The sequence below is a fragment of the Chryseobacterium sp. 7 genome (genome assembly GCF_003663845.1).
Taxonomy (GTDB): domain Bacteria; phylum Bacteroidota; class Bacteroidia; order Flavobacteriales; family Weeksellaceae; genus Chryseobacterium.
This window is the reverse complement of sequence record NZ_RCCA01000004.1, coordinates 57672-115342: the sequence shown is the minus strand read 5'-3', so window position 1 is coordinate 115342 and position 57671 is coordinate 57672. Positions and strand designations below refer to the sequence as shown.

The window sequence follows — 57671 nt, the reverse complement described above, 5'->3', positions numbered from 1 at the left end:
ATGGATGTATCTGCGAAGAAAATAGGTTTCTTTTCAGAGAGAATCATCATCATTGCCGCTACTTTATCTACTCCTTTGTCTTTTTCAATCACTTCAAGAACGGGACGTAAAACTGAAGTATAGTTTTTCGAGAATCCTACGATAAGACCGTCAGTATCTCCATGTCTTAGCATCAAAGGTCCGAAATAGTCTCTCTGACGTACGTATCTTTTCGCTTTGTACTCGTTCATTCCTTTTCTCTGACGAAGTTTCCAAAGGGTCTCTCTGTATTTTTTTCTGTTTTCTTTCTGATCATCATCACTTGGATCAATGATTGGAACATCCAGCGTAATTCCGTAGCGTTCCATCTGCTCCTTGATGTATTTTTTGTCTCCTAAAAGGCTCGGATAAGCAATTCCTTCTTCATAAAGAATCTGGGCAGCTTTCAACACATTGTATTCTTCAGCATTTCCAAGAGTGATTCTTTTCGGATTAGATTTTGCACGGCTCTGCATCATTCTTACCAACCTCTCGTCTCTTCCCATTCTGTCCAGAAGCTGGTGCTCGTATTCTTCGAAATCCGTAATGGTTTTTCTTGCAACACCACTTTCAATAGCTGCTTTTGCCACAGCGCTTGATACTTTTGTGATCAGCCTGTTATCAAATGGCTTTGGAATAAAATATTCTCTACCGAACTGAAGATTCTGAACGTTATATGCTAAAATTACAGCTTCCGGAACCGGTTCTTTTGCCAGATCAGCAATAGCGTGTACGGCAGCCAGTTTCATATCTTCATTAATTCCTGTAGCCTGCACATCTAATGCTCCACGGAAGATATAAGGGAATCCTAATACGTTGTTCACCTGGTTAGGATAATCACTTCTTCCTGTTGCCATGATTACATCTTTACGGGTCTCAAGAGCAAGGTCATAAGCAATTTCCGGATCAGGATTAGCTAAAGCGAATACGATAGGGTTTTCGTTCATGCTCAAAAGCATTTCCGGAGTCATTACGTTTCCTTTTGACAATCCTACAAAAACATCAGAACCTTTTACAGCATCTTCTAATGTTTCGATATCTGTTTCAATGATGAAATCTAATTTCTCAGGAGTAAGGTTTTCTCTTTTATGATTGATTACCCCTTTACTGTCACACATCAGGACGTTTTCTTTTTTCAATCCTAATGAAATATAAAGCTTGGTACATGCGATAGCTGCTGCACCCGCACCGTTTACTACCATTTTCACTTTATCAATATCTTTATTGGCAATCTGCAGAGAATTGATCAATGCAGCTGCTGAGATAATTGCTGTTCCGTGCTGGTCGTCGTGCATCAAAGGAATATTCAATTCCTCCTTCAGTCTTTGTTCTATATAAAAAGCTTCAGGTGCTTTAATATCTTCCAGGTTAATCCCTCCGAATGTAGGGGCAATACCTTTTACAATTTCAATAAATTTATCCGGATCTTTTTCGTCAATCTCAATATCGAAAACATTGATATCTGCAAATATTTTGAACAAAAGTCCTTTCCCTTCCATTACCGGCTTTGAAGCTTCAGCCCCAATGTCTCCCAGTCCAAGTACGGCAGTACCGTTAGAAATTACTGCTACCAGGTTTCCTTTTCCTGTATAATCATATACAGTTTCAGGCTTATCATGAATTTCCATACAAGGAACGGCTACACCCGGAGAATAAGCCAGCGAAAGGTCTCTTTGAGAAGAGTGCGGCTTTGATGGGATCACTTCAATTTTTCCTTTGGGTTCTGCTTTATGATAATCCAGCGCGGCCTGGCTAAAGTTCTTTTCGTCACGATTGTTGTTACTTGACATAAAATTTTGTTTTTTGTTAAAGTATATATTTAATGTGGTAATCTACTAAGCTTTCAATTGGTTTCTGAACTACATGTCCCACATTTAAATTAAATTCTGCAGCTACAGAGCGCAGTACGTTTTCATAATAATAAGCAATAGAGCCGATAAAATTAATCTCAGCATCTTTTGCTTCTTCATAAGGGAGTACCTGGTATTCAAAGAAATTTTTCATTTCTTCAAAAACCATATCCCTGAAGTAAGGGTGATCTTTTCTTTCGATCACAAATTTGGTAAAGTCTGCCAGATAAGCATTTGGTCTTGGAGTATGATACATGTTTTGCAATGCATCTTCTACGGTAAGCTGATAGTCTGCTTCAAATTCTGTATGAAGGTCTGAAGGCAGTTTCTTCATGAAATATCTGCGCACCAGCTGCTTTCCGATAGCACTACCACTTCCTTCGTCCCCAATAAGGAATCCTAATGAAGGTAATTCTATTTTTAGATTTTTGCCGTCGAAATAACAAGAATTTGATCCTGTGCCAAGAATGCACACGATAGCAGGTTTTCCGCTGTATGCTGCATAGGCTGCAGCCATCAGATCTTCCTTCACTATAAATTCTGCTTTTACAAAAACTTTCTTCAGTTCTTCTTCTATGGTTTCACAATTTTTCTTTACTCCACATCCTGAACCATAAAAAAAGACTTTGGTAATTGAATTTTTGACTGACATCAGATTGCTATTTTTCTGCACCTCAGGAGCGATAAGTTCTCTGTTGATAAAATTCGGATTGAAACCGATTGTTTCAGTTTTCAAAAAAACTTTCTTAAAGTCATCAAGTATTACCCAATCCGATTTAGTAGAACCACTATCTACAATAGCAACCATAGTTTAGATTTTAATTTAAGGGTGCTAAATTAGGAATTTATCTTCAATTAGCATTTAAAAACAATCTGGAAGCTGTCTAAAATCATTAATGTTTAATTTGTGTTTTTTTTTCGTTGAACTGTATCAGCCAATCTTCTATTTCATCTTCCAGATAGGAAGTCTGTAATACCATTGCATTGATAAAATCATCGGGCACGGGTTCTCCTTTGGAGTTTTCAAGATTCCACAATTCGTTTGACATATTTTCATATTCGGAATACACTCTTTTGAAGCGGGAATTTTCTTTCTCAAGAGCCTCAATATTTTTCTGTTGAAGCTGGAATTTTCTGTATTTGTTTTGACTTTTCATACAAATATTATTAATAATTGGTCATAAAATGTTGGAGTATATGCGCTTAATACCGCACTACAAGATAGAAAAAACCATCAACACAAGGAGTTGAAAATGAATTTATTATCAGGTCTTTATTACATCATTCTGAATATTAAAATTAGAAATAATTTTTATTAAAAAAAATATTTTAACAACTTTTTTCAGTGTTTAACATATAGTTATAAATTTGCACCATCGTATTGTGAAGTTCTGTAATTTTTGACATTTTAAAACAAATATTAATAACAGAAAATATAATAATCTATTTACATCACTAGATAGCAACTATTTCATTATTTACACAATATGTACAAATATTTTTTAGATTAAAATTGAATGAAAGAAATACTCATACGTCAGAAACAGGTTTTGTTCTTCATTATTGCAGGAGGGCTAAGCGCTATTGTAGAAATAGGCAGCTTTAAAATTTTCAGCACCTACCTTCCTCATTTTTTCGCAAGGGAGACTAACTTCTATGGTATACATTATCCTTTAAGTAACATCTTTTCTACCAGTTGCGGGATTATCACCAACTACTTTCTGAGCATATGGTTTGTATTCGAAAGAGGAAAGCATTCCAAAAGAAAAGAGTTTGCTTATTTTATGGTGGTATCTTTCTTTTCCACTCTGCTTAGCTTAGGTTTCTTCCAGATATTCTACAGTTTCGTATTTAAAGATAATATCAATTTAATTTTTTATACCTTGAGCCCGGAAATGATCAGTAAAATTGCCGCAATTGTGCTGGTTTCCATCCTGAATTATTCTATCAAGAAGAAAGTAATTTTTAACGGTTAAGCTGTGACAAAAATTTTAAATTATCTCTGGAGATTCTGGCTGCTGCTGCTGGCTTTTTTTCTGACGGTTATTATCGGAATCCCAGTCTATATTTTATCCTTTAATAAAAAGCATTATAAATACGGGTATAAACTTGTAAGACTCTGGTGTTTCGGAATGTTCTACGGAATGGGCTTCAGGTATGACCTGATTAAGCTTTCGGAACAGGAAAAAGATAAGGACATACCATATGTATTTATATCCAATCATACTTCCATTATGGATATTATGCTTGTTTGTATTCTGTTTCCGAATCACCCGATTTGTTTTGTAGGAAAAAAAGAACTGGTAAAGATTCCTATTTTCGGAACTATATATAAAAGGATATGTGTAATGGTAGACAGGGCGAGCGCAAAAAGCCGTGCAGATGTTTACCGAAGATGTGCAGAAAAGATGGAAGAAGGTAACAGTATTGCCCTTTTTCCGGAAGGCGGTGTGCCGGACGACACTTCTATTATCCTGGATGATTTCAAAGACGGTGCCTTCATGCTTTCTTCGAAACATCATTCTCCTATAGCTGTTTATACCTTTGTGGGACTCAAGGAAATGTTCCCTTTTGAAAACTCAAAAGGCTATCCTGGAAGAGTAAAGGTGTACTTCAACGGAATCATTGAGCCTACAGATTCGCCTAAAGACTTAAAGGCAGAGGCTTATGAGACAATAAAAAAAACCTTAATCAGGTATTCCGTTGAAAGGAAATAGTTATATTTGTTTGTGAAATCTATAATAAATATGTCAAATTATTCTAAACAAACCAATTGGGCTCAATTCATTCCGTTGGTTACCGTATTCTTCTTTTGGGGATTCGTAGCAGCCAGTAATGATATTCTGATCCCTGTTTTTCAAAAAGCCTTCAATTTATCCCAAACTGAAAGTATGCTTGTACAGATATGCTTTTATGTAGCGTATACTGTAGGTTCTTTAATTTATATGCTTGTATCAAAGAGCCTGAAACAGGATTTGATCAATAAAATCGGGTACAAAAACGGTCTTATTGTGGGACTTCTTATTTCCGCAATGGGAACTTTACTGTTTTATCCGGCTGCCAATATGCATTCTTTCCCTTTAATGATCTCCGGATTATTTATTGTAGGTTTAGGATTCTCTCTTCAGCAGATTGTGGCCAATCCGCTTGCTATTGAGGTAGGTCCTACGGAAACCGGATCTCAGCGATTAACGATGGCAGGTGGTATCAACAATTTAGGAACTACCATAGGACCGCTTATTGTAGCGTTTGCTATTTTTGGTTCTGCCAGCGCTGGTAACACAGAAGCGAGTATAGAAAGTGTGAAAGTACCTTATCTTATATTAGGAGCCGCTTTCGCTCTTGTAGCTCTGATGCTTAAATTCTCGTCTCTTCCAGCTGTAACTCCTACTAACACGGAGAACACAGATGATAAAACTTTGGGAGAACACAGAACATCGGCTTTCCAGTATCCTCAATTGGTCATGGGAATGATCGCAATCTTCGTTTATGTAGGAGTGGAAGTTTCCACAGCGAGTAACCTTCCTGCTTATATGGAAAAGAATTTAGGGTTTGAAACAAAAGATGTAGCACCTTATATCTCTTTATACTGGGCTTCATTAATGATTGGCCGTTGGACAGGTGCCGTAGAGGCATTTGACGTGAATGCGGGCTTCAAAAAAATCTTAAGATTCTTAGCTCCTTATCTTGCATTTGGTGTATTTTTATTTGTAAACGCCATTGCTAAGCATGATCTTTCTCCTTTCTATGTATATGGATTTATCATTATTGCTATGATTATCTGTGATATTTTAAGTAAAGGAAACCCGGCAAGAATGCTTCTGATTTTCTCTTTAGCAGGGATTACAGCTTTATTAACAGGAATGTTTACTACAGGAATGGTATCTGTATATGCATTTACCAGTGTAGGTCTTTTCTGCTCCACGCTATGGCCATGTATCTTCGCATTGGCAATCAACGGGCTTGGAAAGCATACCAACCAGGGTTCCGGATATCTTATTATGATGATTATGGGTGGAGGTATTGTAAGCTTTATCCAAGGTTATATTGCAGATCTTATTAATATTCACTTTAGTTATATCGTGGGGGTTATTTGTTTTGCTTATCTTGCATTCTATGCGATCCGTGTAACCGGGATTCTAAAAGCTCAGGGCATTGATCTTGATAAAATATCTAAAGGCAGTGGTCATTAATACAAAAACAATATATAAAAAGAAAAGATTTTGGGCAGGTGTATTACTTGCCCAATTTCTTTTGTTCTATGTCTTCTCAAAATCCGGAATAATGATTTCTTTTTTTGAGAATTTTTTCGAACTTCAAAAAGGAATACACCAGATGCTGTTCAGCTGGGTTCCGTTTTCCGTGGGAGATCTTCTCTATATTATACTGGGAGCTTTCCTCTTATATTATATAGTTACTTTATTCAGAAAGAACAGAAGGCATCAGTCTTTACTCAGAATTCTGATGATCATCAATGCATTTTATTTTATCTATCAAATTTTTTGGGGCATGCTGTACTTTCAAACCCCGATTATAAAAAAATTGACCAGCCAGAAAGAACCGGATATAGAAAAAGCAAAAAAGCTTGCTATTATATATCTTGAAAAATGCAAAGCAACACGTCAGGCCGTACATGAAGACCGCAATGGAATATTTATCATTACGAACCTTACTTTTATACAAAAGGAGATTCTGCACCAGCAGGCCAAACTGCCGTCTTATATCTCGGGTAAAAAAGCACCACAGATTCTGGATATTAAACCTAGTTTATTCAAAAATGTAATGAATTTTACAGGAATTTTGGGCTATTATAATCCTTTTACCGCAGAAGCCCAGTATAACTCTGAGCTTCCCCATACCTTCATCCCTTTTACTACAGCTCATGAAAGTTCTCATCAATTAGGTTTTGCCAGAGAGCAGGAAGCTAATTTTGTAGGGTATTTGATAGGTGCTCATTCCAATAATTTGGAATTGAGATACAGTACTGAATTTTTTACTTTAAAAAGTCTTTTAAGATTCATTGTGGAAGAAGATCCGGAGTTTGTAAAGAATGTTCTTCATCATTATTCTCCCGGTATGAAAAGAGACCGTGCTTATGAAAAGAGCTTTATTTTCCGTCATCAGGGATGGCTGGATGATTTCTTTGGACTCACCAATAATTTATTTCTGAAAAGTAATCAGCAGGAAGGTTCTGTAACATATTCTTACTTTATAGATCTTCTTTTAAATTATGAGAAAGCATAAAAAAAGAATCGTATCAGGCGATACGATTCTAAAAACACAAATGATGAAAAAAAATTTATTACCTTGACTTGTTCCCTCATTCAAGGCGATGTAAAAGTACAATATATTTTATAAATACAAAAACATTTCCATCCTTTTTTAAAACTTTAAGAAAACTTTATGATTTTTTATGTTTTTTTGAGTTCATATCCCAATATGACAAATCGCAACCAAAATACCTATTTAGTATAAAAACATCGTTTAAATAACATGAAAACTATTAAATATCCATAAAATTAAACAAATGTTTAAATAGATAATATTCTATTTTTTCAATATTTCACTAATTTTAAAATTGGAGTTATTCACTCAATTTTATGACATATTTCTAAAATTTAAGTGTCAAAAAAATCAGCAGCTTTCTGATTAAAAAATGACAAAATTTTTGATTATTTTTTGAGAACAGAGCAAGGAAATATATCTTAAAATTCAAAAATATCTGCTAAAGGGAAATCTTGCTTATATTACTAGAAACTATACATATGAAAATCTTACATTTTCAGAAATACTTCTCATTATTTTCCAGCAAAACAACTCTGAAAAATATGCTGTTTTCAGAGAAAGTCTCTACTTTACAGTGAACTCTTAAATTCAAGTTTCATAAAATAAAATACTGAAGATCAAATAAAATCCACCAACAACCATCTATATCTCACTAATAAAAGAAAAAAATTTTTGTATATTTAAAACATCTGTGTATTTTAGATAAAAATATTAATATGATTTTTGACAAACTAATCAACCATCTAAAACTCGATAAACAGGAGTTCATTTTCCAGTTCAACTCCCATCCCAATTACCCATCTGCACTGGCTTTTAGTGATACGCTTAACTTTATGGGAGTAAAAAATGATGCTTATGAACTCGACAAAGAATATTGGGATGAACTTCCGGAAGAATTTATTGCAATTGTTGAAAACTCATTTTCCCTTATAAAAAAGTCAGGAACCAATTATTCAGTATATTCAGAAAAAGCAAAAACCTTCGGCAAAGAGGAACTTTATACCAAGTCAACAGATTTTGTACTGCTGTTTGAAAAAACGGAAAATGCCGAAAGTAAGCTCGCATTTAATTTTAAGCCGGTTCTTTATATTATTTTTGCAGCCGTTCTAGCTTATTCACTCATCAGCCAGACTGTTTATGAAGCCATCTTCAATCTTCTTTCTTTGGCCGGAGTTTATATTTCCCTGGAAATTTTCAATCAGAAATTTGGAAACACCTCTACCGTTATCGGAAGTATTTGTGGAGGCGGCGGCGCTGCAGCAAGCCAGACTGTCAACTCATGCGATAAAATCATCAAGCAGGATAAAACCAGTATTTTAGGATTAAAATTTGCAGATTTCTCCCTGATCTATTTTGCCGGACTTGCTATATTAGGACTGTTCTTACCAACTACAGCTTATATTGTAAAAGGTTTTACATTCGTTTCTGTACTGGCAATAGGATATTCTCTATATATTCAGGCTTTTGTAGAAAAGACATTTTGTAGAGTATGCCTTTTGATTATTTCAATCCTTGCAGGGCAGTTAGTAATCAGCAGCTTATTCTTCCAAAATTTTTCTTTCAGTATTGGAGCTCTCCTATTGACAGTTATTCTATGGGCACTTGTTTTCTCGGCAATTATTTATTTCAACACGTTGCTTGAACAAAAAGAGACGCTTCAGAAGTCGAATGCGAAAAATCTTAGATTCAAAAGAAACTATGAGCTTTTCAAAAATCAGATGGAGCAGAATCAAAAAATCGAATTCCAGGATACGGAAACTTTCGCAGTAGGGAAAAGAGATGCTAAGCTTCGTATTTCTATTGTTTCCAATCCGTATTGTGGGTTCTGTAAAGATGCTCACAAACTGGCAGAAGGTCTTCTGGAGAAATATCCGGATAATATTTCTTTACAAATGAGATTCAATTACACCCCGGAGAGAGCACCAGAGAAATACACGCAGCTTATTTCAGATTTAACCCATATCTACCACAACAAACCTGAAAAAGAATTTCTACACGCTGTAGAAGAATGGTTTGAAACAAAGGACGAAAGCAAGATCAATGCGCTTTCCGGAGGAAACGTTACCTCAGAAAACCTGAATCCATTGGTGGAAATGTCTATGGAAAACAGCAATGCAGGATTAAGCTTCACCCCCATCTTTATTATCAATGGGTATCAGTTCCCGGACAAGTATGATCGTGAAGACATTTTATTCTTCATTGATGAATTAATAGAGGATGATGAGATTTAATAAATAAATCCCACCGATTCAAAAAAATCCCTATCTTAGGAAAAACAAAATAACCATCTGAAAAGATGCTGAAGAGCAGAAAAACAGTGATAAATGGGACTATTTTTAGTTTCGTTTCATTGAATTATAATTGAATTAAAGCAAAAATGTCGTCATTTGTTGACGACATTTTATAATGAGTAGTAGTTTTGAAAAAAAAATTTCCATTTTATAAGCAGCCAGACACTAAAGATTGCGGCCCTACATGTCTTAGGATCGTAAGCAAGTATTATGGTAAAAGTATATCGCTGCAGCAGATTCGTAACCTATCTGAAACCACCCGTGAAGGAAGCAGTCTTTTAGGACTGAGTGATGCAGCAGAAAACCTGGGATTCCGTTCTATGGGAGTCCAAATAGATTTCAACACCCTTGTAGAAGAAGTTCCTTTCCCTTGTATTGCACACTGGAATAAAAACCACTTTGTAGTTGTTTATAAAATTGATAAAAACAACAAAGTATATATTTCAGATCCCAGTTACGGACTGATCACCTATACACGGGAAGAATTCATAAAATCATGGATTGGAGAAAATGCCAACGAAAATACAGAAGAAGGAATTGTCCTGATTCTTGAAACAACACCTGCATTTTTTCAGACTGAATTTGATGCTGAAGAAAGTAAAGCCAGCTTTACTTTTCTTTCCAAATACCTTTTGAAATATAAAACGCTTGTTATTCAGCTGGCCGTTGGCCTTTTGGGAGGAAGTTTACTTTCCCTTATTTTCCCGTTTCTTACCCAAAGTATAGTAGACGTCGGGATCCAAAATCAGGATATTAATTTCATCTATGTAGTTTTACTTGCACAGATTATGTTATTCCTGGGAAGAATGGGAATTGAAACCATACGAAGCTGGATTCTTCTTCACCTTTCAGCAAGAATCAACATTTCCATTATCTCCGATTTCTTTATCAAATTGATGAAACTTCCGATTAGTTTCTTTGATACGAGAATGACGGGAGATATTATGCAGAGAATTAATGACCACCACAGAATTGAACAGCTTCTTACCAGCTCATCATTAAATACATTGTTCTCACTGGTAAACCTTATCATTTTCAGTATTGTTTTGCTGTTTTATGATTACAGATTATTTCTTGTTTACCTTGTTGGAGCAGTATTGTACATCGGATGGATCAGCTTTTTCCTGAAAAAGAGAAAAGAACTTGATTATAAAAGATTCTCACAGGTATCTCAGGAACAGAGTAAAGTTATTGAGCTTATCAACGGAATGCAGGAAATCAAAATGCATAATGCCGAAAAACAGAAAAGATGGGACTGGGAATTTCTTCAGGTGAAACTGTTTAAAATCAGGATAAAATCTCTTTCACTAGAACAATGGCAGTCTGTAGGAGGTAACTTTATCAACCAGATGAAAGATATACTGGTGAGTTTCCTTTCTGCAAAGCTCGTTTTAAGCGGAAATCTTACTTTAGGGATGATGCTTTCCGTTCAGTACATTATCGGGCAGCTGAACAGCCCGCTTTTGCAGCTTATCGACTTCATCAAGCAGACTCAGGATGCTAAAATTTCCCTTGAAAGATTAGGTGAGATTCATGATAAAGATGACGAAGAAGACAAAAATGAACAATACGTAATGGATGTTCCGAAGAGAGATATCGAAATCAAAGATATGTCATTCCGGTATATTGGTTCGGATGTGCCTGTTTTTGAAAATTTAAGCCTTACCATTCCTTATCAGCAGACTACCGCAATTGTAGGAGCCAGCGGAAGCGGTAAAACGACACTATTGAAGCTATTGATGAAGTTTTATGATCCTGATCAGGGCGAAATCAGAATCGGAAACACCAATATGAAAAATATTTCTCCAAGATACTGGAGAGATCATTGTGGAGTGGTAATGCAGGAAGGATACGTTTTCAACGATACCATTGCCAATAACATCGCGGTAGGTGAAGATCATATCGACAAACAAAAACTGAGACGTGCGGTAGAAATTGCCAATATCAAAGATTTTATTGAAAGCCTTCCATTAAGCTACAATACAAAAATCGGGAACGAAGGAGTTGGAGTAAGCGGTGGTCAGAAGCAGAGACTTTTCATTGCCAGAGCTGTTTACAAATCCCCAGAATACATTTTATTTGATGAAGCTACTTCTGCACTGGATGCCAATAATGAAAAAGTGATTATGGAAAACCTTGAGCAGTTCTTTAAAGGTAAAACAGCTGTGGTTATTGCTCACCGACTTTCCACAGTAAGACACGCTGATAAAATCATTGTACTGGATCATGGAAGAGTGGTAGAAGAAGGAAGCCATGCTGAATTGGTAGATTTAAGAGGAGAATATTACAGATTGGTAAGAAATCAGCTTGAATTAGGCAGCTAATCAACATATAGCGGTATCCGAAAAGCTTATAGAGTAGGAAAACTAAAAACTAATATTCATCATGAAAAATCTAAAAAAACTTTCGAGAAAAGAACTGACAGCTGTCAGTGGAGGGGTAGTTTTACCTGGCAACAACTGTTGCGGATCTTGGTGTCTTGGCAGTTGGGTGCCATGTCGTATAAAGCACTTTGAGTGCCCACCGGATGCTGATACTTCAGCTCCTGAATGGTATGATGGAAACTGTCCATTTAATTAAATTATATTCCCCCTGAAATATTGGGGGAAATTTTACTACATAACAATGAAAGAAGACGTTTTAGACAATATTGAACTCCGCTCAGAAAGCGTACAGGATATTTTGACCCAGCCGCCACATTGGATGATCCGCTGGGGAAATACTGTGATATTTGTTATCCTCCTGCTGATTCTCTTAATGAGCTACATTATAAAATATCCGGAATTTGTACCGGCTCCTATTATTGTGACTTCTCAGAACCCGCCAGAAAAAATAGAGGCAAGAACAAGTTCCAAAATAGAAAAAATATTCATAAAAGACCATCAGGAAGTCAAAAAGAATGATGTCCTTATGGTCATGCAGTCTGCAGCCAATTATAAAGACATTCTGGAACTGAAAACACTCATAGATTCCATTACTCCTGATAAGCTATACTCCTTCCCTATTGCCCAGGCTTCAAGATTCAAATTGGGAGAACTACAGGGGGAGTACAATAGTTTTGCAAAAGCATTTCAGGATGAAGCACTTTTTACAAGATTACAACCTTATGCTCCGGAAAATCTGGCAGCCAACCAAAGTATTTCTGAGTATAGAGTAAGAATAGCCACTTTAAAACAGCAAAAAAATCTAGAGTCAATTAAATATGATCTGACTAAGAAAAATTTCAACAGATCTCAGGAACTTTTCAACCAGGGGTTATTTCCGCTATGGAACTTGAGAACGAAAAAATCAAATATCTTCAGGCTCAGCAAAACCTGGAAAACCTTAAAATCTCCATTTCTCAAATGGATGAAGGAATTTCCAATCTTAATAAACGAAGAGCGGGACTGCCATTAATACAGAAAAAGACAGAATTACATATTCTTCACAAACTTTACAGCTTCTTGAGCAATTAAGAAAATCGTTAAAACAGTGGGAATTGAATTATCTCGTTATATCATCTACAGATGGTGTGGCCAGTTTTCAACAGTTTTTTGGCGAGAATCAGTTTGTAAAAGTGGGAGAACCTATCCTTTCTATTCTTCCTAGAAACAAAGAGCAGCTGGTAGGCAGAATGTCTGTTCCTACCACCAACTCAGGAAAGATTATTCCAGGTGAAAAAGTATTGATTAAACTAGATAACTACAGATTCCAGGAATATGGTATTATTGAAGGAAAAGTACAGAACATCTCTCTGATTCCGGATGATAAAGGAAATTATTATGTAGATGTAGTTTTACCAAAAGGATTAAAAACGAGCTACAACAAAACACTTATATTCGATAAAGAACTTAGAGGCAGCGCAGAAATTGTAACACAGGATCTCCGACTGATTGAAAGATTCTTCTATCAGATTAGAAAGCTGCTTGGATATCAGGTTTGATAAAAACCATACAAAAAAACAAAAGCCGTTTTACAGATTGTAAGACGGCTCTTTTATTGCTGTATTTTAATAACTTTTATTCAAACGGAAAAAGAATGTCTTCATTATTCATTTAACCCCCTATTATACGGGTTCAAATACTCAGATAGGCAATTTGTACATAAAAATCCAGATCGTCCTAAAATAGGCTATCAAAAAGCTATTATGAAGATAATAATAATCCTAGTCAGTTATGATGGAATGAGAATGATAGGATACAATAGAAAAACGGAAATTATCCCATAATATTCTATAGGAAGACCATTATTGATAGAAATGAAAAGATAGAATTAGAATTTTTATAAAAAGAAAAACCGCAATCATTAAATCAATGATTGCGGTTTATTGTAGCGAAGACGGGAATTGAACCCGTGACCTCAGGGTTATGAATCCTGCGCTCTAACCAACTGAGCTACCTCGCCGTTTTGGTGGTGCAAATATAGAAAATATTTCTTTACCTCCAAAATTATTTTAACTTAAAATATTCCAAAACATCGCCAACATGGTCTGGTTTGCTGATAATCTTATTGTTAGCATCCAAAATAAAATATGTTGGTGTTGCATGAATATTGTACGTATCTGTATAACTACTGTTCCAACCTCTCAATTCGGAATCATTCACCCAAGGAAATGCGGCAATTTTTTTAGTATAAGAATCTTTATCTACATCTAAAGACAACCCTACAACCTGAATATTTTTTGATTTCAAATCATTGTATTTCTCAAGAAGCTTCGGCAATTCACTTTCACAGTGCGAGCATGTGGAAGACCAGAATACAACAACCTTCTTATCTGCCTTAATATCATATAAAGATTTCGCTGTCGTATTTACAGGTGACTGGAACTTATAATTCGGGAAAGCAGCGCCCATTTCAATGTTTGCATTCGCCTTCAATGTAGAAGCAAGTCTTTCAGTAATGGTACATTTAAGATTCTTGGCAAGCCCCAAATATTTAGTCTTATATTCATCCATCTGATAGACATCAAAAATATCAATCAGTTCAGACAATACAGTCTGCCCTCTTGGAGTCTCCACTTTTAAGCGGTCTAACAATGCATCAACAGATTTTGTAACATTGGTGTTGCCTCCAGAGTTCAGATAAGCTACCAATATAGGTCTTAATAATGATGAGCTTTCTAACATATCCCCAGACTTATCCAGAAAGTTAATAATTTCCTCCTGATTCACTTTTTTGGTTGAATCAGGTGAATTAGAGAGAAACTTGCTGTAATTCGTATTATAATATGAAATGAACGGATGCTGAGCTGCGTCAATAGAACCTGAGTTACCAGAAAGTCTGTCAATCTCAGTCTTCAGAGCTTTTCCAAAGTCTGTATTATCTTTATAATACTCTTTAATCTGCGACAAAGCCGGCAAAATAAGTTCTTTCTTTTGCGAACCCTCCTGTTGTTTGCTCATCAGATTGTTGGCTTCATCCAGATAAGCAACATCTTTCACTTTATTATTCTGGATATCCAGCTTAAAGTTGACATCCTTATTTTCAGAAATAAAGCTCACAGTGTTATTCGAACCAGGGAAATAGACCTTCATCATTCCCATATAATTGCTGGGATATTTAAAAGTCCAAGTACTATTCTTACTTTTTTCTTTAGTAACAATAATATCTTTCGAACCGTTTAATGTATATAGAATAGCGTCCTGATCTTTAAAATCTGCCGGAGTCTGAATAGTAATTGTAAACTGAGCCTGCAGAGCAAATGCAGCCAAAACTGCAGATAGCGTATAAATCTTTTTCATAGAGTAAAAATAAAAAAACTCTCTGATTAATCAGAGAGTTTACTGTTATTTTAATAAAATTTTATGCTTTTACGCTTTTATACTTTTTTGTAAAGTAAACAATAAATCCAATTGCTACGATACCAAGTACATATACATACATATCAATGGGTGAAGCGGGTTGTCCTGTACCATTACCTCCGTTACCTCCTCCCCCTGGGATTGCTGGCTGTGGCATAGTATCAGCATATGCCAAAGATACAACAAATAAGAAAAATGCCAGTGCTAGTTTATTAATAGTCTTCATGTGGTTTATTTTAAGATTTTAGTGTTAACAGTTTCTCCTTTATCAGAAACGATTTTTACAACATATGAATTTTTAACTGAGCCATCTAGCTCGATTACAAAATCTCTGGTTGTTTCAACCGCCTTTTTAGAGATTACCAGTTTACCGCTCATATCATAAACTTGAATGTCTGCTTTTTTCCAGCTTGGATCAAATCTAACAATATAGTTTGAAATTGCTGAATTATAAACCACTAGAGTATTAGAAGTTTTAGGAGTAGTCTTATCTGTTGCTAGAGTAAGATTACTTGGTTCTCCATAATATAAGTTAGCTTCCATATTTGTTACAGGTACAGTATCTCCTTGCTTAGCTTCAATTAGATTACCATTTTCTGCTTTATAGTAGAAACCGATTCCTGAAGATAACTGGTGTGCTCCATTTGGAATTAACTCAGTATTTTCTCTGATTTCAAACTTATAAGACTTCACCTGATCGTAGAAGTTTCTTAACTTAATATTTTTACCTTGGAAGTTATCTTCATTAGCCTCGTTGATATACAACCAATAGCTATCTTTATATGTATTATCATATCCTCCGTTCAATGCCTCTTCAGATGTACCCATAAGGCCAGAACCTGCTGAAGACTGAACTGAAGTTGCTGCTGAAATTTGGTGTCCTGTTGTTAAACTTGGAGAAACAACATAATATGTTCTTCCAATTTCTTTTCCATTAGCATCCAAACCAATTACTCCAAGCTGTTTTATTGTGTTGCTTGCAGTTTTGCCATTAGCCATTTTAGCAGCGGTTACACTATAATTAGTTGCTGCTGCTCTTGCTGTAGAATTGAATCTTCTTAATGTATTAAAGTTCAAAGTCTGAGCAGTATTGTTTCTTAGCTTTATTTTAAATGACTGCATAGGTTTGATAACAACCTTATCTACGTCACCAGCTGCCAAAGCATATCCGTCACCTGAAGGAAAGAAAGTAACCACTTGAGCACCTGTAGCATAAGTAGAACCAGATGGAAGAGTAGTAACTGTACCTGGGTTATATTCAATACCCAAAATGTTACTCACAACATTTCCGTCAGACCCTGTACCATTCTCAGTATATCCGATATTAGATAAATCTAAATTGGTAAGGTAAGGGTTTCCGAACTGATACCAGTTTTGCCCGAATGTTCCAGCCCATGGACTTGTAGTAAACTCAAAACTGTCATCAAGATAAGTATTATACTTCTCGTTATAAGAGTTCACAGCGTTACCATTAGTTCCGAAAACAACATTAGAAGCTCCGATATTAGATTTCCCTGCATTTTGTAGTGCTACAGGAGCAGCATACGGTGCATTGGGTCTTCCGTTAATATTATATACGGTTGCTGCACCAGCAGGAGCACTTGGGTTCCAGTCATTACCGGTAACCTTTAGCATATAATATCCTGAAGGATCTGTAGTTGTAGTAGCTAAACTTGTAAAGTGCTTAGAAACAGCGTTAGCATTGTCCCATTGTAAGATTGGGTTGCTATATCTTCCGGTATTGAAAGTTTTACCTACTTCAGTAGATAAAGTACTTAGCGCCTTACCACTGAAAGGTAAAGCTACCTGTTGAAAATAGTTACCACTACCATTACTTGGTGTTCTGTATTCTTTGGTTACAATACCTGTGATATTAGACTGGGAAATTCCGTCAATGTACAACTGCCCATATGTAGAAGTTGCAAAGGTACCAGGAGTATTAAGTCTTAAAAGAATATTTCCACCATCGGTTTTATCTGCACCGGCAGCATCAATTGTCTTAAAAGCATCTGAACCAGATCCTACAACCATAATATTTCCATGTACATCCAAAATACCATTAGCTTTTGTTTGTACACCTCCACCACTATAAACTAGGGTGCCCTCACTCACATACATATTAGCATTAGCGTCAACATGACAAAGTATCTGCGCCTGAACAGAATAACTAATTGCTAAAAGACCTATAGCAAATAAACTTTTTCTCATTGTATAAATTATTTGTGTGTTAATACAATCTTTAACTGCAAAGGTATTATTTTTTTTCAGAAAAAAAAATATTTTTACCTATTAATCAAAACATTATCTTCCGTTAGTATGATCTCCTTGTCCTCTCCTATTGAAAACATGTAGTCTTCTAGAACTTTTTCGGTAGTCCCTCGAAGCCCTCTGGCGCCTAATCCTTTCTCAATAGTTTCCTCTACAATTCTCTCGATTGCACCATCCGTTATTACCAAATCTGTGCCATCCATCTTGAAAAGTTCCACAAATTGATTCACGATTGAATTTTTTGGTTCTTTCATAATTCTTACCAAGGTCTCTTTCGTGAGTTTATCGAGATAAGTGATGATTGGAAATCTTCCTAAAAGTTCTGGAATTAATCCGAACGTACGAAGGTCTATTGCATTAATATTTGTTAATATATATTCGTCTTCGTCTGTTTTGTTTATTTTTTCGGAGCTGAAACCTATCGCCTGCTTGTTCATTCTTCTTTCGATGATTTCTTTGATTCCGTCAAAAGCTCCTCCGGCAATGAACAATATATTCTGAGTATTTACCTGAATATATTTCTGGTCCGGATGTTTTCTTCCTCCTTGCGGCGGAACGTTTACGATGCTTCCTTCTAACAGTTTCAGCAATCCCTGCTGTACTCCTTCTCCGGAAACGTCTCTTGTAATACTTGGATTATCTGATTTTCTTGCGATTTTATCAATCTCATCAATAAAAACAATTCCTTTTTCTGCTTTTTCCACATCGTAATCTGCCACCATCAGAAGTCTGGACAAGATGCTTTCCACATCTTCTCCTACATATCCTGCTTCTGTTAAGATAGTAGCATCCACAATACAGAAAGGAACATTAAGCTCTCTTGCGATAGTTTTTGCCAGGAGCGTTTTACCCGTTCCCGTCTCTCCTATCATAATAATATTAGATTTTTCAAGTTCCACCTCTCTGTTTTCGTCCTGAGCGTGGAGCAATCTTTTATAATGGTTATATACAGCAATGGAAAGCTGCTTTTTTGCCTGATCCTGCCCAATCACATACTGATCGAGAAATTCTTTGATCTCTTTCGGCTTTTTAAGCTCTTCCATACTGTCGGCAGGTGAATATTCTTTTTTAGATGCGCCATCTTTTACAATAGCATGTGCCTGCTCTATACAATTTTCACAAATAAAACCATTCTGGCCAGAAATCAGCATCTGTACTTCATTTCTTTTTCTGCCACAGAAAGAACATTGGTTAGAATTCATATGATATAATATATATGTATATGTTAAAGAAAATCGTAAAAAATTACTTTTTTACGATCTTCTGATTTTTTAAGAATTAATAATTGAGTTTTGAATCTCTGTATATTCTTCGTTCGTTAATTTTAATCTTTCATTTCTGAAATTCATGTCTTCAATCTTATTTAAAGGAATAAGATGGATATGTGCATGAGGAACTTCAAGTCCTACCACTGCTACTCCCACTCTTACACATGGAATTGCAGTTTTGATCTTCTTGGCTACCTCTTGGGCAAATCCCCAAAGGTTTTTGTATTCTTCACTTTCAAGATCAAAAATCAAATCCACTTCTTTTTTAGGGACTACTAAAGTATGTCCTTTCACCAAAGGCATTGCATCTAAGAACGCCATAAAGTTTTCGTCTTCTGCAATTTTATAAGAAGGAATCTCGCCATTGATGATTTTTGTGAATATAGTGCTCATTTTATTGGAAGTTAGGTTAGATATCAGAAGTTAGAAATGAAACAGGTATCAGACTATAAAGAGATGTCTAATACTTCGAAAGACAGTTTGTTTCCGTTCGGTAAAGTAATTTCAGCCGTTTCGCCAATAACTTTTCCTAACAAACCTTTTGCAATAGGAGTGTTTACAGAGATTTTCCCTGTTTTCAGGTCGCTTTCGTTATCCGGTACCAATGTAAATACCTGTTCTTGCTTGGTAGCATTATTTTTAAGTTTCACTGTTGTCAGAATGGAAACTTTTGAAGTATCTAATTGGCTTTCGTCTATAATTTTAGAAGTAGAGATCACGTCTTTCAGCTTAGAAATCCTCATTTCAAGCATTCCCTGAGCCTCTTTAGCCGCATCGTATTCTGCATTTTCAGACAAATCTCCTTTGTCTCTTGCTTCTGCGATCTGCTGAGTAATTTTTGGTCTCTCCACAGTTTCCAACTGTTCCAGCTCAGCTTTCATTTTCTCTAGGCCCTCTTTAGTTACATAGCTTGCCATAATTTTCGAAATTTAGTTTTAGTATAAAAAAATAATCCGACATTTGCCGGACAATGTTTTCGTGTTGTAATCGTTTAATTTTTACAAATATATAAAAATTTAAATTGAAATGAAAAAAACTTTTTCAATCTTATCTATTTTTATTTTATTGATTATCAGTAATTTAACCATAAACTCTTGTGGAAGTAGAGAAGATACGGTGAGCTGTTTCCCGATTAGCCCCATCAACGTAACCCTTAATTTAAACCTGCCTGCATACTATGCTTTGAACAACATCAACGGCTGGATTTATGTGAACGAACAGCAGTCCGGAACAAGAGGTCTGATTGTTGTACGTACCGCGAACGGGTTTAAGGTATATGACAGGAACGCTCCCCACCTATGTCCTGATAACAATACGACTCTTGAGGTAAAGGATAATATTGCTATCATCTGCCCTCAGGATAATACAAGATGGATCTTAAGCACGGGGCAGCCTGAAGCGGGAGCTAAGACTTCTCTTCCTCCTAAAACCTATCCTTACAGCTATGATGCACCAAGTAAAACTCTAAATGTCTATTATTAAAATACAAAATGAAGATCGTTATACAAAGAGTCTCTGAAGCAAGTGTAAAAGTAGACGGAAAAACTGTGGGTGAAATCGGAAAGGGATTAATGCTGCTGGCAGGTGTGGATGAAAATGATGAAAAGACGGATGCCGACTGGCTTGTGCAGAAGGTTTTAAACCTGAGAATCTTTGGTGATGAAGATGATAAGCTTAATCTTTCTGTGAAGGATATTGAAGGAGAAATACTTTGTATCAGCCAGTTTACGTTGATTGCAGATTATAAAAAAGGAAACCGCCCTTCTTTCATCAAAGCGGCTAAACCCGATAAAGCAGTTCCTCTTTTTGATTATTTTAAAGAAGAAATTGCTAAATCCGGATTAAAAACAGAAAGCGGAATTTTTGGTGCCGACATGAAGGTTTCCCTGATCAATGACGGACCTGTTACTATCGTCATGGATTCTATCACCAAAAGCTAAGTCTGAGAAAGAATACAACCATAATGCGATACGTTTCAATAAATTGAAACGTATTTTTTGGGATTGATGTATATAAAATGTAATACTCTTAAACCTCACAGGTTTTAAAAACCTATGAGGTTTATATTTCTAAGCAACAAAAATTCCCGATGCAGAAGGAGGAGAGAAATTTTTAAACAATAAATTCACAAAAATGTGATTTGTTTTCATTTTATTATTATTTTTGAAGTAAATCAAAACTGATTTACAACCATTTAACAAAATCGTATGAAAACAAAAATCAACCTTTTCGCATTATTTGCGTTCTGCTCTTCCCTGTCATTTGGTCAGGACAGCCAGGCCAAAATGGCGAATGATCAAAATTCAATTATTTATGTATGCTTTTCAAAAGGCATTAATTCAGAAAAAACAGCTTTCAGCAGAAATGCTGATCTGGAAAGATTTTCAAGAGAAAATCAAATTTCGTTTAAATATGATCTGGATTTTACAGACCGTAAACTTGATGAAATGGCAAGAAGCAGCAAAGCTATCGGTAATTCCGGAGAATCTGTGGAAAAACTGAAAAGAATTTATAAGGCTGATCTACCTCTTCAAAATCCAGGAGCAGCAGAAAAAATCATTCAGACTCTTGAGAGATTTCCTGAAATAGAATATGTTTCAGTAATGAGCGCTGCTCCTATTGAACCTCCATTGGTTAATGCTTTTGTAGCTACTCCAGATTTAGAAAGTCTTCAGACGTATCTGAATGACAACCCGGGAATCAATGCAAAATATGCATGGTCAAGAGGGATTACGGGACAGAATATCCGTGTGCGTGATGTAGAATATGGTTTCTATAAAACTCACGAAATGCTTTCTAATCAGAATTCTATACAGTTAGAACCAGGATATTCTCCGAATGCAGGATTGGCTAATAATAATTACCGTGACCACGGAACTGCTGTGGTGAGCATTTTAGGTTCAATAAAAGATAATATCGGGCTTACAGGGGCAGCTTACAATACCTCTGAAATAAAAGGGTATATGGAGTGGACAACTGTAGGATACAACAGGGCTTCTGCGGTGAGCCGATCTATCAATGCATCTCAGGCCGGCGATATCATTTTATATGAAATGCAGACTGGCGGAAAAGACGGCCAATATTGTCCGGCAGAATATGATAAAGTAATCTGGGATCTTACAAAAGCGGCTACAGACTCAGGAATCATTATCATTGCTGCGGCAGGGAATGGAAATCAGAATCTGGATGATCCGTTTTATGCTTCTTATATTGCGAGAGGAAACAGTGGCGCTATCATTGTAGGGGCAGGATCTCCTAATACGACCCATTCAAAATTAAGTTTCAGTACGTTTGGAAACAGAGTGGATGTTCAGGGTTGGGGAAGCAGCGTGATGGCAGCAGGCTATGGATCTTATGCGAAATATGATAACGATAACAACAGAACTTATAATTATTTCAGCGGTACAAGTTCTGCTACTCCGGTAGTATCTTCAGCAGCTATTTTGATCCAGTCTTTCTATCGTCAGACAACAGGTCAGTATTTAACACCATCTGCGATGAAAAATCTTTTAATTTCTACGGGAATTCCTCAGGGAGGAACGGTGACAGGTCAGAAGATAGGCCCTCTTCCTAATGTAAAGAATGCTATTGTTCAACTAGAGAGCAAGTTTGTGACACCTGTTAAGACTTTATCTGCTTTAGAGGTTAAGATTTATCCTAATCCATCCAGCAGTTCCATTGCTATTAAAAGTAATGAAAACAAAAAACTGGATGTAGAGATAATCAATCTTCAGGGGCGAACTGTGATTAAAAATTCGGTTTTACCTGATGAGAAGATTGATATTTCACAGCTGCCAACAGGTCAGTACATTATCAACATCAATGAAGGCCAGCGAAGAGTTGTTGAGAAACTGACAAAGCTATAATTTGAAAAGATTTTTAATTATACCATTTTACTTCAAACCAAACCCTCTCTCAGAACACTGAAAGAGGGTTTTTAATATCAATTTTTATCCTTTTTAGTTGGCAGGAACGCTGTTAAAATTAAGTGCTACTTTGATGTTCATATCAGAAGAAGTCTGATTTTTCAGCTCGTAAACCGTTCTTACGGTCAATCCTGTACTTTTTACAATTTCATCCAGATATCCTGTATCATTCAGATCCAGATTCAGGCTGGAAGAATTGGTAGATATATTGGATCGTGATGCAATCAGTCTTTCTCCTGTTCCATTAGATGAAACATATATTTTAACGGTTTTGAATGCACTCAGATTTCCTCCTGATGGTGATGCCACGGAGATTTTTGCATCTGAAATTCTTACGTCTTTAATCTTTGCATTGTTATTTCCTCCGAACCATGTCTGTACATTAGTAGCTGTTGCAGTGGAAGAAACTTCTTTATCTGCAGGCACTCCTGTAGAAACCAAAACATTCGTGGTGTATGGAAATGTATTCTGAACCAGCGACTGTACGGTACCGCAGCTTACGAGTACAGCTGACGCGGCCATTGCTGTTAGAAATATATTTTTCATAATATTAAATTTTAAACTTACTTACTGGTATAGTTTGCAGAAATTATACCAAAATAATTCCGCATTATTCTATACTTACGGTAAAACTTCCTTTGGTGTTTCCGGAAGCCATATTACTTTTCCCGATGATAAGCCAAACTTCTCCTTTTCCGGGAGTGTCATACGTGATTTCTCTTCCGAAAGGTCCGTCATAGTCTCCATTTGGAACTTTGATCTGATTGAAACGGATATTAAAATCTTTTTCTTTAGTAGAAATTTTTGCCTTAATATTCGGGCGGTCGTAATGGGTTAGTTTTAAAACCAATTCCTGATCATCTTTTGTAAACTGCTCTCCAATGGTAAGCGGAAGCTGGGTTGCATCTAAGGTTCTTACAATTTGGCCGTCTTTTTCATTTCTCATCACGCCTTTACGCAATACTTCTTTAGTAACCGGAGCATTGTTGATGATTGAATCTTTTACTCTCAATGCTGCAGAATCTGTTTTCACCGCAGAATCCGGCATTTCCGTTACAATGGTAGAATCTTTATCCTGAACTGCTGTAACGGCTGGTTCTTTTTTACACGAAATAATAATTAATGGAATTAATAATAAGCTTTTTTTCATAATATTAATTTTAAAAAGTGGATCAACATTTATGATGCTGAGCTCATTTAAATGCTAAAACTGTTCCAATCCGTTTATTGGTTTATTTTCCGGCTGCAATTCTTTTTCATCATTTGCGGCTGCCCATTTGAACGTAAAGTACATAAAGTTGAGCATCAGTCCCATTAAAACTGTAACACCCCAAGTTTTGGTATATTCCATCGGATAAATCAGCCGTACCACAATATCGGAGAAGAGACCAAAAGGATTATTAAGCACATCCCAGCTATTCCATCTCAAAAATCTACCAAGATAAACTCCAAAGCTGCTCATGAAAAGAAAGAACACTATGACTCCGTTGATGATATTTCTGTTACCATAATCAGAAAGCCGTTTTTCGATATCGTTAAGACTTATAAAACCGCAGATCAGCCCTGTCCATGCATAAGAAAGAATTACAATAAGATCATACCAGATCGGGATGGCATTTCTTGCTCGGAGATGAAAAAGATCTGTCAGAATATAGGGAGAATTGGGAAAAAATAATATCCAGACTATGATAATGGCCATCAGGGAGATTTTACTTCTGATATTAAAAGCGAGAATGAAAGAACTCAGCAATAAAGGAATCCACGCCAGCAAAAGATTCCAGTTGAGAAACAAAAACACTTTTGTATCACTGATATAATATCTGAAAGCTGAGAGGCTGAAACAGAATACAGTCATCAGGATCAATAGTATATTAATCTTAAATCTAGCGGATTCTACAAAGTTTTTCATGATATTTTATTTTATGGTCTGATAATAGATAATCTTTGAAAGGAATGTTTTGGATGTTTCATTTTTCACTTTATCCTGCAGTGTCTTTTTAAGTTTCTGATCCTTTTTTTCATCTGCGTATTTCAGGAGCGCTTTTTCACTGAAATTAACGGACGTTAAGTGATAATTGACTGCAAAATCTTTTCGTTTCATATTCTGAGCAGTAATAAAACCACCCCAATTGATATAGCTGCACACGAGAATGGTTGCGTAAAAATACCAGATCATGGTATTGACCAAGAAAATGTTTCTTTTCTGCCTTTGAATTTTAATAAAAGTGAGCGTTAAACCAACTAATGATAAAAGCAGGAATGCAAAAACGCCTAGTCTTTTATACGTAAATGCATAATTCACGATATACTCATAGTTTTTAAGGGCTGCGGAAATCACTAGAATAGCATTGAGGAAAATCCAGATTTTGGCTAATATTTTCAATAAACCTGCTTTTGGATCAAAATTAAAACCGGATTTAAAGTAAAACATGATCACCAGAATGGCCATCACGATAGACATGATCACGGCATTCACTCTTTCATGGGTTTCTTCGGATAGCTGAACAGGTGTTTTTACAGCTTCATAAAACTGTTCATAATTGTAGGTAATGATGAAGAAGACGAGTAAAATATTCAACAAGACAAAAGAGATTATTCCGCTTGTTCTTTCTGCATCAAGATCAAGAAAGGAATACGTAGCTTTTGGAATCCGGGAATCTTTACTGAACTCATTATCCAGAAAATGATTGTTTTTGTAGATGAGTTTTTCCACCGCATAGTTCCAGTAATTGAAAGCTATAAAAAAACCTAAAGCTGAAAGACAGAATAGCTGCCACAGATTAATATCGAGTTCATAATCTGTGAAAAGAGATGCAAAATGATCACTTCCCGCAGAATAAATTCCAAAGAAAACAGAAACCAGCACCAACGGAATCAAAATAAAAGCAAATGTCTTTTGCCATAATCCGGATACATTCTTTTTAGGCAGCCATTCATCAAAACTAAAAAAACGGCAGAAGGACGTACAGCAGTTCACAATAAAAACCGGAATTAAAAAGAGAATTTTCAGCCTTCTATTTTTGGATTTATATCCTAATAAAAGCAGTGAACTTGCTACCGCAATAAAGGATGCAAAATCTCCAAACCAGGCAAACGCAATGCTGGACAGAATACTTGTTGCAAAAAGGATATATAGTGCTCTGGTTTTATTTTTTTCTGGGGTTCTAAACAGCGTTAACAGGGCATAAACAATTCCCAGAATTCCGAGGTTAAGCCCTACCTCCTGATCATAAAAGACAATAACAAAGAGAAGGGCTGTAATGAATATATAATGATGTGTTTTCATGAGGTTAATTATTTATTATTTAAAGATTTAAAAATTTGAAAGGATTGAAAGATTTGATAGAAATTCAAAGTATATGGTGAGATAGATTAGAGCAATAGGAATATTGAGCAACAGAAGAAGGACAGAATTTCCGTTTCTTTTCTTTTCGGAAACATCACTAAGATATTCCATCAGTTCATATAAAGTAATCAGCAGATTCACTACAGCGGCTATTACCACATAATAAAACCCGAATATGATCAGAAATTCAGCTCTTGTGATCCAAAATAAAAGCAGCAAAGATGTGCCCAGCAAAAAGGAGATTAGAAATGTTTTTTCTCCCAACGGACTGAATTTTATTTTTCCCATCATCTTTAAGTTTTTAATGAAGAACTATTGTTTCTTTTTGTTGAATAAAGTCTTTCACATGATCATAATTCTGCCACAGCAGCCCTTCAAAATCCCAGTGATGAAAGGCTCTCATATTTTGTCCCTTTTTATAAGCCTTGATATAAATTTTCACATATTCCGGGAGAATAATGGTTCCTAATACGATTGCTGCCAAAAGGTGTGCATTGAGCTTACCGTTTCCGAGGAGCAGATACTGCATGGCAATTTCATCTTCGAAGTTGGTTCCACAGCCTGTAATCAGGTGGTGTACATCATGGTTTTCCATTTTGGGGATCATGGTAAAACCGTGTTTCCTGTAAAACTCTCCGAGCTTTCTGCCTAAAGAATCTTCCTGAAACTCCAACAGTTGTTTTTCATTAAACTGCCATTGTCTTTTTTTCTTTTTGAAATATTTTCTGTATAATTTTTGTGTTTTATCGTACACAAACAGCAGAAACTGAACGCGTATTTTTTTCATATTGTATTTATTTATTGCAGAGAATTAAGACCTATAATAGTGTAAGTGAATGCAATAGGAATGTTGGCTGTCAAAATGAGTATGGCTATCATACATTCTTTGAATTTTGATGTATTGATAGCACTATATATCAAAAGTCCAAGTATGCATAATAAGTTAACCGGCACTCCAAAAATGATTAACAAGTAGCCTGCTCCGGCAAACCCATCATTCTTTGTAATAAGTGCTCCTAAAAGGCAGAGAGTTCCCAATGAAAAAAATATTCCGAATACAGCCTTGCCTAGATTTATTATTTCTGAATCTTTCATGATTATTATTTAGAATTAATAGCAAACTTAATTTTAGTTTCCGGCAAACGGACTTCCGAAAATTCCTACGGCGAGTTCTATCCAGATCAATGCAAGGGCCAGTAAAATGAAAACGGAGATTAAAATTCTCTGGTATCGTTTCTTTATTCTGCTTCTTACCAGATTGATAAGAAAAGCAGTTGTAAAAAGTAAAGCACCTGCAATCAGAAAATCTGATGCAGACCAGTTCACTTCTTTTGAAATGAGATTTCCAACCAATGGAATACTGAGTAAAGCCGGCGGAAGGGAATAAATTGTGAGTGTTTTTTTTTTGTGTCATCATTTTATCAAGTTTAAAACTATAAAGTACTTTGTAATTCAAAGTTAAATTTCAAAAAAATATAGGTCTATCGTCCCAACAGCTTTTCAAGTGCATCCAGGTGTTCGGTAAAAGCCTGTCTTCCGTTCTGTGTAACACGGTAAGATGTTTTAGGTTTTTTTCCTACAAATTCTTTTTTCACTTCTATATATTCTGCTTTTTCCAGTGCATTGCTGTGGCTCGCCAGGTTTCCGTCTGTAATTTCGAGCAGGCTTTTCATTTCAGAAAAATCAACCCAGTCGTTAACCATAAGAACGGACATAATCCCCAGTCTTACGCGGCTTTCGAATTCTTTATTGAGTTGATTTATTTTAATCATTTTATCTTATCTTAATTATTCAGCAAACATTCCCAAGCGAAATATCTGCTTAATTCTACTGATTCTGCTGGTCAATAGCAAAACCATATCCTATATCATTATTTATATTTCTTATGCATGATCAATCCATACACAATATGCAAAACTCCGAAACCAACAGCCCAAAAAAGCAGTCCCCATCCTAAAAAGAATAAAGAAATAAGTCCTAAAACAATTTCAAGATATCCCAAATACTTTACATCCGTTAATGTATACCGTTCTGCAGCTACCAGAGCTAATCCGTAAAAAATAAGGGTAGCCGGTGCAATGAAAACAAAAAGATGATGATAAAGAAGCGCAAGGCAAAAGATTCCTCCTGCTATTAAAGGCACTGCAAAGGTAATCAAAAGTCGCTTTGTTGTAGCATCCCAGATCTTCAACCCTTTCTTTTTGCTTTTGTGGGCAGTAAAAATATAACCGCTAAGAACAGCAACAATCAGAATGGTGATTCCAATCAGAACAAGTTCTTTAACCAGTGCCGGTCCAAGAATATTTCTTTCTCCATCCAAATAACTGATTCCTTCTCTCTGAAAAACAAAATACACATATAGAGCACCAATAATTGCTGTTAAACCTGCAATAACTCCTGATAAGCCACTTAATGAAATAAATCTGGAAGAACGTTCCATCATAGAACGTATATGGGATAGGTCTTCGTGATAATTTTTTGAATCCATAAAAAGAACTTTGAATTACAAAGTTATAATTTATTTTCAATCTACCAATTATTTATTTTAAATTTTCAAAATATTTTCTGCAGAAAACCTCATCGTTCATTTTTCTATTGAAATAAAAAAAGAGAACCCAGCAGTTGCCGGGTTCTCAAGCATATATTAAAATCTGTACGTGTTTATAAAGGGTTCTGAACAATCAACGGATTGGCATTAATCTCTGTTCTTGGGATAAGGAATTCCCAACGTAAATCTGTGTTAGCAACTGTCATTACATTATTGGTCACTACCGAAGAGTGATTAGCTCCTGTTCTGTCCAAACCTTGATTCAGTCTCTTCAGATCTAAGAATCTAAAACCTTCTCCCCAGAATTCCAGTCTTCTGCTGTTGAGAATTTCTGTGATATAAGCAGCTCCTGTTGTAGCAGCACCTGTATAAGAAGGGTTTCTGTTTTTTGCAAATACATTGAATACTGCTTTAGAACCGGCTTCATCTCCTGATCTGGCCAATGCTTCCGCTTCAATAAGATACATTTCCGCAGACCTCATATAAGGAACATCCACTCTACTGTCTGCCTGACTTGCTGCAAGGAACTTCTGACCTGTATATGGGAATTTAGAATATGTTGAAGGCAATGCAAGTGCTGTGTGTGCTCCTGTCGGGTCAAAATTTTTCGTTCTAATATCTGTAGACGGAAATGATAAAAATAATTTGCTGTTAATAGCTTTTGGAGCCTGACGAATATTGGTAGAGTTAAAGTTTCTGGACATATAAGCACCAAAGTTTGAGAATGAATCTCCCTGATCTGCTATAATTGTAGCACCCCACATCCATTCGCCAACACCTGCCAAATTATTGAATCCGGCCGTATACGTCGCATTATCCATCAGAGCAAAACCAACGCGTGCTGACTGAGCTGCAGTTACAGCAGCTGCATAATTCCCTTGTGTTAATGCAACTCTGGCTTTCAATCCTAAAATCACTTTATCATTAAAGTGCGATTTTGTTGCTCTGGTAATGCCCGCAAGTCTGGTTGCGGCTTCGTTAAGATCTTTTCCGATCTGTGTATATACTTCTTCTACAGTATTTCTGGCCAAAGGTATTTCATTAGCTTCCAATCTGATGGGAACACCAAGTTGGGTATTATTTGTACCAGGAACATATCTTTTACCATAAATCTGAACCAGCATATAATAGCAGAACGCCCTGAATGCGTAAGCTTCTCCAATAGCGGTTTTAATAGTAGCAGCATCAGCTGCAGTAGGTGCAGGAACTGAAGGACCATTAGCTATAACCAGATTTGCATTTCTGATTAACGCATAATAAAACTGGTAAGGATAAAAATCATTAGAACCGCTTTCATTTACCTGATCCTGCCATCTTACAGTAGTAATATACCATCCGTTACCTGTAGAAGGAAAGACAAGATCATCTCCCAGAGCATCCATCATAATCATGATTCCACCCTGACCGTTTTGTCCCTGGCTATCATTTTGTCTGTAATACATATCTCTATGCATTCCGTTAATAATTGCCATGAGATTGGCTGCACTGGAATATGCTGCTTCCTCTGAAGCGGCAGTAGTAGGATCTGTTTCAAGGTAATCACTCTGACATGAAACCATTCCCGTGAAGACTGAAAGAACAACAGCCCATTTTATATATTGTTTTGCGATATTTTTCATACTTAATTATTTAAAAAGATACATTAAATCCTATAGTTACTACTCTTGCCGGAGTATATCTGTTTGATGCAGTACCATTAAAAGCCTGTGATGGCTCCAGCCCCTTTCTTGCTGTTTTACTCCAGATATTTTCACCGGAAACAAGAATTCTTAATCCTGTTACCCCAAGCTGAGATAATGTTTCCGGGCTAAAGCTGTAGCTTAATGTAGCCTGTCTGAATGTAAGAAAATCTGAGCTCACCAGCCATCTTGAAGAGTTTCCGGCATTTGAACTTGTATATGTTGATGAATTCAATGCAGGAACATCCGTGATCTGACCCGGAGTTGTCCATCTGTCAAGGATATCTGTACTTAATGCTCCACCCTGCGAGTAACTTGACATTAAAGCTGCATAATTGGAATCATACGTTTTTCCACCTAACTGATAAGTAAACATTGCAGTTAATGCCCATTGTTTATAAGTAATGGATGTTCCAAAGCTTCCGAACAAATCAGGGATTGCGGTTCCTGAATAGTCATACTTTGCTTTATTAAAGTTGGTGGTTACTTTTTGCCCGTTCACCGTTCTGATATCTGCAGCTGTTGTATTGGCATATGCATCTGCTGCCAAAAATAGTGGAGAACCATCAGCAGGATCTACCCCATACCATTGTCTCAACCAATAATCATATATGGAATGTCCTACAGAAATTTTCTTAGTTCCGTTGATGATTTCTGTTATTCCGTTAGAAAGTTCTGTGATCTGATTTTTAAGGGTTGACGCATTAGCATTGATATTCCACGTGAAGTTCTGAGTTCTAATAACATCTGCATTAATACTGAATTCGAATCCGCGGTTGTACATTGTTCCCACATTTCTGCTGATTGTGTTATCCGGAACGCCGGAAGAAACCGGAAGAGGAACCGGGAAAATCAAATCCTCAGTAACCCTGTTATAGTACTCTACAGATCCTGTAATTCTGTTATTCAAAAATCCAAAATCAATCCCTACATCAGTTTGCTTGTTAGCCTCCCATGTAATTGAAGGATCTGCCAAAAATCCAAATAAAATCCCAGGCTCCTGTGCATTATTATATCCTAAAGTATAGGTACTTTTGTACATATAATAACTATTTGTTCCATCATTTCCAACTTCTCCATAAGAACCTCTCAGCTTTAATTCACTGATAAGACTAGAATTGCTTAAGAACTCTTCCCCTTTCAATCTCCATCCGGCACCAAGAGACCAGAATGAATCCCATCTTACATCTTTAGCAAATCTTGACGAGCCATCCCAACGGATAGATCCTGAAAGCAAATATTTTGATTTATAATCATAGTTCAATCGTGAAAAAACCCCTTCTTTTCTATAGTTATCTGTACGCGAGGTAAGGGATGCCGGAGTTACAAAGTTTACCAGTTCATCATTGTCATCTACAATCTGACCTTTTTTATACCCATATAGGTATTCGTACATATACTTATAGTTTTCGTGTCCTAAAAGGAATTCAAAATTATGATCTCCAAATTTTCTTTTATAATTCAAGAGCTGATTCCAAGTGAAGGTCTGTTCCGTAAAGCTATATTTTTCTGCCGATCCTCCAGGAGCAGCATCTCCAATAATCTTATTTCCGTAAGTACTTCTTCTGTTATTTCTGATATCATATCCTGCATTGGTGGACAAAGTAAGATATGGATCCACTTTAATTTCTGCGTATGCTCTTGAAATAATATAATAGTTTTTAGAAAGATCTTTATTTAAAAGTGTTTCCTGAATTACGTTTCTTCCAGCTGCCGCATCTGCTCCTCTAGCACTTCCTGCATCATATACTACATTCCCTGCATTATCATAAAGAGTGGCAAATGTGTTAGGATCATGGGCATACGGGCTATAAATTGGCGCCATTGTTCTTGTCCATCTGTACGGGTTGATGTATGCTGAATTATTATCAGCTCCATCTACGGAGTTATTTCCGTTAGAAGAGACCCCACTGATACTTGTTCCTAATTTCAGCCAGCTTTTAACTTGTGAATCTACTTTTAATCTTGCAGTAAATCTTTCAAAATCTGATTTGATAAGATATCCTGTTTCATTGGTGTATCCTACTGAAGTAAAATAAGTTGTTGTATTGCTACCACCACTGTAGTTTACTTCATAATTCTGTCTGAAACCGGTATTCATTAAAGGCTTCTGCCAGTCCAAATCTGTATATTTAAGTTTTGCATCGGGATTTAAAATTCCATTAACAACCAATTGATTATCGGCCACATTAAAAACATTTGTTTTCAAAACCCCGGAAATTAATTGTGCTGTTGCATAGGCATTAGCATCTGCTACAGTAGTGCCGGGAATGGCAGTCATTCTTCCGTTTCTGATGGATTCCCAGATAAGAGGATAATATTGATAAACATTCACTCTATCATATTCAGGAATTGATCTTCCCACTGCTCCGGTGCTCATACTAAAGTTGAAGGCATCTTTTCCTTTTTTACCTGATTTTGTGGTGATCAAAACAACTCCATTGGCTGCTGCAGAACCGTACAACGAAGTGGACGCAGCATCTTTCAGGATATTGAATGATGCTATATCGTTGGGATTAATTGCTGCAAGTGATCCGGTATAAATAGTACCATCCACCACATATAAAGGTGATGTAGAAATTCCATAAGAGCCTATTCCGCGAATCTGAATACTTGGTGAGCTTCCTGGCTGCCCTGTACTGGTACTTATTTTAACACCGGCACTCGCTCCATCCAAAGCTTGCCCGATACTTGTGATAGGGCGATCTGCAAATTGCTTAGCTTTTACTTCGGTATTAGAACCTACCATTGTTTCCCTTTTTTGGCTCCCGTAGGCTACTACAACGATTTCATCAATCTTAGTATCCTGTGGTATGGTGTCACGTTTCGTTTTTTGAGCCTCCACCAGGTGTCCTCCTACAAAGAACAGCACAGCAGTGCTCAAGATTAATTTCATTTTCATATTTAACATATTTTAACAGTATTGAAGCAAATATATGTAATAAAAACTATTAAAAACACAACAAAAACAGTATTTCAATTAATTAAATTCAATTGATTTAAAATTTCAATCAATATTAAATTATTAATTAAAAAAATATGTTAAAATTGAGTTAAATTAGATTTTTAAAAATCATTGAATTATATAAAAATAGTTAAAACAATGACTATTTTAAATAAAAACAATGCTTAAAATAACAAATAAGCATTATTTTAACGAAAAACATTAAAATAAATCAACAACAACTATTAAATATAAAACCTTCAATATTATTCATTCAAACGGAAGAAGGCATAAAAAAATCCGGAGAAACAAAATGTTTCTCCGGATTGTATTTTGGTTAAAATTTAACTAATTCTTAATCTATAAAATGAAAATTATTTTACTCTCAGTCTTTCTTTAATAGACTCAATATTTTTCTTAGCAGAATCTTCAAGGATAAGACTTGCACTCATATGAATTCTTGCAGGCATTAATTCATTGAAATGATCTGTACCTTCCCATGAAACTTTTTTAATTAAAGCTAAAGCATCACTGCTTCTAGAAGCCAGCGTCTGTAAAAATTTCTCCAATTCCTCATCCATTTCCTGAATATTTGCTGAAACGGAATGATAGATATTATGTTGTTCTGCCCATTCAGCAGTTCTGAAGTCTGCATCAATAGCCATTGCAGAGAATTGAGACTTTCCGATTTTTCTTTCTACATAAGGACCGATTACAAAAGGGCCAATTCCCAGATTAATCTCTGTAAGCGCTAAAGCAGAATCTTTGGTTGCAAAACAATAGTCGGCTCCACATGCAATTCCTACTCCACCACCTGTAGTTTTTCCCTGAACTCTTACCACTACAATTTTTCCACAGTTTCTCATGGCATTTAAAACTTTTGCAAAACCACCGAAAAATTTCTTGGAAGCCTCCAGTTCTTCAATGGCTAAAAGTTCATCAAAGCTTGCTCCTGCACAGAATGCTTTCTCTCCAGCACTCTTTACCAAAATTGCTTTTACTTCATCTTTAGCTCCTTCCTGAAGGATGGTTTCTGCCAGTTTTTCTAAAATTGCTCCCGGAAGAGAGTTGCTTTTAGGAGTCCCGAAAGTTATTTCGGCAATATTATTTCTAATTTCTGACGCTACAAATTCGCTCATTTTTATTTTTATTGGATTCTTACAAAAATACGAAATACCACTCTTTCTGAGAAACTTAAAAAGGATAAATTCCATTATAAATGCACCATTCAAAAGATTCCCTTTACGTAGAAATACTGAGTGTTCAATTTGGTATTTTCTACTCTAGTACCCGATTCCTATTAATCGTTCCTTTGGCCTAAGAATTAATAACCAAAAGGCGGATTCTGAAAAGCCTGTAAAAAGAGTAGGAAATTTAAAACTAAATCATATTATCATGGAAGAGTACATTGGAATCGTAAAATTATTTGCAGGAAATTTCGCACCCAGAGGCTGGATGTTTTGTGACGGAAGCTTATTAGCAATTTCAAGAAATTCAGCTTTATTCTCTATTTTAGGAACAACATATGGCGGAGACGGTATTACAACTTTCGCTTTGCCTAACTTAAAAGGACGTATGGCTTTAGGAGCCGGCAATGTAAATGCAAACGAATTTTATCCTTTGGGAGTGGTAGCGGGTACTACACAAAACACACTTTTAGCATCCAATATGCCAAGTATGGGAAGTGGATTTCAGCTGAAAGTTGCCAACACAAATGCCAATTCATCAACTCCCAGCGCCACAACATCTATAGCCATTACAGGAAATCAGGTAGGTAGAGATTTCAATGCTGTTACAAGCTATGTAAACAATGTTAATCCTGACACTGCAATCAATGCTCAAAGTATTGTATATGTAGGACAAAATATACCTGTAAATAATATGCCGCCTTACCTTGGCTTAAACTATATTATCTGCGTGGAAGGCATCTATCCTTCAAGAAGTTAATATTTATAATCACCTAACATTTAAAACAAAAATCATGAAAAGCACTACTTTTTTAACCATTTGTAGTCTGCTCATTTCAATTTTTTCATTCGGGCAGACCAGTACAGAGCAATTTGAAACGGAATCGAACGGAAGTACAAGCTTCACCGATAATGGGGTCATTTTCAACATTATTTCGCATGTGAGTGTCTTTGACATCCAGGGAAATTTCCCGGGAACAGGATGGAGCGGAACAGCAAATGACAATAGATATATTGATAATTCTAACGATTCTCAATCGCCACCATCCTTCAGTATTAAAACAACTTCAAATTTGTTTAAAGTAAACAGGTTCTGGATGTATCTTTCAGCATTGAATCTGGATCTGAATGTCTCAGGAAATATTACTGTAACAGGAAAGCTGAGTGGAGTGACAAAATTTACCCAAACAAAAACTACGGGGTTCGCAACCTCACTAGGTTCTACAAACGGATATACTTTGATTGACCTAACGAACCTGAACGGGCAAAACTATTCGAATATTATAATTGATGAGCTTCAAATCACTGCGAACGGAGCATTCAGATATGTAGCTCTCGATGCCTTTACCTGGGTAAAAGACAGCAATCTGGTATTGGGTACTTCAGAGATTAAAAGCACTAAAAAGGACCTGACTGTTTATCCTAATCCAACCAACGGTTTATTATCTGTTACAACTGAGAAAGCCAGTGAAGCAAAAGTATACAGTATGGATGGTAAAATGCTGAAAACAGTACAAACTCAGAAGGGAAATAATGAAATTAATATTTCTGAGCTTCCAAAAGGAGTTTACATCATCAAAACAGCGACAGAATCTACCAAAGTAATTAAAAACTAATATTGCATAAGTTCCACATTCTCTATAAAGATTCTAATTCATGAATGACAAATCCCTTTCCAAGAAGGGGTTTCGTCATTTTTTTAATGCCATAATATATTTGTCTATATAAAGCTGTTTCTCTTTTGATTTATATTGCTGAATATATCTTGGATGCTCCAGAACCGTCATTGTATCAAACAGTTTTGCTTCTTTATTTAATTTTGAAATAAAATCGGCATTCTTTTTCCCGAGAATAAAGACTTCTGATGTATCGAGATTAAGACTGAGATGTCTCTTCAAAGATTCAATCATAAAATCTTTTACCTCTTCGAACAGTTTCCTGTCATCATAGTAATTAGCATTAAGCCATCCTGTTTTTGTTTTTCTGACAATAGCCAAAGGGAACGGAGAATTGATATAAATATCTTTATAAAAAAGATCAGCACCACCATATTCTTCAATCATATCATACATAAAAACAGAAGAGACTTCGTGAGTATAAGCAGATTTCATTCTTATTCCACAGACACTTTCAAGTCTTTTTGTATCGGTAAAAGGAACTCCGGTAACTCCTGCTCCATGACGGCTCGGATTAATCCCAATCATGAATTTTCTTCGGGATGAATCATCATAATACTTATGATAAAATTTCTGCATGATTGTCATCGTTTCCGGATTATCTAAATACGGATTCAATACCTGAAACCCTTTAGGAAGATTTCCATTATAACTGAGGTTTTTATTGAATTCAATGATGTGGTCTGCAAAAGTTTTGTTCATAACTGTTTTATGTCTTAACGTTTTCTGATTTTCCAAAGTAATCAGTTCTGATGTGTTCCCGTATTCTAAATGCTGTCGGAGTTCGTTTATTGTATTAAAGTTAATTCTTTTTATTCATAAAAAAGTCCCTATCAACTTAAATTGAAGGGACTATAAATTTATATTTTATTTTGAATTATATCAATCCAAACTGCTGGAAGTGGTGCGTGAAATGCTTTTTATGCATCAGTTCCCACATTTCTTTATTCAGCTTACCGAAAACGTAATTCATGTGTTCTGCCTGTGGATTTTCTTTGTAATAGATCACAAACTTTTTCAGGTTATCCATGAATGATAGTTTTGCTGCTTCCAGATTTTTGTGTGTTGGTTCCGGAAGTGAACCATCCTGTGGAAGGAACGGTGCTGTAAATTCTTTCGGCATTGCTCTGTGATTGTAAAGAGAATCCTGCCATTTTTCAAGATGTTCTTCAGGAGTAAAGCATTTTTCCGCCTCAGGTTCTCCAAAACTTACCAATACAGCTTGCTCCAAATGTTCCAACATCTGCTGAGGAGACATTTTCCCCCAAAGAGCAGGTGTAGTTTCCGTTAGCCCATTCAATATTTTCTGAACGTTTTTCACATTCAGATCAATGAAAGGAGATTGCTTTGCTACCAACGTAAGAATCGTTGCTACACAGACAACTTCATCTCTTTGATTCACAACCTCAACCAGCCATTTTACAACACCGGAAGGAATGTTTCTTCCTTTTACTCCTCTGTTGATTTTTTCTTTTGCTGTTAAATACACTGTGATAGTATCTCCGGCATATACCGGTTTGAAGAAACTGCAATCCTCCAATCCATAGTTGGCAATAACTGGTCCTTTTTTCCCTGAAACGAATAATCCTGCTGCTGCTGAAAGAATGAAGTACCCGTGGGCAACAGTTTTATCGAAGATAGTACCTGTTAAACTTGTAGCATCGGTATGGGCATAGAAATGATCCCATGAAACATTGGAGAAGTTTACAATATCTGCATCGGTAACTGTTCTACCTGCTGTTTCTAAAGAATCTCCTACTTCTACTTCTTCGAAATATTTCTGGAAAGGATGCTTATCTGAGAATTTTTTCTCTGCTCCCTGCTGATAGATCTTAGTAATCGCTTTAAGTACATCAGGTGATCCCTGAATGGCTGTTTTCTGTAAGAAAAAATGAAGACCGCTTAATCCTCCCATTTCCTCACCACCACCTGCTCTACCAGGACCTCCGTGCATCAATGTAGGAAGTGGAGAACCGTGACCTGTGCTTTCTTTAGCATTATCTCTGTTTAGTACAAAGATTCTTCCGTGCTGGGAAGCCATTTTCCAGGAAGTTTCAGCGATAAAGTTCTCGTCATGAGAAATGATAGATCCCACTAAACTTCCTTTTCCTCTTTTTGCCAATGCAGCGGCTTCTTCAGCATCTTTATAGGGCATTAATGTAGATACCGGTCCGAAAGCTTCTACATCGTGAGAGATATTTTTTTCGAAAGGTTTGTCATTCAGGAATAGTTTCGGACTCATAAATGCTCCATTTTCGTAGTTGGCATCTACCAGTTCGTGTTTTCCATCATAGACAAGTTCTGTTTCTGATTTTAATAGGTTTACTTTTCTCAGAACTTCTTCATACTGCTGTCTTCCTACTAAAGATCCCATTTTGGTTTCTCTGCTTAATGGGTTGCCGATTTTCGTTTGATCCAAAGCTTTAGACAAAGCATTCTGAACGTCACCAATTAAGTGTTCAGGAACGATAATTCTTCTGATCGCTGTACATTTCTGCCCCGCTTTTGTTGTCATTTCGTTACGAACTTCTTTGATGAATAAATCAAATTCCGGAGTTCCCGGTTTTGCTTCCAATCCAAGGATAGAACAGTTCAAAGAATCTGCTTCCATATTGAAACGAACGGCATTTCCTGCAATGGATGGAAGTGATTTTAATTTTCTTCCTGTATTGGCTGAACCTGTAAATAATACAGAGTCTCCGTCCTGTACATAATCTAAAATATTCCCCGGTTCTCCACATACTAACTGTACGGCACCTTCAGGCAATACTCCACTCTCAATCATATCCTGAAATACCGCATTGGTAAGATAAGATCCGAAAGGAGATGGTTTTACAATAGAAGGAACACCAGCTAATAAAGAAGTAGAAAGTTTTTCCAACATTCCCCATACTGGAAAGTTATAAGCGTTGATCTGTACAGAAACACCTTCGCTAGGTGTTAAAATATGAGTTCCTAAGAAAGTTCCGTTAGCAGAAATTTTCTGAGTGTCTCCATCTACCCAAAATGAAGTATTAGGAAGCATTCTTTTTGCTAAACCTGAGTAAGTAAAGAAAGTTCCAAAACCTCCTTCAATATCAACCCATGAATCAACGTGGGTAGCTCCTGTTTTATATGATAGATCATAGTATTTTTTCTTTCTTTCCAACAGGTAAAGTGCTACTTTTTTCAGCATTTCCCCACGGTCATAGAAAGTCATTGAAGAAAGGTTTTTATATCCTACGGTTCTTCCGTAGTCAAGAGCCTGTTCAAAATTAAGCCCTTCTGTATCGGAAACAGCTACCTGCTCTCCTGTAACGGCATTGTACAAAGGAACTCCGCTTCCGGTACCTTCTACCCATTGTCCGTAGATATAGTTTTTTAACTTTTCCATATAGTTTTTTTACTTTTTACTTAAATTACTCTTTTTAATAAAGTTTCTAATAATCAAATAAGGGATAAATAGTACCAGCCAGCCGTCTAAAATGATGACAATTTCAACAAACAACATGTAAAAATTGTCTTTCTGCTTTAATTCAGCAATTACCTCATCTGATTCAACATGTTCCAAAGCATCCGAAATTCCTATTGACTCTTTTACAAAGTGAAAACCTAACGTATTCACAATGATGATCGTAAGCAATATTAAAATCCAGTATTTTTTCAGAATCTTTATCAATGAAACTGATTTATTTCGGTTCCTGATATGGAAACATTTTCACTAATCCTTCATATAAGCTTCTGTGAAGAATGGTTGCATGATTGTCTGTTTCCATCATTTTATATTCCAGTGTCCAATTTTTCTTTCCTGCTTTTTTCAAAACATCGTAGAAAGCTTCAGCATCCTTTATCATTACAGGATGTTCTCCTTTCCCTACAGAAACATAAACAAACTTTTTCGTATCCGGTAATTTTGAAAGCAGTTGTGGGGTCTGTTTTAAAAGACTTTCGTCATCCCACCACAAACTTGGACTGATGATAAAATAATTATTAAACATTTCCGGTTTTTTCAAAAGGATTTCTGTCGCCAAAAGTCCTCCCAAAGACTGACCAAAAAGGTATTTATCTGTTGTTTTAAACTGACTTTCCACATAAGGCTTTAATTCCTTTTCCATGAATTCAATAAACTTATCAGAGTGCCCTGTTGTAGGATAATCTTTCTGCAAGTCTTTTAAATCCGTATGAAAAGTAAAGTCTCTTTTTCTGTCTACATTAGCAACTCCTATTACAATGGTTTCCGGCATGGAATACATCTGATTAAAGAATTGTACTAACCCTGTCACATGAATAAAATCTTCATTCATACTTCCATCCAACAGATAGATCACCGGATATGATTTTGTTTTATCATATCCCTGTGGAAGATAAATATTCAGCGTTCTGTCTTCATTTAATGTTTTGGACTTAATGGTCCTCACTTCTCCTATTGTAAGTGGTTTTGTAGTAACCATCTGTGCAGACAGTGTACTCCCCACCGCAAACATTATACTGCATGCAAGTGCAATTTTTTTAATCATATTTAATTTTATTAAACCTAACGGGTTTTAAAAACCCGTTAGGTTTGATTATTAGCAATTATTCAAAATTTAAAAAGTCATATTCAATAATAGACTTATGATAATTTCTAAAAATTTCTACCGAATCAAAATACCGCATGATTTCCTTTCTATCCAATTTACTTTCTTTTTCAGGAGTTATATATGAATTATACGAAGAATGCCTCCATTGATCAATACTATTTACAAACCCGTGATTAATCGGATTATTATGGATGTAATGGAGAACTTTCAATAAATATTTCTCATCTGATATTTTTTTCCGTTTTACCGCATTCAAAAAAAGAGCACCTTTCCTATTATATCTTTTGTTATAAGCTTTAGCATATGCATTCAATAAATTACTAAAACGCTTCATTAAAAACTGATGCTCATTTTCACTATTCACATCATTAAAATTCTTAAATCTTAACAACAAATGAAAATGATTAGGTAATAGACAATAAGCATAAATATCAGCTATCGGAAGAATATATTTTTCTACCTTTTCCAGAAAAAATTGATAATTTGATGGTTCACGAAAAATAACTTCAGTCCCATTTACATGAGAGAAAATGTGATATGCTCCTTCAAATTCAAAATTTTCTGTATTAATCATTTTAAATCTGGTATTAATTTAAATCTAACAGGTTTTAGAAACCTGTTAGATTTTCTTTTATCCTATTATTTTACATCATCCCAGATGCTATAATCCACAATTTTGGTTGGGATCTGCTGGACGTATTCTGTAAAAGGATCACAAGGCAAGATGGCTTCTTTTCCTTCTCTTGCCAGCTCCTGATATAGTTTTGTTCCTTCTGTTTTCCAATGAATCATTTCGTCTGAAACATCACGGATAATTTTTGCAGGGCTTCCTACAACCAGTTTTCTTGGTTCGCATCTGAAATTGGCGGGCACAAAAGCCAGTGCTCCCACGATACTTTCGTCACCAATATAGGCTTTATCCATTACTACCGAGTTCATTCCAATCAGACAGTTCTTTCCGATATGCCCTGAATGAATAATAGCTCCGTGTCCAATGTGTGCTGATTCTTCCAGGATAGTTTCTATATTCGGGAAAACGTGAAGAGTACAGTTTTCCTGTACATTGGCTCCGTCTTTAATGATAATTTTTCCCCAGTCACCACGAATTACCGCATTGGGACCGATATATACTTCTTCGCCTATTTCTACATTCCCGATAATGACTGCCTGTGGATGAATGTAAGCAGTTCGTTTTATAATGGGACGGATTCCGTGGTATGAGTAGATGTTCATATTTGTTAGAGATCAGATAGTAGATTTCAGATGTCAGACATTTTTCTCACTCTAATCTCTTTATCTTTTTAATTGATTACACTTTTTCGATGACCATTGCATATCCTTGCCCGACACCGATACAAAGGGTACACAATGCATATTTTTTATCCTGCTTCTGAAGTTCTATTGCAGCAGAACCTACTATTCTCGCTCCGGAAACTCCCAGTGGGTGGCCGATGGCAATAGCTCCTCCATTAGGATTTATTCTTGCATCGTCATCTTTTAAACCTAAGCTTCTTGTTACTGCAAGCGCCTGTGCTGCAAATGCTTCATTGAGTTCAATGATGTCCATATCTTGAAGAGAAAGATCTAATCTTTTCAATAGTTTTTGGGCAGCTTCTACAGGTCCGATTCCCATAATTCTTGGTTCTACACCCGCTACGGAAGATCCCAGAATTTTTGCCTTTGGTTTTAAACCATATTTTTTAACGGCTTCTTCACTTGCTAAAATCAAAGCGGCTGCACCGTCATTCATTCCTGAAGCGTTTCCAGCTGTTACTGTTCCTTCTTTTCTGAAAGCCGGACGAAGTTTTGCCAACCCTTCCATTGAAGAAGTTGGTTTGATGAATTCATCTTTTTCAAAAACGATTGGATCTCCTTTTCTCTGAGGAATCTCAACTTTTACAATTTCTTCTGCCAGTCTTCCGCTTTCCTGAGCTTTTGTAGCTTTCTGCTGAGACCAAAGGGCAAATTTATCCTGATCTTCTCTATTAATATGGTGAATATCTGCAAGGTTTTCTGCAGTTTCTCCCATTCCGTCAACTCCGTATAATTCTTTCATTTTTGGGTTGATGAAACGCCATCCGAAAGTAGTATCAAACATCTGACTGTCTCTACCAAAAGCTGCACTTGGTTTTGACATCACATAAGGAGAACGTGTCATATTCTCTACTCCTCCAGCAATATAAATTTCTCCTTCTCCTGCTGCGATGGAACGAAATGCATTGGCTACAGCAGACATTCCTGATGCACAAAGTCTATTAACTGTCTCGCCACCGATTTTATAAGGAAGACCAGCTAATAAAAGTCCCATTCTTGCAACATTTCTGTTATCTTCACCCGCCTGATTGGCACATCCGAAAATAACGTCTTCAATTTCTTCTACAGGAACTTCAGGATTTCTTGCTACCACTTCTTTGATCACAATAGCAGCTAAATCATCAGCTCTTACTTCTGATAACCCTCCCTGTAATTTTGAAATGGGAGTTCTGACATAGTCTATGATGTATACGTTGTTCATAATGTTATTTAATATAACAATCTAGTAATGTATAACAATACCGGATTTATTTGTTTTTATTTCTTAGTTCTAAAACCTGTTTTAAAGTATAGGGTTCATATTTGAAATCTTGTCCGAACATTCTTTTGGCGTTTTCTTCAATGGTAGAATCGAAGCCAGCTTCTTTTCTTCTTTTATTAACATTCTCAAGATCTTTGACAGGCCAAACAAAGCTGATGAAGACTTGTTTTCCATCCTTATCTTTTGTCATTTCTCCTTTTCCCTGTGTTCCATAGATCTGCTCTTTGTCCTCATCCATCAAAGATCTATCTTCCATCATGGCAACCAATGTGAAAGGAATTTCTTTATTTTTTCCGGCTTCCTTAATGAGAGGCAGGTATTTTCCAATTTTGGTTGAATGCTGGATCACGAACCAAGCTGCCTTATTTGTAGGTTCCCCAACCAATGTTTTTCCAGGATAGCCATATTGAGCAATAATATTTTCGATTTTCTGCATGTTCAAACTATCCTGTTCTGCCACCAGCAGCCAGTCTTTCTTTTTGAATTCTTCCTGGTCTATATTCAGATCTTTCAGCAGCTGTTCTTTTTTCTCAGGAGTTATCCCGGTATGAAAAAGCTTTCTGTATCCCTGATCTGTCTTCATGATAGCATCAAGTTCTTTTTTCAAAGATTCGTTCACTTTCTGCTGAGCATTCAACAGAAGGGTTGAAATCCCAAAGAGCAGTGCAACTATTTTTCTCATTTTGTTTGATTTGGTTTCTGGTTAGTTTTTTTATAATTCTGTTACTTTTTTCCCGATTTTGTAGACTGTTCCTACAAATTTTGCGATCAGTTCTTTATTTTGATTGGTAATTTGAATGTCATACACGGCTGTTTTTCTGGTGTCATTCACCAAAATACTTTCCGCCCTGAAAATATCGCCTTCTTTTCCTGCTTTGGTAAAGTTGATGATACAATTCAATGCTACAGCAGCATCACCGGTATTGTTGGAAGAGAATGCCAGCGCAGAGTCTGCAAAAGCAAAGGTAACTCCACCATGAACTGTCTTAAGCCCATTCAGCATCTCCTTCTTGATCGGCATTTCTATTAAACAGTAATTTTCTTTTACTTCAATCATTTTAATATTCATCCACTGGGAAAAATAATCCTGATTGAACATATAATCTGCTACTTGTCTTGGATTCATTTCTATTAATTATATGTTTGTTATTTCTTCATACAGCTCATCTGATAATCTGTCGTAAACATTCATTGTTCTCCCCAGAATAATCTGCCCGTATGAAAGGTTTTCCGAATCTGATGCATTTTCAGAGGGATAGGATTCGTTTAAATCAATTCCGTTTTCGTCAGCCAATCTTTTGATCAGCTCTTTATATTTTCCATTAAACTTTCCTAATAGCTCAAGCCTTTCCGGCTCATCAACAGAGCAGGCTTCCTGAGTTAAGTATTCTTTCTCAATTGAAAGCCTCGTCTCCAGCTCCGCTCTGAATTCATCTATATTCATTTTTTTTAATGTAACAATTTAGCAATCTATCAGTTTACTAATGTTTACAAAATGATGGGCAAACTGGTAGATTGGTACATTTTTATAATTTACGAAGCAAAGGACTTTGCCTGTATCTTTCTTCCTGATATTCTCCGTAAAGGTTCTGAAGGGTTTCGGAGATTTTTGCATACCCGATTTCTTTACCCCAGTTTAATAATCCTTTTGGATAATTAACCCCTTTTTGCATTGCCAGCTCGATATCTTCATCATTGGCAACTCCTAATCTTTTTGCTTCAACCGCTTCATTGATCAGCATGGATATGATTCTTAAGAAAATCTGCTGGTATAAGGCTTCATCTTTCTGAGCAACAGGTTTTTCTGCTCCTTCGCTGTAATTGTAGAAACCTTTTCCTGTTTTTCTGCCGTGAAGTTTGGCTTCAGACATTCTTTGCTGTAGTAATGAAGGTTTGTATTTCGGATCGTAGAAATAATCTTTGTAAACTGTAGTTGTTACCGCAAAGTTGACATCCACTCCAATAAGGTCCATCAATTCGAAAGGTCCCATTTTGAAGTTCCCTAAAGTTTTCATTGCATCATCCACCTGTTCTGGTGTTGCAATATTTTCTTCAACAATTCTCAAGCCTTCTCCGTAATAAGGTCGGGCAATTCTGTTGACGATGAACCCGGGAATATCTTTGGCGATAACAGGAGTTTTCCCCCACTCTTTCATGAGGTTGTAGATTTTTTCTGCTAATGTATTTTCTGTTAATAAGGATGGAATTACTTCCACTAAAGGCATCAATGGAGCCGGATTGAAAAAGTGAATTCCGATGAAACGCTCCGGTTTCTTTAGTTCTGCACCCAGAGAGGTGATAGAAATGGATGAGGTATTGGAACTTAAGACACAGCTCTCTGAAACATAGTTTTCAAGTTCTGTAAACACTTTGGTTTTGATCTCTTTATTTTCTATGATGGCTTCAATGATGAGTTCACAATCTTTGAAATCCTTCAATTCTGTAGCAATGGAAATATTAGCCAAAATTTCAGTCATTTTTTCTCCCGAAATTTTTTGTTTATCAACTAATTTGGTTAATGTTTTTTCCAAACTTACCGTTGCCGTTTCTACTTGTTTTGCATTGGCGTCATACACCCAAACTTTGCATCCGTTCGTTGCGGCTACCTGTGCAATGCCGATTCCCATGGTTCCGGCACCGATAATTCCTACATTCATTTTTACTTGTACAATGTATTAATGTAAAATGTATTCATGTAAATCGTTTTAAAATCATTAATACATTTTACATGAATACATTAATACGAGATTTATTTTCCTTTATAATTAGGTTTTCTTTTCTGTAAAAAGGCATTTACTCCTTCTATGAAGTCTTCTGTGCCTGCAGCTTCCTGCTGAAGATCTCCTTCCAACTCCAGCTGCTCTTTCAATGTATTGGTATAAGAACTGGCAAAAGCTTTTTTCGTAAGCTTAAGCGCTGCTGTAGGCATGTTGGCCATTCTTTCAAGGATTTCCATAGATTTTGGAACGAATTCTTCTTCAGTGAAAACTTCAGCAACCAAACCATGCGCTTTAGATTCTTCTGCAGATAATTTTTTACCGGTAAATGCTAAATAATTAGCCAATTGTCTTCCTAACAGTTTCGGTAAAAAATAAGTTCCTCCTGTATCAGGAATCAAACCGATATTTGAAAATGCCTGAGCAAAATAGGCTTTCTCATTCGCTAAAACGAAGTCAGATATTAAAGCCAACATCGCTCCGGCTCCTACTGCAGGACCGTTTACTAAAGCAATAACTGGTTTTTTGCAACGGGTAACTTCTAACACTAAAGGGTTATAATAGTCTACCACAATTTTTCTGATGATGTCATGATCGTGATGTTCTGTACCTACCACAAAAGCTTCATCCAGATTCTGACCTGAGCAGAACGCTCTTCCTCTTCCGGAAATGGCAACACATCTTACCGTTTCATCTTCGCTGCATTCTTTAACAAAGTCTCTAAGATCTGATAAAGCCGGCTTAGTAAGGGCATTCATGGTTTCCGGTTGATTAAGATATGCTATTTTAAGCTTCCCGTCAAAATGCGTTTCAATATCAAGTTGTGTATACATAGTTTTTATTATTTTATTATTTAACAACGTACTAATTTAACAATATAAATTAACGTAACCGTCTAATAATTTAACATTCTAACAATTCCTTCGTTATGCTTTGCATAGCCGTAAAGTTTGTTTGGATTGATGAATAACTCATCAATGGCATTTAAAATAATCAAAGGGTTCCAGACAGTCTAAACACTGATAAGATGCCTTACACAAAGTAGACCCGAATCTGCTGATCTGCTTGGTATGCTCGGAACCGCAACGCGGACATTTTTTCGGTTTCCCAATGTGATGTTCATCTGCTCCTTTTTCCGGAGGTGTAATTCCGTACACACGAAGTTTTTCTCTTGCTTCATCAGTAATCCAGTCTGTTGTCCAGATTGGAAACATCTTGGTTACTACTTTCGCTTCCCATCCGTTTTCTTTCATGATTTTCATGATGTCTTCCTCAATGGTAAACATAGCGGGACAGGCAGAATAAGTAGGCGTAATCGTTACTTCACAAGAATTCTCACTGGTAATTTTCGCCTCTCTTACAATACCTAATTCCACAATATTGATTACCGGGATTTCCGGATCGGGAACCATTTCTAATATTTCTAAAGGATTTTTCAATCTTTTTATCTTATTTTTTTAACGTCAAGTGGCGCTAATTTTTTTGACAGCTAAATGTTTTTAAGTTCACAAAGACATTCACTTAACAAAGTCAACAAAAATAATTTACCAGGTACACCCAGGATATGCTCTCTGCATATACTGAAGTTCACAAAGGATAAATCCGAAATACTCTGTATGGTATCCTGTTCTTGATTTTGGCTGCATGAAAGGATTTTCCGGATATTCTAAACCGAAATCTGCAAAATCTTTCTTTGTAACAGCAATGAATTCTTCGTAAAGCGCATCTGCATTTGGAGCAATATTTAAAGCAACCAAATCATCTTCGCCTTCTGTTTTGGCAAAAAGACCTTTTGTATACTCCCAGATATTTTCAATAGCTTTTACCAAACGTTCACGGCTTTCTTCCGTTCCCTGTGCGAATATTTTCATCCATGACGCAGCGTGAGTATAATGATACCTTACTTCTTTCAATGATTTTTGAGCAATGGCAGCCAATTCTTCATTAGCAGAGTTTGACAGTGCCTCATACATCAGTTTTTGATATACAGACAATACATATACTTTCAAAATAGTCTGTGCATAATCTTCATTAGGAAGTTCTGTCCAATGTGCATTCACGTATTCATGCTCATATCTTAAAAATGCGATATCATCTTCACTTTTTCCGTTGTCTATCACTCTTGAAGCATAAACGTAAAAGTTATTAGCCTGACCTAGTTCATCCAACGCAATATTCGTTAATGCAATATCTTCCTCCAGATAAGGACCTTCACCGCACCACGCAGACAAACGCTGCCCCATAATGAAACTGTCGTCTGCTAGTTTTAATAAATAATTATATAATGGGTTCATTATTTTAGCTTTTGGCTTTTGGCATATAGCTTTTGGCAAATTGCAAGCAGCTAACAGCCAATAGCTGTTTTACATATTTTTTACGTCGTTTGGAATCTCATAGAACGTTGGGTGACGGTATAGTTTATCATCAGCCGGATCAAAGAAAGCTTCTTTATCAATCCCTTCTGAAGTCACAATATATTTGCTTGGAACCACCCAAACAGAAGTTCCTTCTTTTCTTCTTGTATAAACGTCTCTTGCATTCTGCAAAGCCATTTCTGCTGTTGGTGCCTGTACAATTCCAACGTGTTTGTGAGATAATCCCGGTTTAGTCTGAATAAACACTTCCCACATATCTAAATTTGCCATATTAAAATTAATTTAACAATGTATCAGTGTACCAGTTTAACAATGAGATGCTTCGACAAGCTCAGCATGACAATGATTGTTACATTTTTACATTGGTATATTGTTACATTATTATATTACTTCTTTTTGTTGTTTCTCTGCAAAAGCTGCCGCTGCTTCTTTTACCCACGAATTTTCTCTTTGCGCTTTTCGTTTTGTTTCAATACGCTTCTTATTGCAAGGGCCGTTTCCTTTTAAGATTTCCATGAATTCATCCCAGGGAAGTTCTCCGAAATCATAATGCTGTCTTTCCTCATTCCATTTCAGATCTTTATCCGGAATAGTTAATCCTAAGAATTCAGCCTGAGAAACAGTAACATCGATAAATCTCTGACGAAGGTTATCGTTACTTTCTCTTTTTACTCTGTAATTCATAGAGATTTTAGAGTTTGGCGAGCTGTCATCGTTAGGCCCGAACATCATTAGAGCCGGCCACCAGAAACGGTTTAATGAAGCCTGAGCCATTTCTTTCTGTTGTTTTGTACCACGGCATAGCGCCATCAGAATCTCATACCCTTGTCTTTGGTGGAAAGATTCTTCTTTACAGATCTTCACCATTGCTCTCGAATAAGGTCCATAAGAGTTCCCCATCAGCATTACCTGATTCATAATCGCAGCACCGTCTACCAACCAACCGATGGCACCGATATCAGCCCAGCTCAAAGTAGGATAGTTGAAAATACTTGAATATTTTGCTTTTCCTTCCAGCATATCATCATAGGTGGCATCTCTGTCTGCTCTGATGCTTCCATCTCCTAAAGTTTCAGTGGCAGAATAAAGGTATAAACCATGACCTGCTTCATCCTGAACTTTTGCTAAAAGAGCCATTTTTCTTCTCAATGAAGGTGCTCTGGAAATCCAGTTAGCTTCCGGCAGCATTCCTACAATTTCGGAATGGGCATGCTGTGAAATCTGACGAACCAATAATTTTCTGTAATCATCCGGCATTACATCTTTTGGTTCTACTTTATTTTCTTCGTGAACGTATTGAACAAATTTTTCTAAGTCCATTTTTTTGTCTTTTTGTAAAATGTAAAAAGTATTAATGTATTCATGAATACAATTTACATTCAATCGTTAATACAATTTAAACATCATAATTAAGCATCACCACATTGGTTGTAGGGTGACATTGGCAGGTAAGAACGAAGCCTCTGGCTACTTCTTCTTCGGTAAGCGCATAGTTTTTCTCCATGAAAACCTCTCCTTCCAGAACCTGCGCCTTACACGTACAGCAAACGCCTCCTTTACATGCGAAAGGAACCGGAAGCTGATCTTTCAATGCTTTATCTAAGATACTCTCTTTTTTAGAATTAAGATGGAACGAATATTCATCATCATCAATGATTACCGTTACCATACTTTCAATATTGGCAATTGCCTTGAATTCATCACTCATTTCCTCCGTATTTTCTTCATCCGGAGCGGTGAAATATTCAAATAGAACCTGGATAGCAGGCACTTTTTTATCTTTTTTCAGATAATCTGCGATCCCTTTAATCATTTCTGAAGGTCCGCAAATGAAAAAGGTAGCTTCTTTTACATCAATATCTGTATACCTTTCAAACAGTAAATCCAGTTTTTCCGGAGAAATTCTTCCTTCAAAAATAGGATCTTCATGTTTTTCACGGCTTACTAAATAAACAACTTTCAATCTGCCGTTAAAAGTTTCCACCAGTTTATCAATTTCACCCTTTTTCATCACATGATTCATGCTTCTGTTGCTGTAAAACAAATAAGCGTTTGAATTCGGTTCCTGATAAAGGCTTTCTTTAATATTAGATAAAACAGGGGAAATTCCGCTTCCTGCAGCCAGCCCCACATAAGTTTTCACGTTTGTCGGGTGATAAGAAGTGTTGAAACCACCCATTGGCGGCATTACTTCCAGCACTTCATCCATGTGAAGGTGTTCATTGAAATAACCTGATACTTTTCCGCCTTCAAGCAATTTCACCAATACTTCCAGCGTATTGCCTTTTTCACTCGGAGCGTTGCAGATAGAATAAGAACGTCTTTCTTCATTTCCGTTGATCATCATTCGGAAATTCAGATACTGCCCTTGTTTGAATCTGAACTTATCTTTCAGTTCTTCAGGGATTTCTACCGCTACATTCACTGCTTCGGAAGTATCTTTCTGAACTTTAACTGTTTTAAGTTTATAAAATGAATTCATTATTTTTTTAGTATTCTATTAATTTTTCCACCTTCGCACTTTGGCAGGCTGTCCTGGGCATGAATTTTTACTTTGGTTGTAATTCCTACCCTCTTTTTTATTTCGTTTTCTATATTTTTTCCAAAGTTCCCGACAAAATTAAAATAATCATCGGTATTGGCTTCTATTTTCTGAGTTTTTACCAATTCATCATCTATTTCTACATCTATATCCAAAGCGATACACATGTGCTCTTTTTCTACTGGCGTAAGATAGTAATTCGGAACCACACCTTTCACATAAGAAAAAGCATCTTCGATCTGGCTTGGATATACATTTACTCCTCTTACGATCAGCATATCATCTGCTCTTCCAACGATGGGTTTCATTTTCACCATGGTTCTTTTGGCATTTTCATCGTAGTAAAGGCTTGTAATATCATTGGTCCAGTAACGTAAAAGCGGCATTGCTTTTTTGGTTAAAGTAGTAATCACCAATACGCCTTCTTCCCCGAAAGGAACCGGCTGTTTGGTCACCGGATCTAAAATTTCAGGATAGAAATGATCTTCCCAGATATAAGCCCCTCCCTTCTCTTCAAAATCCTCCATGGAAACCCCAGGGCCGATAATTTCACTTAAACCATAAATATTGGTTGCATGTACCCCTAATTTTTCTTCAATGTGACCTCTGATAATCTCCGTCCATGGTTCTGAACCTAATACTGCATATTTTAGGCTGATGTCCTCTGCAGAAATTCCTCTTTTTGCAAACTCATCCGCAATCGTTAAAGCGTATGAAGGCGAGCAGCAAATCACTTCCGGTTTAAAATCTACAATCAGGTCTACCTGTCTTGCCGTCATCCCTCCTGAAATAGGAAGAACGCTCATGCCTAGCATTTCAGCTCCGTAATGCAGTCCTAAACCTCCCGTAAAAATTCCGTAACCATAGGCATTGTGCAACTGCATTCCAGGTCTTGCACCTGCTGCATGTAAAGATCTTGCCACCACTTCACTGAAAAGGTCTACGTCTTCTTTGGTATACCCTACCACAGTTGGTTTTCCCGTGGTTCCACTTGAGCAGTGAATACGTTGAAGTTCACTTTTAGGAACGGTAAATAACCCGAACGGATAATTATCTCTTAAATCCTGTTTGTAAGTAATAGGAAGCTTAGCGATATCCTCAATCGACCTTATATCCTGCGGAGATATTTGTAATTCATCAAATTTCTTTTTATAAAATTCCGACTTCTCTCCCAAATAGCTGATCAGGCTGATCAACCGGTCGGATTGAAGCTGTCTCAACTGACCCAGCTCCAGATATTCAACTGAAAAATCCATAAACTAACTAACATTTGTTAGGTGTAAATTTAAAAAGATTTTGCTAGCTGGCAAAATTTTTATGACTTTTGTCATATTTTGAATGATTCTAAATAACAAGATGAAAGCTGAAATACTTTTTTTTGTATAAAGTACAAAGCAAAATGTATTAATGATTTTCTTAGATAAAGACTTATGAATGCTGATTTCCCAACAGACCAAAAAGAATCTTATCTCTTATTTCATCGGTAATTTCATCAGTAGAATCACTGCTTCTTTTGAACCAGAAATAGGAATTATTTAGAGTATGAAGGATAAATCTTGTGGTAAATGATGGCGATTTCAGTTCCCAGTTTTCAGCTTTGTAGATCTCGGAAATCAATTCTTCTACTTCCTGCTGATAGTTTTTTCTTAATTCCACAAATTCAGGAAGTCTTTCTTCAAGATGCTTCCATTCATTGGAATAAATATGAGTAACATCGCGGTTTTTAAGGACAACAGATAAGTGTTTATCCAATAAAAGATTCAGTTTTTCTCTTGGAGAAATGTCTGTATTCTTTACTTCCTGAAGCTCATCGAAAAACTCCTGAGCAATGCCGAAACAAATCCATTCCAGAATTTCTTCCTTTGAACGGATGTGCGCGTACAGTGATGCTGCTTTAATATTGAGTTTCGTAGCCAGATCTCTTACAGAACTCCCCATATAGCCCTTCTCTTTGAAAAGTTCTACTGCTACGTCTAATATTTTTCTCTGTTTTTCTTTTAGTTCCATTTGGTAAAATGCAAAAGTAACTATTCTGATTCAAACTGCTTGTTTTTTAATCATAAAATGAAAAAGACTCCCCATTTACAGTTCCGTTGTTAGATTATTTTTACCCTGATATGACTTTTTGTTCATGGATTTCAAAGAAATAATTGCGAAATCGGAAATTTTGTCAAGTTAAATTTCCGTTAAAAATACAATATCCGGAAAATTTGTCCTATTTTTTTGTAAATTTAATAATTGAACAGTTTTTGCGATACAGTCATCGAATAAATGATTAAATAATTGATGGCATTAAGAAACTGAGCCTTAGAATTTAGTTTCTTGATGTTTTTTAAAACTAAACTTTAAACGAATCATTACCAAAAATATATAAAATATGAACTTAAACCAATATACTGTAAAATCACAGGAAGCCATCCAGGCAGCACAACAGGTTGCAATGGAACTGGGCAACCAAAGTATCGAACCTCAACATCTCCTTGAAGGTATCTTCCAGGTGGATGAAAATATATCGCCTTTCCTACTGAAGAAATCTGAAGCAGATGCCAATTTGGTAAGAGAGCGCAACCGTGAAAATTTAGAAAAACTTCCTAAAGTACAGGGAGGAAACATTTATCTTTCACAATCTGCCAACAAAGTATTGCTGGATGCACCCAATATCGCTAAAAAGATGGGTGACGAATATGTAACGATTGAACATTTATGGCTGTCTCTTTTAGAAACTAGTTCAGAGGTATCCAAAATGCTGAAAGATATGGGCGTAACCAAAAATCTATTGGAAGGCGCTATTAAAGAATTAAGAAAAGGAAGCAAAGCAACTTCTGCAAGTTCCGAAGAAACGTATCAGTCTTTAAATAAATATGCTAAAAACTTCAACGAGTTGGCAGCAGAAGGGAAACTGGATCCCGTAATCGGGCGTGATGAAGAAATCAGAAGGGTTTTACAGATCCTTTCCAGAAGAACTAAAAACAATCCTATCCTAATCGGGGAGCCGGGTGTAGGTAAAACGGCGATTGCTGAGGGAATTGCCCACAGAATTATCAGCGGGGACGTTCCTGAAAACCTGATGGATAAAACGTTATTCTCATTAGATATGGGAGCTTTGATCGCCGGCGCAAAATATAAAGGCGAATTTGAAGAGCGTTTAAAATCTGTCGTAAATGAAGTGATCAAGTCTGACGGACAGATTATCCTTTTCATTGATGAGATCCACACTTTGGTAGGAGCCGGAGGTGGTGAAGGAGCAATGGATGCCGCCAATATTTTAAAACCTGCCTTAGCAAGAGGAGAATTAAGAGCTATTGGTGCTACTACTTTGAATGAATATCAAAAGTATTTTGAAAAAGATAAAGCCTTAGAAAGACGTTTTCAGAAAGTAATGGTGGAAGAACCGGATACTGAATCTGCAATCTCTATCCTCCGTGGAATCAAAGATAAATATGAAGCCCACCACAAAGTAAGAATCAAAGATGAGGCAATTATTGCTGCGGTGGAAATGTCTCAAAGATATATTTCAGACCGTTTCTTACCAGATAAAGCAATTGACCTTATTGATGAAGCTTCTGCAAAACTGAGAATGGAAATCAATTCCAAACCGGAAGAGCTAGATGTTCTGGACAGAAGACTGATGCAGCTGGAAATTGAATTGGCGGCCATTTCAAGAGAGGGCAACCAGACAAAAATTGATCATCTGAAAGAGGATATTGCAAAAATTTCTGAACAGAGAAATGAGATCAATGCAAAATGGCTGAAAGAAAAACAGAAAAGTGAAGATCTTACCCAGATCAAAAAAGATATTGAATCTCTGAAACATGAAGCTGAAAGAGCTTCCAGAGCCGGAGATTATGCAAAGGTAGCGGAGATCCAATACGGAAAACTTCGTGAAAAAGAAGAAGAACTCAGCAAGATGGAGCTGGAAATGCAGAATCATCAGAATGAGCTGATCAAAGAAGAAGTTACTGCAGAAAACATTTCTGAAGTAATTGGTAAATGGACAGGTATCCCTGTAACCAAATTATTACAGTCAGAAAGAGAAAAATTATTAAATCTTGAATCTGAGCTGCACCATAGAGTTGTAGGACAGGATGAAGCGATTCAGGCAGTAGCAGATGCTATAAGAAGAAACAGAGCCGGATTGAGCGATGATAAAAAGCCTATTGGTTCATTCCTATTTCTGGGAACAACCGGGGTGGGTAAAACCGAGCTGGCAAAAGCATTGGCAGAATTCTTATTCGATGATGAAAATAACATGACCAGAATTGATATGAGTGAATATCAGGAACGTCACAGTGTTTCAAGATTGGTGGGAGCGCCTCCGGGATATGTAGGATATGATGAAGGTGGACAGTTGACTGAGGCAGTAAGAAGAAGACCTTATTCTGTAGTGCTTTTGGATGAGATTGAAAAAGCACATCCGGATGTGTTCAACACCTTACTTCAGGTTTTGGATGATGGACGTCTGACAGATAATAAAGGCCGTGTGGTGAATTTCAAGAATTCAATCATCATTATGACCTCGAATTTAGGTTCACATCTGATTCAGGAGAATTTTGAAAACCTTACTGAGGAAAATCAGGATGAAATTGTGGATAAAACGAAAGATGAAGTTTTCGATCTTTTAAAACAAACGCTGCGACCAGAGTTCCTGAACAGAATTGACGAGGTTGTGCTGTTCCAGCCTTTAAGAAAAAAAGAAATTGGAAAAATCGTACAATATCAGTTGAGAGGATTCAATGAAATGTTATCTAAACGAAACATTATCATGACTTTCACTCAGGATGCGGTAGATTACCTGATGAATAAAGGATATGATCCTGCCTTTGGAGCAAGACCACTGAAAAGAGTGATTCAACAGGAAGTATTAAACAAACTGTCTAAAGAAATTCTTGCAGGAAATGTAAATGACGGTGACAGAATTACACTGGATTACTTTGTAGAAACAGGGTTGGTTTTCCGACCTACCGAACAATAAAATAGTTTTTTTCATATACATTATTTTTGTGAATAAGTGCTGTAGAATGATCTACAGCACTTATTTTTTTGTATACCTTATTCTTAATTAAGTAGAGTGAAAGCATGTGTAGATCTGGAGAAACCGGATTTATATTTCCTTCCTGTAAGTAAATCAACGCTTGAGAATACCTTCTAAATTATTATATTTTACATACAATCCGTAAAAACACGGTAAAAATAACAGTATAATTCCCTATTTACGAAGATACGTTCTAGCATATTTTTTCCGAGATTTGCATATTAATTGAGTTTTACCGTAAACCACTAAGCTATGAATACTGAATCAAACACACCGCTAGAACCTGGAATGATGTCAAATACTCTTATCCAGGCTTTAATTGACAACTATCGTCAAAACCACCTAACAGCAATCAACACTGCTTTAGGAATACAGGATGCCCAATCCATTTGGTTTGATCTCCCGAAATTGAAAAACTTTATTGCCAAAATTGAAGAAGAAGCGGCAAAAGTAAATCCGGATACCCCGGCAGAAGATCTGGGAATCAGATTTTATTACGCAACATATCCAAAACAAGAAAACTGGTCTATCATGGACTCTCACCCTGTTCCGGTAGAATATGCAGGAAGACATACTTTAGTGATTATTCCTACTTTAAAAAAAGCCATTGAAACAGGAGAACTTGTTGATTTTGATTTTAATCCTTTTCAAGCTAATGGAGAAAAATCAAATTTAGCATTAAACGCACGAAATTTTACTCCATCCGGCAACGTTGATGGGAATGGAGGACCTTTGGATAGTGACACTGGTCTTGGAGAAAATAACGGAATACTTGTTCCACCAAAATCACCTCTGGGCCAATCTTTTTAATTGTAATATCTCATATTTAGAACTGTATGACAGAATTCCAGGAATTTGCACAAAAAAGTTTGCTTTGGGCTGAAGGACTCGCTGCACTCATAGCAATTTTCCATTATACCCGTTTAAAAGAACAACATTGGAAACTTTTTGTGTTTTATCTGGTATTTATTTTTATTGGGGAAGCTTATGGGAAGTGGGGAAGTTTTGTCCATTTTACCAAAGCTCAGTATTACAACTACCTTTTAATGCCAATTCAGTTCGTATTTTTTTATTGGTTATATGCTGCAAAATCTTTAGGGAAGCCCAAATTATTTTCAATATTATCCATTTTATATCTGCTTTCATTTATTCCCAACGAACTATATTTTTCTAAAACTAAAATTGTATTTGCTTTCAATTATACGTTTGGTTGTCTTATTTTGATGCTTTTAGTAATAATGGAGTATTATAAACAAATTACTTCACAAGAGATTCTCAATTTTAATAAAAATAAAATGTTTTATATTAATCTTGGGATTACTCTATCATATATAGGGACCTTACCTTTCATGTCATTTTTATCACTGCTGGTAAAATACAAGGAAATTTGGGATATATATTTTAGTTATTTTCTGATATCGGTTTCAGTAATGTATATCTTATTTGCAAGTTCATTCATATGGGGAAAACAGAGCTCTTAATAGTTATCATCCTATTTAACATACTCTTTGTGATGTTTGTAACTGCTGTATTAATCTATATCAGAAGTTACAAACAACGCAAAAAAGAGCATCTGAATGAAATGGAAAGAAAAAACGAACTTCACCAGAGAGAGCTCCTGTCTACCCAGCTGGAAATTCAGCAGGCCACTATGCAGCAGATCGGGAGGGAACTTCATGATAACATAGGTCAAAAACTTACCCTCGTTAGTTTGTATGTACAGCAAATGCTTTATGAAAACAAAGTTTCTGAGGCCAGTGAAAGAATTGATCAGGTTTCCCAGATCATCAACCAGTCTTTGCAG

General features: G+C 36.3%; 58 protein-coding genes and 1 tRNA gene (2 of these 59 cut by a window edge). 17 read left to right on the top strand and 42 right to left on the bottom strand.

The window, feature by feature from the left end; translation table 11 throughout:
- The 3 genes from CLU97_RS23155 to CLU97_RS23145 form a co-directional block, all read right to left on the bottom strand.
- Positions 1 to 1808 carry the 5' portion of an NADP-dependent malic enzyme gene (locus CLU97_RS23155; RefSeq protein WP_121490212.1) on the bottom strand. 484 nt of this gene lie to the left of the window's left edge, so the window shows 1808 of its 2292 coding nt (coding positions 1–1808); its start codon is at positions 1806 to 1808; its stop codon lies off the left edge, out of view.
- Positions 1809 to 1824: 16 nt separating this feature from the next.
- On the bottom strand, positions 1825 to 2676 hold the full coding sequence (locus tag CLU97_RS23150) for an ATPase (RefSeq protein ID WP_121490211.1): 852 nt from the start codon (positions 2674 to 2676) through the stop codon (positions 1825 to 1827).
- An 85-nt stretch (positions 2677 to 2761) separates the two neighbouring features.
- Positions 2762 to 3025, bottom strand: coding sequence for a hypothetical protein (locus tag CLU97_RS23145; RefSeq protein ID WP_089696488.1), 264 nt, complete (start codon positions 3023 to 3025; stop codon positions 2762 to 2764).
- 360 nt (positions 3026 to 3385) lie between these two features.
- Here CLU97_RS23145 and CLU97_RS23140 point away from each other — a divergent pair, with 360 nt between their 5' ends.
- The 9 genes from CLU97_RS23140 to CLU97_RS24155 all read left to right on the top strand — a co-directional run bounded on the left by CLU97_RS23140 (position 3386) and on the right by CLU97_RS24155 (position 13367).
- Entirely contained in the window at positions 3386 to 3844 is a 459-nt protein-coding gene (locus CLU97_RS23140; RefSeq protein WP_121490210.1) for a GtrA family protein, read from the top strand.
- Positions 3845 to 3847: 3 nt separating this feature from the next.
- Positions 3848 to 4585: a lysophospholipid acyltransferase family protein gene (locus CLU97_RS23135; protein WP_121490209.1), complete on the top strand. Its 738-nt coding sequence runs from the start codon at positions 3848 to 3850 to the stop codon at positions 4583 to 4585.
- Positions 4586 to 4615: 30 nt separating this feature from the next.
- Positions 4616 to 6061 carry an MFS transporter gene (locus CLU97_RS23130; protein WP_121490208.1) on the top strand — a complete coding sequence of 482 codons (1446 nt, stop codon included), beginning with the start codon at positions 4616 to 4618 and terminating at the stop codon, positions 6059 to 6061.
- Positions 6057 to 7112: a DUF3810 domain-containing protein gene (locus tag CLU97_RS23125; protein ID WP_121490221.1), complete on the top strand. Its 1056-nt coding sequence runs from the start codon at positions 6057 to 6059 to the stop codon at positions 7110 to 7112. The genes CLU97_RS23130 and CLU97_RS23125 overlap by 5 nt, the downstream gene beginning before the upstream one ends.
- 758 nt (positions 7113 to 7870) lie before the next feature.
- Positions 7871 to 9385, top strand: a complete 1515-nt coding sequence (locus tag CLU97_RS23120) for a vitamin K epoxide reductase family protein (RefSeq protein ID WP_121490207.1) — start codon at positions 7871 to 7873, stop codon at positions 9383 to 9385.
- A gap of 188 nt (positions 9386 to 9573) precedes the next feature.
- Positions 9574 to 11769: a peptidase domain-containing ABC transporter gene (locus tag CLU97_RS23115; protein WP_121490206.1), complete on the top strand. Its 2196-nt coding sequence runs from the start codon at positions 9574 to 9576 to the stop codon at positions 11767 to 11769.
- A 61-nt stretch (positions 11770 to 11830) separates the two neighbouring features.
- Complete coding sequence (locus tag CLU97_RS24440) at positions 11831 to 12025, top strand: bacteriocin-like protein (protein WP_410493431.1); 195 nt, start codon at positions 11831 to 11833, stop codon at positions 12023 to 12025.
- Between the two features lie 45 nt (positions 12026 to 12070).
- Positions 12071 to 12841, top strand: coding sequence for an HlyD family secretion protein (locus CLU97_RS24160; RefSeq protein ID WP_228437919.1), 771 nt, complete (start codon positions 12071 to 12073; stop codon positions 12839 to 12841).
- Positions 12842 to 12923: 82 nt separating this feature from the next.
- Positions 12924 to 13367, top strand: a complete 444-nt coding sequence (locus CLU97_RS24155; RefSeq protein WP_228437918.1) for an HlyD family efflux transporter periplasmic adaptor subunit — start codon at positions 12924 to 12926, stop codon at positions 13365 to 13367.
- Between the two features lie 387 nt (positions 13368 to 13754).
- On the opposite strand, the gene CLU97_RS23105 is transcribed toward CLU97_RS24155, so the two are convergent.
- The 7 genes from CLU97_RS23105 to greA form a co-directional block, all read right to left on the bottom strand.
- Positions 13755 to 13828, bottom strand: a tRNA-Met gene (locus tag CLU97_RS23105).
- Positions 13829 to 13872: 44 nt separating this feature from the next.
- Positions 13873 to 15165 (bottom strand): TlpA family protein disulfide reductase, encoded by a 1293-nt coding sequence (locus CLU97_RS23100; protein WP_121490205.1) that lies wholly within the window; start codon positions 15163 to 15165, stop codon positions 13873 to 13875.
- A gap of 61 nt (positions 15166 to 15226) precedes the next feature.
- Positions 15227 to 15451, bottom strand: a complete 225-nt coding sequence (locus CLU97_RS23095; protein ID WP_121490204.1) for a signal peptidase — start codon at positions 15449 to 15451, stop codon at positions 15227 to 15229.
- Between the two features lie 5 nt (positions 15452 to 15456).
- Complete coding sequence (locus CLU97_RS23090) at positions 15457 to 17433, bottom strand: T9SS type A sorting domain-containing protein (protein ID WP_121490203.1); 1977 nt, start codon at positions 17431 to 17433, stop codon at positions 15457 to 15459.
- Between the two features lie 74 nt (positions 17434 to 17507).
- Positions 17508 to 18695, bottom strand: coding sequence for an ATP-dependent Clp protease ATP-binding subunit ClpX (clpX, locus tag CLU97_RS23085; protein WP_121490202.1), 1188 nt, complete (start codon positions 18693 to 18695; stop codon positions 17508 to 17510).
- Between the two features lie 69 nt (positions 18696 to 18764).
- Positions 18765 to 19154, bottom strand: a complete 390-nt coding sequence (locus CLU97_RS23080; RefSeq protein WP_121490201.1) for an HIT family protein — start codon at positions 19152 to 19154, stop codon at positions 18765 to 18767.
- A 53-nt stretch (positions 19155 to 19207) separates the two neighbouring features.
- Entirely contained in the window at positions 19208 to 19678 is a 471-nt protein-coding gene (gene greA, locus CLU97_RS23075; protein WP_121490200.1) for a transcription elongation factor GreA, read from the bottom strand.
- Positions 19679 to 19787: 109 nt separating this feature from the next.
- Between greA and CLU97_RS23070 the strand changes: the two genes are divergently transcribed.
- The 3 genes from CLU97_RS23070 to CLU97_RS23060 all read left to right on the top strand — a co-directional run bounded on the left by CLU97_RS23070 (position 19788) and on the right by CLU97_RS23060 (position 22627).
- The gene (locus CLU97_RS23070; protein WP_121490199.1) at positions 19788 to 20243 is read left to right on the top strand and encodes a hypothetical protein; all 456 of its coding nucleotides are present in this window, start codon (positions 19788 to 19790) and stop codon (positions 20241 to 20243) included.
- Positions 20244 to 20251: 8 nt separating this feature from the next.
- Positions 20252 to 20701: a D-aminoacyl-tRNA deacylase gene (gene dtd, locus CLU97_RS23065; RefSeq protein WP_121490198.1), complete on the top strand. Its 450-nt coding sequence runs from the start codon at positions 20252 to 20254 to the stop codon at positions 20699 to 20701.
- A gap of 267 nt (positions 20702 to 20968) precedes the next feature.
- Positions 20969 to 22627 carry a S8/S53 family peptidase gene (locus CLU97_RS23060; RefSeq protein WP_121490197.1) on the top strand — a complete coding sequence of 553 codons (1659 nt, stop codon included), beginning with the start codon at positions 20969 to 20971 and terminating at the stop codon, positions 22625 to 22627.
- A 93-nt stretch (positions 22628 to 22720) separates the two neighbouring features.
- Here the strand turns inward: CLU97_RS23060 and CLU97_RS23055 are convergent, their stop codons facing one another.
- The 13 genes from CLU97_RS23055 to CLU97_RS22995 form a co-directional block, all read right to left on the bottom strand.
- A complete protein-coding gene (locus tag CLU97_RS23055) occupies positions 22721 to 23233 on the bottom strand; it encodes a hypothetical protein (protein ID WP_121490196.1) in 513 nt (170 codons plus the stop codon).
- A 64-nt stretch (positions 23234 to 23297) separates the two neighbouring features.
- Positions 23298 to 23837: a hypothetical protein gene (locus CLU97_RS23050; RefSeq protein ID WP_121490195.1), complete on the bottom strand. Its 540-nt coding sequence runs from the start codon at positions 23835 to 23837 to the stop codon at positions 23298 to 23300.
- A 54-nt stretch (positions 23838 to 23891) separates the two neighbouring features.
- Positions 23892 to 24596, bottom strand: a complete 705-nt coding sequence (locus CLU97_RS23045; protein ID WP_121490194.1) for a DUF1361 domain-containing protein — start codon at positions 24594 to 24596, stop codon at positions 23892 to 23894.
- 6 nt (positions 24597 to 24602) lie between these two features.
- Positions 24603 to 25973, bottom strand: coding sequence for a DUF4153 domain-containing protein (locus CLU97_RS23040; RefSeq protein ID WP_121490193.1), 1371 nt, complete (start codon positions 25971 to 25973; stop codon positions 24603 to 24605).
- Positions 25974 to 26000: 27 nt separating this feature from the next.
- Positions 26001 to 26324 (bottom strand): hypothetical protein, encoded by a 324-nt coding sequence (locus CLU97_RS23035; protein WP_147436541.1) that lies wholly within the window; start codon positions 26322 to 26324, stop codon positions 26001 to 26003.
- Between the two features lie 10 nt (positions 26325 to 26334).
- Complete coding sequence (locus tag CLU97_RS23030; protein ID WP_121490191.1) at positions 26335 to 26820, bottom strand: Coq4 family protein; 486 nt, start codon at positions 26818 to 26820, stop codon at positions 26335 to 26337.
- An 11-nt stretch (positions 26821 to 26831) separates the two neighbouring features.
- Positions 26832 to 27128 (bottom strand): hypothetical protein, encoded by a 297-nt coding sequence (locus tag CLU97_RS23025; protein WP_121490190.1) that lies wholly within the window; start codon positions 27126 to 27128, stop codon positions 26832 to 26834.
- Positions 27129 to 27161: 33 nt separating this feature from the next.
- Positions 27162 to 27386: a hypothetical protein gene (locus CLU97_RS23020; protein WP_228437917.1), complete on the bottom strand. Its 225-nt coding sequence runs from the start codon at positions 27384 to 27386 to the stop codon at positions 27162 to 27164.
- Between the two features lie 128 nt (positions 27387 to 27514).
- Positions 27515 to 27805 (bottom strand): winged helix-turn-helix domain-containing protein, encoded by a 291-nt coding sequence (locus CLU97_RS23015; RefSeq protein WP_121490188.1) that lies wholly within the window; start codon positions 27803 to 27805, stop codon positions 27515 to 27517.
- 98 nt (positions 27806 to 27903) lie between these two features.
- On the bottom strand, positions 27904 to 28521 hold the full coding sequence (locus CLU97_RS23010) for a hypothetical protein (RefSeq protein ID WP_121490187.1): 618 nt from the start codon (positions 28519 to 28521) through the stop codon (positions 27904 to 27906).
- 173 nt (positions 28522 to 28694) lie between these two features.
- Positions 28695 to 30200, bottom strand: a complete 1506-nt coding sequence (locus CLU97_RS23005) for a RagB/SusD family nutrient uptake outer membrane protein (RefSeq protein WP_121490186.1) — start codon at positions 30198 to 30200, stop codon at positions 28695 to 28697.
- A gap of 10 nt (positions 30201 to 30210) precedes the next feature.
- The gene (locus CLU97_RS23000) at positions 30211 to 33162 is read right to left on the bottom strand and encodes a SusC/RagA family TonB-linked outer membrane protein (RefSeq protein WP_228437916.1); all 2952 of its coding nucleotides are present in this window, start codon (positions 33160 to 33162) and stop codon (positions 30211 to 30213) included.
- 416 nt (positions 33163 to 33578) lie between these two features.
- Entirely contained in the window at positions 33579 to 34343 is a 765-nt protein-coding gene (locus tag CLU97_RS22995; RefSeq protein ID WP_121490184.1) for an enoyl-CoA hydratase/isomerase family protein, read from the bottom strand.
- A gap of 256 nt (positions 34344 to 34599) precedes the next feature.
- Here CLU97_RS22995 and CLU97_RS22990 point away from each other — a divergent pair, with 256 nt between their 5' ends.
- A complete protein-coding gene (locus tag CLU97_RS22990; RefSeq protein WP_121490183.1) occupies positions 34600 to 35151 on the top strand; it encodes a phage tail protein in 552 nt (183 codons plus the stop codon).
- 34 nt (positions 35152 to 35185) lie between these two features.
- Positions 35186 to 36007, top strand: coding sequence for a T9SS type A sorting domain-containing protein (locus CLU97_RS22985; protein WP_121490182.1), 822 nt, complete (start codon positions 35186 to 35188; stop codon positions 36005 to 36007).
- 75 nt (positions 36008 to 36082) lie between these two features.
- Here CLU97_RS22985 and CLU97_RS22980 read toward each other — a convergent pair whose 3' ends face one another.
- From CLU97_RS22980 to CLU97_RS22890, 19 genes are all read right to left on the bottom strand, one after another.
- Positions 36083 to 36769, bottom strand: a complete 687-nt coding sequence (locus CLU97_RS22980; protein ID WP_121490181.1) for an SMUG2 DNA glycosylase family protein — start codon at positions 36767 to 36769, stop codon at positions 36083 to 36085.
- A 175-nt stretch (positions 36770 to 36944) separates the two neighbouring features.
- Positions 36945 to 39440, bottom strand: coding sequence for a phenylacetic acid degradation bifunctional protein PaaZ (gene paaZ, locus CLU97_RS22975; RefSeq protein ID WP_121490180.1), 2496 nt, complete (start codon positions 39438 to 39440; stop codon positions 36945 to 36947).
- Between the two features lie 9 nt (positions 39441 to 39449).
- Complete coding sequence (locus tag CLU97_RS22970) at positions 39450 to 39725, bottom strand: hypothetical protein (RefSeq protein WP_147436540.1); 276 nt, start codon at positions 39723 to 39725, stop codon at positions 39450 to 39452.
- A 10-nt stretch (positions 39726 to 39735) separates the two neighbouring features.
- Positions 39736 to 40563, bottom strand: coding sequence for an alpha/beta hydrolase (locus CLU97_RS22965; RefSeq protein ID WP_121490178.1), 828 nt, complete (start codon positions 40561 to 40563; stop codon positions 39736 to 39738).
- A 58-nt stretch (positions 40564 to 40621) separates the two neighbouring features.
- Positions 40622 to 41200, bottom strand: a complete 579-nt coding sequence (locus CLU97_RS22960) for a transposase (protein ID WP_121490177.1) — start codon at positions 41198 to 41200, stop codon at positions 40622 to 40624.
- A 65-nt stretch (positions 41201 to 41265) separates the two neighbouring features.
- Positions 41266 to 41859 carry a transferase hexapeptide repeat family protein gene (locus tag CLU97_RS22955; RefSeq protein ID WP_121490176.1) on the bottom strand — a complete coding sequence of 198 codons (594 nt, stop codon included), beginning with the start codon at positions 41857 to 41859 and terminating at the stop codon, positions 41266 to 41268.
- Positions 41860 to 41935: 76 nt separating this feature from the next.
- Positions 41936 to 43141 carry a 3-oxoadipyl-CoA thiolase gene (gene pcaF / locus CLU97_RS22950; RefSeq protein WP_121490175.1) on the bottom strand — a complete coding sequence of 402 codons (1206 nt, stop codon included), beginning with the start codon at positions 43139 to 43141 and terminating at the stop codon, positions 41936 to 41938.
- Positions 43142 to 43187: 46 nt separating this feature from the next.
- The gene (locus tag CLU97_RS22945) at positions 43188 to 43883 is read right to left on the bottom strand and encodes a DUF6624 domain-containing protein (protein WP_121490174.1); all 696 of its coding nucleotides are present in this window, start codon (positions 43881 to 43883) and stop codon (positions 43188 to 43190) included.
- A gap of 30 nt (positions 43884 to 43913) precedes the next feature.
- On the bottom strand, positions 43914 to 44327 hold the full coding sequence (locus CLU97_RS22940) for a PaaI family thioesterase (protein ID WP_121490173.1): 414 nt from the start codon (positions 44325 to 44327) through the stop codon (positions 43914 to 43916).
- Between the two features lie 9 nt (positions 44328 to 44336).
- Positions 44337 to 44645 carry a hypothetical protein gene (locus CLU97_RS22935; protein ID WP_121490172.1) on the bottom strand — a complete coding sequence of 103 codons (309 nt, stop codon included), beginning with the start codon at positions 44643 to 44645 and terminating at the stop codon, positions 44337 to 44339.
- 82 nt (positions 44646 to 44727) lie between these two features.
- A complete protein-coding gene (locus tag CLU97_RS22930; protein WP_121490171.1) occupies positions 44728 to 45858 on the bottom strand; it encodes a 3-hydroxyacyl-CoA dehydrogenase NAD-binding domain-containing protein in 1131 nt (376 codons plus the stop codon).
- A 92-nt stretch (positions 45859 to 45950) separates the two neighbouring features.
- The gene (locus tag CLU97_RS22925; RefSeq protein WP_121490170.1) at positions 45951 to 46751 is read right to left on the bottom strand and encodes an enoyl-CoA hydratase/isomerase family protein; all 801 of its coding nucleotides are present in this window, start codon (positions 46749 to 46751) and stop codon (positions 45951 to 45953) included.
- A gap of 141 nt (positions 46752 to 46892) precedes the next feature.
- Complete coding sequence (gene paaD / locus CLU97_RS22920) at positions 46893 to 47330, bottom strand: 1,2-phenylacetyl-CoA epoxidase subunit PaaD (RefSeq protein ID WP_121490220.1); 438 nt, start codon at positions 47328 to 47330, stop codon at positions 46893 to 46895.
- 132 nt (positions 47331 to 47462) lie between these two features.
- Positions 47463 to 48212, bottom strand: a complete 750-nt coding sequence (paaC, locus tag CLU97_RS22915; RefSeq protein WP_121490169.1) for a 1,2-phenylacetyl-CoA epoxidase subunit PaaC — start codon at positions 48210 to 48212, stop codon at positions 47463 to 47465.
- Positions 48213 to 48281: 69 nt separating this feature from the next.
- Positions 48282 to 48563 carry a 1,2-phenylacetyl-CoA epoxidase subunit PaaB gene (gene paaB / locus CLU97_RS22910; protein WP_034695796.1) on the bottom strand — a complete coding sequence of 94 codons (282 nt, stop codon included), beginning with the start codon at positions 48561 to 48563 and terminating at the stop codon, positions 48282 to 48284.
- Between the two features lie 111 nt (positions 48564 to 48674).
- The gene (gene paaA, locus CLU97_RS22905) at positions 48675 to 49613 is read right to left on the bottom strand and encodes a 1,2-phenylacetyl-CoA epoxidase subunit PaaA (RefSeq protein WP_105684614.1); all 939 of its coding nucleotides are present in this window, start codon (positions 49611 to 49613) and stop codon (positions 48675 to 48677) included.
- A gap of 76 nt (positions 49614 to 49689) precedes the next feature.
- On the bottom strand, positions 49690 to 50775 hold the full coding sequence (locus tag CLU97_RS22900; RefSeq protein ID WP_121490168.1) for a 2Fe-2S iron-sulfur cluster-binding protein: 1086 nt from the start codon (positions 50773 to 50775) through the stop codon (positions 49690 to 49692).
- Positions 50775 to 52091 (bottom strand): phenylacetate--CoA ligase family protein, encoded by a 1317-nt coding sequence (locus CLU97_RS22895; protein ID WP_121490167.1) that lies wholly within the window; start codon positions 52089 to 52091, stop codon positions 50775 to 50777. The genes CLU97_RS22900 and CLU97_RS22895 overlap by 1 nt, the downstream gene beginning before the upstream one ends.
- Positions 52092 to 52263: 172 nt before the next feature.
- Complete coding sequence (locus CLU97_RS22890; RefSeq protein ID WP_121490166.1) at positions 52264 to 52842, bottom strand: TetR/AcrR family transcriptional regulator; 579 nt, start codon at positions 52840 to 52842, stop codon at positions 52264 to 52266.
- A 370-nt stretch (positions 52843 to 53212) separates the two neighbouring features.
- On the opposite strand from CLU97_RS22890, the gene clpB reads away from it, so the two are divergent.
- The 3 genes from clpB to CLU97_RS22870 all read left to right on the top strand — a co-directional run.
- A complete protein-coding gene (clpB, locus tag CLU97_RS22885) occupies positions 53213 to 55807 on the top strand; it encodes an ATP-dependent chaperone ClpB (protein WP_121490165.1) in 2595 nt (864 codons plus the stop codon).
- Positions 55808 to 56119: 312 nt separating this feature from the next.
- On the top strand, positions 56120 to 56677 hold the full coding sequence (locus CLU97_RS22880) for a hypothetical protein (RefSeq protein WP_121490164.1): 558 nt from the start codon (positions 56120 to 56122) through the stop codon (positions 56675 to 56677).
- Between the two features lie 703 nt (positions 56678 to 57380).
- Positions 57381 to 57671, top strand: partial view of a sensor histidine kinase gene (locus CLU97_RS22870; RefSeq protein WP_228437921.1) — the 5' portion only. The gene runs 441 nt beyond the window's last position; the window shows 291 of its 732 coding nt (coding positions 1–291); the start codon lies at positions 57381 to 57383; its stop codon lies beyond the right edge, outside the window.

Coding starts and splice junctions, on each gene's coding strand:
- CLU97_RS22930 (WP_121490171.1), bottom strand. CDS start 45,858: ATGAATGTAGGAATTATCGGTGCCGGAACCATGGGAATCGGCATTGCA.
- CLU97_RS22895 (WP_121490167.1), bottom strand. CDS start 52,091: ATGGATTTTTCAGTTGAATATCTGGAGCTGGGTCAGTTGAGACAGCTT.
- paaA (WP_105684614.1), bottom strand. CDS start 49,613: ATGGACTTAGAAAAATTTGTTCAATACGTTCACGAAGAAAATAAAGTA.
- CLU97_RS24160 (WP_228437919.1), top strand. CDS start 12,071: ATGAAAGAAGACGTTTTAGACAATATTGAACTCCGCTCAGAAAGCGTA.
- CLU97_RS22965 (WP_121490178.1), bottom strand. CDS start 40,563: ATGATTAAAAAAATTGCACTTGCATGCAGTATAATGTTTGCGGTGGGG.
- CLU97_RS23095 (WP_121490204.1), bottom strand. CDS start 15,451: ATGAAGACTATTAATAAACTAGCACTGGCATTTTTCTTATTTGTTGTA.
- CLU97_RS22925 (WP_121490170.1), bottom strand. CDS start 46,751: ATGTATACACAACTTGATATTGAAACGCATTTTGACGGGAAGCTTAAA.
- CLU97_RS23060 (WP_121490197.1), top strand. CDS start 20,969: ATGAAAACAAAAATCAACCTTTTCGCATTATTTGCGTTCTGCTCTTCC.
- paaC (WP_121490169.1), bottom strand. CDS start 48,212: ATGAACCCATTATATAATTATTTATTAAAACTAGCAGACGACAGTTTC.
- CLU97_RS24440 (WP_410493431.1), top strand. CDS start 11,831: ATGAAAAATCTAAAAAAACTTTCGAGAAAAGAACTGACAGCTGTCAGT.
- CLU97_RS23035 (WP_147436541.1), bottom strand. CDS start 26,324: ATGATGGGAAAAATAAAATTCAGTCCGTTGGGAGAAAAAACATTTCTA.
- greA (WP_121490200.1), bottom strand. CDS start 19,678: ATGGCAAGCTATGTAACTAAAGAGGGCCTAGAGAAAATGAAAGCTGAG.
- CLU97_RS23045 (WP_121490194.1), bottom strand. CDS start 24,596: ATGAAAAACTTTGTAGAATCCGCTAGATTTAAGATTAATATACTATTG.
- CLU97_RS23130 (WP_121490208.1), top strand. CDS start 4,616: ATGTCAAATTATTCTAAACAAACCAATTGGGCTCAATTCATTCCGTTG.
- CLU97_RS23040 (WP_121490193.1), bottom strand. CDS start 25,973: ATGAAAACACATCATTATATATTCATTACAGCCCTTCTCTTTGTTATT.
- CLU97_RS23015 (WP_121490188.1), bottom strand. CDS start 27,805: ATGATTAAAATAAATCAACTCAATAAAGAATTCGAAAGCCGCGTAAGA.
- CLU97_RS23030 (WP_121490191.1), bottom strand. CDS start 26,820: ATGAAAAAAATACGCGTTCAGTTTCTGCTGTTTGTGTACGATAAAACA.
- CLU97_RS23145 (WP_089696488.1), bottom strand. CDS start 3,025: ATGAAAAGTCAAAACAAATACAGAAAATTCCAGCTTCAACAGAAAAAT.
- CLU97_RS23120 (WP_121490207.1), top strand. CDS start 7,871: ATGATTTTTGACAAACTAATCAACCATCTAAAACTCGATAAACAGGAG.
- CLU97_RS22955 (WP_121490176.1), bottom strand. CDS start 41,859: ATGAACATCTACTCATACCACGGAATCCGTCCCATTATAAAACGAACT.
- CLU97_RS22880 (WP_121490164.1), top strand. CDS start 56,120: ATGAATACTGAATCAAACACACCGCTAGAACCTGGAATGATGTCAAAT.
- CLU97_RS22900 (WP_121490168.1), bottom strand. CDS start 50,775: ATGAATTCATTTTATAAACTTAAAACAGTTAAAGTTCAGAAAGATACT.
- CLU97_RS23140 (WP_121490210.1), top strand. CDS start 3,386: ATGAAAGAAATACTCATACGTCAGAAACAGGTTTTGTTCTTCATTATT.
- CLU97_RS23070 (WP_121490199.1), top strand. CDS start 19,788: ATGAAAAAAACTTTTTCAATCTTATCTATTTTTATTTTATTGATTATC.
- CLU97_RS22890 (WP_121490166.1), bottom strand. CDS start 52,842: ATGGAACTAAAAGAAAAACAGAGAAAAATATTAGACGTAGCAGTAGAA.
- CLU97_RS23005 (WP_121490186.1), bottom strand. CDS start 30,200: ATGAAAAATATCGCAAAACAATATATAAAATGGGCTGTTGTTCTTTCA.
- clpX (WP_121490202.1), bottom strand. CDS start 18,695: ATGAATTCTAACCAATGTTCTTTCTGTGGCAGAAAAAGAAATGAAGTA.
- CLU97_RS23150 (WP_121490211.1), bottom strand. CDS start 2,676: ATGGTTGCTATTGTAGATAGTGGTTCTACTAAATCGGATTGGGTAATA.
- CLU97_RS22940 (WP_121490173.1), bottom strand. CDS start 44,327: ATGAATCCAAGACAAGTAGCAGATTATATGTTCAATCAGGATTATTTT.
- paaB (WP_034695796.1), bottom strand. CDS start 48,563: ATGGCAAATTTAGATATGTGGGAAGTGTTTATTCAGACTAAACCGGGA.
- clpB (WP_121490165.1), top strand. CDS start 53,213: ATGAACTTAAACCAATATACTGTAAAATCACAGGAAGCCATCCAGGCA.
- CLU97_RS23090 (WP_121490203.1), bottom strand. CDS start 17,433: ATGAGAAAAAGTTTATTTGCTATAGGTCTTTTAGCAATTAGTTATTCT.
- CLU97_RS23055 (WP_121490196.1), bottom strand. CDS start 23,233: ATGAAAAATATATTTCTAACAGCAATGGCCGCGTCAGCTGTACTCGTA.
- CLU97_RS22985 (WP_121490182.1), top strand. CDS start 35,186: ATGAAAAGCACTACTTTTTTAACCATTTGTAGTCTGCTCATTTCAATT.
- CLU97_RS23080 (WP_121490201.1), bottom strand. CDS start 19,154: ATGAGCACTATATTCACAAAAATCATCAATGGCGAGATTCCTTCTTAT.
- paaD (WP_121490220.1), bottom strand. CDS start 47,330: ATGGTTCCCGATCCGGAAATCCCGGTAATCAATATTGTGGAATTAGGT.
- CLU97_RS22960 (WP_121490177.1), bottom strand. CDS start 41,200: ATGATTAATACAGAAAATTTTGAATTTGAAGGAGCATATCACATTTTC.
- CLU97_RS22945 (WP_121490174.1), bottom strand. CDS start 43,883: ATGAGAAAAATAGTTGCACTGCTCTTTGGGATTTCAACCCTTCTGTTG.
- CLU97_RS22980 (WP_121490181.1), bottom strand. CDS start 36,769: ATGAACAAAACTTTTGCAGACCACATCATTGAATTCAATAAAAACCTC.
- pcaF (WP_121490175.1), bottom strand. CDS start 43,141: ATGAACAACGTATACATCATAGACTATGTCAGAACTCCCATTTCAAAA.
- CLU97_RS22995 (WP_121490184.1), bottom strand. CDS start 34,343: ATGAGCGAATTTGTAGCGTCAGAAATTAGAAATAATATTGCCGAAATA.
- CLU97_RS22935 (WP_121490172.1), bottom strand. CDS start 44,645: ATGAATATAGATGAATTCAGAGCGGAGCTGGAGACGAGGCTTTCAATT.
- dtd (WP_121490198.1), top strand. CDS start 20,252: ATGAAGATCGTTATACAAAGAGTCTCTGAAGCAAGTGTAAAAGTAGAC.
- CLU97_RS23025 (WP_121490190.1), bottom strand. CDS start 27,128: ATGAAAGATTCAGAAATAATAAATCTAGGCAAGGCTGTATTCGGAATA.
- CLU97_RS23050 (WP_121490195.1), bottom strand. CDS start 23,837: ATGAAAAAAAGCTTATTATTAATTCCATTAATTATTATTTCGTGTAAA.
- CLU97_RS23000 (WP_228437916.1), bottom strand. CDS start 33,162: ATGAAAATGAAATTAATCTTGAGCACTGCTGTGCTGTTCTTTGTAGGA.
- paaZ (WP_121490180.1), bottom strand. CDS start 39,440: ATGGAAAAGTTAAAAAACTATATCTACGGACAATGGGTAGAAGGTACC.
- CLU97_RS22990 (WP_121490183.1), top strand. CDS start 34,600: ATGGAAGAGTACATTGGAATCGTAAAATTATTTGCAGGAAATTTCGCA.
- CLU97_RS23010 (WP_121490187.1), bottom strand. CDS start 28,521: ATGGATTCAAAAAATTATCACGAAGACCTATCCCATATACGTTCTATG.
- CLU97_RS23100 (WP_121490205.1), bottom strand. CDS start 15,165: ATGAAAAAGATTTATACGCTATCTGCAGTTTTGGCTGCATTTGCTCTG.